50 protein-coding genes, 2 tRNA genes, 1 pseudogene and 1 riboswitch (2 of these 54 only partly in view) are annotated in these 55,170 nt (G+C 66.5%); of the genes and pseudogenes, 21 read left to right on the plus strand and 32 right to left on the minus strand.

Annotation, left to right across the window (positions count from 1 at the left end; all coding sequences use genetic code 11):
* Both ACSR1C_RS01965 and ACSR1C_RS01970 read right to left on the minus strand, forming a co-directional pair.
* Positions 1-488: the 5' portion of a c-type cytochrome gene (locus ACSR1C_RS01965; protein ID WP_460257636.1), read on the minus strand. Its footprint begins 1 nt before the window's first position; only the first 488 of its 489 coding nucleotides appear in the window; it begins with the start codon at positions 486-488; the stop codon is cut by the window's left edge — 2 of its three bases fall inside, at positions 1-2.
* A gap of 135 nt (positions 489-623) precedes the next feature.
* Entirely contained in the window at positions 624-2,348 is a 1,725-nt protein-coding gene (locus tag ACSR1C_RS01970) for a SulP family inorganic anion transporter (protein ID WP_460257637.1), read from the minus strand.
* A gap of 120 nt (positions 2,349-2,468) precedes the next feature.
* Positions 2,469-2,569: riboswitch (TPP riboswitch) on the plus strand.
* 40 nt (positions 2,570-2,609) lie between these two features.
* Between ACSR1C_RS01970 and thiB the strand changes: the two genes are divergently transcribed.
* Genes thiB through thiQ form a run of 3 tightly spaced genes read left to right on the plus strand, consistent with a single transcriptional unit; the run spans position 2,610 to position 5,831 of the window.
* Positions 2,610-3,602 (plus strand): thiamine ABC transporter substrate binding subunit, encoded by a 993-nt coding sequence (thiB, locus tag ACSR1C_RS01975; protein WP_460257638.1) that lies wholly within the window; start codon positions 2,610-2,612, stop codon positions 3,600-3,602.
* Positions 3,578-5,152, plus strand: a complete 1,575-nt coding sequence (locus ACSR1C_RS01980) for a thiamine/thiamine pyrophosphate ABC transporter permease ThiP (protein ID WP_460257639.1) — start codon at positions 3,578-3,580, stop codon at positions 5,150-5,152. The genes thiB and ACSR1C_RS01980 overlap by 25 nt, the downstream gene beginning before the upstream one ends.
* Positions 5,139-5,831 carry a thiamine ABC transporter ATP-binding protein gene (gene thiQ, locus ACSR1C_RS01985; protein ID WP_460257640.1) on the plus strand — a complete coding sequence of 231 codons (693 nt, stop codon included), beginning with the start codon at positions 5,139-5,141 and terminating at the stop codon, positions 5,829-5,831. Before ACSR1C_RS01980 ends, thiQ begins: the two co-directional genes overlap by 14 nt.
* Before the next feature lie 54 nt (positions 5,832-5,885).
* Here thiQ and ACSR1C_RS01990 read toward each other — a convergent pair whose 3' ends face one another.
* The 3 genes from ACSR1C_RS01990 to petA are packed head-to-tail and all read right to left on the minus strand — an operon-like array spanning position 5,886 to position 8,610.
* Complete coding sequence (locus tag ACSR1C_RS01990; RefSeq protein WP_460257641.1) at positions 5,886-6,674, minus strand: cytochrome c1; 789 nt, start codon at positions 6,672-6,674, stop codon at positions 5,886-5,888.
* A 17-nt stretch (positions 6,675-6,691) separates the two neighbouring features.
* Entirely contained in the window at positions 6,692-8,038 is a 1,347-nt protein-coding gene (gene petB, locus ACSR1C_RS01995; RefSeq protein WP_460257642.1) for a cytochrome b, read from the minus strand.
* 11 nt (positions 8,039-8,049) lie between these two features.
* A complete protein-coding gene (gene petA / locus ACSR1C_RS02000) occupies positions 8,050-8,610 on the minus strand; it encodes a ubiquinol-cytochrome c reductase iron-sulfur subunit (RefSeq protein WP_460257643.1) in 561 nt (186 codons plus the stop codon).
* A gap of 274 nt (positions 8,611-8,884) precedes the next feature.
* Between petA and ACSR1C_RS02005 the strand changes: the two genes are divergently transcribed.
* The gene (locus ACSR1C_RS02005; protein WP_460257644.1) at positions 8,885-9,535 is read left to right on the plus strand and encodes an outer membrane protein; all 651 of its coding nucleotides are present in this window, start codon (positions 8,885-8,887) and stop codon (positions 9,533-9,535) included.
* A gap of 5 nt (positions 9,536-9,540) precedes the next feature.
* On the opposite strand, the gene ACSR1C_RS02010 is transcribed toward ACSR1C_RS02005, so the two are convergent.
* From ACSR1C_RS02010 to dapF, 5 genes are all read right to left on the minus strand, one after another.
* Complete coding sequence (locus tag ACSR1C_RS02010; RefSeq protein ID WP_460257645.1) at positions 9,541-10,146, minus strand: glutathione S-transferase; 606 nt, start codon at positions 10,144-10,146, stop codon at positions 9,541-9,543.
* A 64-nt stretch (positions 10,147-10,210) separates the two neighbouring features.
* Complete coding sequence (locus tag ACSR1C_RS02015) at positions 10,211-10,819, minus strand: FMN-binding negative transcriptional regulator (protein ID WP_460257646.1); 609 nt, start codon at positions 10,817-10,819, stop codon at positions 10,211-10,213.
* Positions 10,820-10,848: 29 nt separating this feature from the next.
* Complete coding sequence (locus tag ACSR1C_RS02020; protein ID WP_460257647.1) at positions 10,849-11,490, minus strand: glutathione S-transferase; 642 nt, start codon at positions 11,488-11,490, stop codon at positions 10,849-10,851.
* 45 nt (positions 11,491-11,535) lie between these two features.
* Entirely contained in the window at positions 11,536-12,798 is a 1,263-nt protein-coding gene (mtaB, locus tag ACSR1C_RS02025; protein WP_460257648.1) for a tRNA (N(6)-L-threonylcarbamoyladenosine(37)-C(2))-methylthiotransferase MtaB, read from the minus strand.
* Positions 12,795-13,634: a diaminopimelate epimerase gene (gene dapF / locus ACSR1C_RS02030; RefSeq protein ID WP_460257649.1), complete on the minus strand. Its 840-nt coding sequence runs from the start codon at positions 13,632-13,634 to the stop codon at positions 12,795-12,797. The genes mtaB and dapF overlap by 4 nt, the downstream gene beginning before the upstream one ends.
* Before the next feature lie 243 nt (positions 13,635-13,877).
* Between dapF and ACSR1C_RS02035 the strand changes: the two genes are divergently transcribed.
* The 3 genes from ACSR1C_RS02035 (at position 13,878) to ACSR1C_RS02045 (ending at position 19,669) form a co-directional block, all read left to right on the plus strand.
* Positions 13,878-13,953, plus strand: a tRNA-Lys gene (locus ACSR1C_RS02035).
* A gap of 194 nt (positions 13,954-14,147) precedes the next feature.
* On the plus strand, positions 14,148-15,926 hold the full coding sequence (locus ACSR1C_RS02040; protein WP_460257650.1) for an autotransporter assembly complex protein TamA: 1,779 nt from the start codon (positions 14,148-14,150) through the stop codon (positions 15,924-15,926).
* The gene (locus ACSR1C_RS02045; protein ID WP_460257651.1) at positions 15,926-19,669 is read left to right on the plus strand and encodes a translocation/assembly module TamB domain-containing protein; all 3,744 of its coding nucleotides are present in this window, start codon (positions 15,926-15,928) and stop codon (positions 19,667-19,669) included. Before ACSR1C_RS02040 ends, ACSR1C_RS02045 begins: the two co-directional genes overlap by 1 nt.
* Positions 19,670-19,711: 42 nt before the next feature.
* Here the strand turns inward: ACSR1C_RS02045 and ACSR1C_RS02050 are convergent, their stop codons facing one another.
* From ACSR1C_RS02050 to ACSR1C_RS02070, 5 genes are all read right to left on the minus strand, one after another.
* Complete coding sequence (locus tag ACSR1C_RS02050; protein ID WP_460257652.1) at positions 19,712-20,644, minus strand: glycosyltransferase family 2 protein; 933 nt, start codon at positions 20,642-20,644, stop codon at positions 19,712-19,714.
* 9 nt (positions 20,645-20,653) lie between these two features.
* Entirely contained in the window at positions 20,654-21,475 is an 822-nt protein-coding gene (locus ACSR1C_RS02055) for a hypothetical protein (RefSeq protein WP_460257653.1), read from the minus strand.
* Positions 21,472-23,733 (minus strand): rhamnosyltransferase WsaF family glycosyltransferase, encoded by a 2,262-nt coding sequence (locus tag ACSR1C_RS02060; RefSeq protein ID WP_460257654.1) that lies wholly within the window; start codon positions 23,731-23,733, stop codon positions 21,472-21,474. The genes ACSR1C_RS02055 and ACSR1C_RS02060 overlap by 4 nt, the downstream gene beginning before the upstream one ends.
* A gap of 95 nt (positions 23,734-23,828) precedes the next feature.
* Complete coding sequence (locus tag ACSR1C_RS02065) at positions 23,829-24,491, minus strand: ABC transporter ATP-binding protein (RefSeq protein ID WP_460257655.1); 663 nt, start codon at positions 24,489-24,491, stop codon at positions 23,829-23,831.
* Positions 24,492-24,499: 8 nt separating this feature from the next.
* Positions 24,500-25,717 carry a sugar transporter gene (locus ACSR1C_RS02070; RefSeq protein ID WP_460257656.1) on the minus strand — a complete coding sequence of 406 codons (1,218 nt, stop codon included), beginning with the start codon at positions 25,715-25,717 and terminating at the stop codon, positions 24,500-24,502.
* 112 nt (positions 25,718-25,829) lie between these two features.
* On the opposite strand from ACSR1C_RS02070, the gene ACSR1C_RS02075 reads away from it, so the two are divergent.
* Positions 25,830-26,627, plus strand: coding sequence for an ABC transporter permease (locus ACSR1C_RS02075; protein WP_460257657.1), 798 nt, complete (start codon positions 25,830-25,832; stop codon positions 26,625-26,627).
* A 4-nt stretch (positions 26,628-26,631) separates the two neighbouring features.
* Here the strand turns inward: ACSR1C_RS02075 and ACSR1C_RS02080 are convergent, their stop codons facing one another.
* A complete protein-coding gene (locus tag ACSR1C_RS02080) occupies positions 26,632-29,289 on the minus strand; it encodes a calcium-binding protein (RefSeq protein WP_460257658.1) in 2,658 nt (885 codons plus the stop codon).
* A gap of 207 nt (positions 29,290-29,496) precedes the next feature.
* On the opposite strand from ACSR1C_RS02080, the gene ACSR1C_RS02085 reads away from it, so the two are divergent.
* Both ACSR1C_RS02085 and ACSR1C_RS02090 read left to right on the plus strand, forming a co-directional pair.
* Positions 29,497-30,111 carry a sugar transferase gene (locus tag ACSR1C_RS02085; protein ID WP_460257659.1) on the plus strand — a complete coding sequence of 205 codons (615 nt, stop codon included), beginning with the start codon at positions 29,497-29,499 and terminating at the stop codon, positions 30,109-30,111.
* 181 nt (positions 30,112-30,292) lie between these two features.
* Positions 30,293-31,333, plus strand: a pseudogene (locus ACSR1C_RS02090) (UDP-N-acetylglucosamine 4,6-dehydratase family protein); the annotation flags it as partial.
* A gap of 9 nt (positions 31,334-31,342) precedes the next feature.
* Here the strand turns inward: ACSR1C_RS02090 and ACSR1C_RS02095 are convergent.
* Complete coding sequence (locus ACSR1C_RS02095; RefSeq protein ID WP_460257660.1) at positions 31,343-32,380, minus strand: LacI family DNA-binding transcriptional regulator; 1,038 nt, start codon at positions 32,378-32,380, stop codon at positions 31,343-31,345.
* 139 nt (positions 32,381-32,519) lie between these two features.
* Between ACSR1C_RS02095 and ACSR1C_RS02100 the strand changes: the two genes are divergently transcribed.
* Positions 32,520-32,596, plus strand: a tRNA-Arg gene (locus tag ACSR1C_RS02100).
* 7 nt (positions 32,597-32,603) lie between these two features.
* Here ACSR1C_RS02100 and ACSR1C_RS02105 read toward each other — a convergent pair.
* Positions 32,604-33,464 (minus strand): LysR family transcriptional regulator, encoded by an 861-nt coding sequence (locus ACSR1C_RS02105; RefSeq protein ID WP_460257661.1) that lies wholly within the window; start codon positions 33,462-33,464, stop codon positions 32,604-32,606.
* A gap of 106 nt (positions 33,465-33,570) precedes the next feature.
* Here ACSR1C_RS02105 and ACSR1C_RS02110 point away from each other — a divergent pair, with 106 nt between their 5' ends.
* A complete protein-coding gene (locus ACSR1C_RS02110; protein ID WP_460257662.1) occupies positions 33,571-34,554 on the plus strand; it encodes an aldo/keto reductase in 984 nt (327 codons plus the stop codon).
* A gap of 6 nt (positions 34,555-34,560) precedes the next feature.
* On the opposite strand, the gene ACSR1C_RS02115 is transcribed toward ACSR1C_RS02110, so the two are convergent.
* A complete protein-coding gene (locus ACSR1C_RS02115; RefSeq protein ID WP_460257663.1) occupies positions 34,561-35,265 on the minus strand; it encodes a winged helix-turn-helix domain-containing protein in 705 nt (234 codons plus the stop codon).
* Positions 35,237-35,533 carry a hypothetical protein gene (locus ACSR1C_RS02120; protein WP_460257664.1) on the minus strand — a complete coding sequence of 99 codons (297 nt, stop codon included), beginning with the start codon at positions 35,531-35,533 and terminating at the stop codon, positions 35,237-35,239. Before ACSR1C_RS02120 ends, ACSR1C_RS02115 begins: the two co-directional genes overlap by 29 nt.
* Positions 35,534-35,700: 167 nt before the next feature.
* Between ACSR1C_RS02120 and ACSR1C_RS02125 the strand changes: the two genes are divergently transcribed.
* The 3 genes from ACSR1C_RS02125 (at position 35,701) to ACSR1C_RS02135 (ending at position 38,158) form a co-directional block, all read left to right on the plus strand.
* Complete coding sequence (locus ACSR1C_RS02125; protein ID WP_460257665.1) at positions 35,701-36,237, plus strand: hypothetical protein; 537 nt, start codon at positions 35,701-35,703, stop codon at positions 36,235-36,237.
* An 81-nt stretch (positions 36,238-36,318) separates the two neighbouring features.
* Positions 36,319-36,957, plus strand: a complete 639-nt coding sequence (locus ACSR1C_RS02130; protein ID WP_460257666.1) for a ribonuclease HII — start codon at positions 36,319-36,321, stop codon at positions 36,955-36,957.
* A gap of 88 nt (positions 36,958-37,045) precedes the next feature.
* Entirely contained in the window at positions 37,046-38,158 is a 1,113-nt protein-coding gene (locus ACSR1C_RS02135; RefSeq protein ID WP_460257667.1) for a DNA methyltransferase, read from the plus strand.
* A 17-nt stretch (positions 38,159-38,175) separates the two neighbouring features.
* Here ACSR1C_RS02135 and ACSR1C_RS02140 read toward each other — a convergent pair whose 3' ends face one another.
* The 4 genes from ACSR1C_RS02140 to mutY all read right to left on the minus strand — a co-directional run bounded on the left by ACSR1C_RS02140 (position 38,176) and on the right by mutY (position 42,300).
* Positions 38,176-39,048, minus strand: coding sequence for a metallophosphoesterase family protein (locus tag ACSR1C_RS02140; protein WP_460257668.1), 873 nt, complete (start codon positions 39,046-39,048; stop codon positions 38,176-38,178).
* Entirely contained in the window at positions 39,045-39,974 is a 930-nt protein-coding gene (locus tag ACSR1C_RS02145) for a diacylglycerol/lipid kinase family protein (RefSeq protein WP_460257669.1), read from the minus strand. Before ACSR1C_RS02145 ends, ACSR1C_RS02140 begins: the two co-directional genes overlap by 4 nt.
* Positions 39,975-40,067: 93 nt before the next feature.
* A complete protein-coding gene (locus ACSR1C_RS02150) occupies positions 40,068-41,207 on the minus strand; it encodes an alkane 1-monooxygenase (RefSeq protein ID WP_460257670.1) in 1,140 nt (379 codons plus the stop codon).
* Positions 41,208-41,256: 49 nt separating this feature from the next.
* Positions 41,257-42,300, minus strand: a complete 1,044-nt coding sequence (mutY, locus tag ACSR1C_RS02155; RefSeq protein WP_460257932.1) for an A/G-specific adenine glycosylase — start codon at positions 42,298-42,300, stop codon at positions 41,257-41,259.
* Positions 42,301-42,402: 102 nt separating this feature from the next.
* Here mutY and ACSR1C_RS02160 point away from each other — a divergent pair, with 102 nt between their 5' ends.
* From ACSR1C_RS02160 to ACSR1C_RS02170, 3 genes are read left to right on the plus strand one after another with little or no spacing between them, the layout of a single operon-like run.
* Complete coding sequence (locus ACSR1C_RS02160; RefSeq protein WP_460257671.1) at positions 42,403-42,924, plus strand: DUF721 domain-containing protein; 522 nt, start codon at positions 42,403-42,405, stop codon at positions 42,922-42,924.
* 13 nt (positions 42,925-42,937) lie between these two features.
* On the plus strand, positions 42,938-43,570 hold the full coding sequence (locus tag ACSR1C_RS02165; protein WP_460257672.1) for a DsbA family protein: 633 nt from the start codon (positions 42,938-42,940) through the stop codon (positions 43,568-43,570).
* 3 nt (positions 43,571-43,573) lie between these two features.
* Positions 43,574-44,716, plus strand: coding sequence for a CaiB/BaiF CoA transferase family protein (locus ACSR1C_RS02170; RefSeq protein WP_460257673.1), 1,143 nt, complete (start codon positions 43,574-43,576; stop codon positions 44,714-44,716).
* Here ACSR1C_RS02170 and lpxK read toward each other — a convergent pair.
* The 6 genes from lpxK to ACSR1C_RS02200 all read right to left on the minus strand — a co-directional run bounded on the left by lpxK (position 44,703) and on the right by ACSR1C_RS02200 (position 50,957).
* Positions 44,703-45,704 carry a tetraacyldisaccharide 4'-kinase gene (lpxK, locus tag ACSR1C_RS02175; protein ID WP_460257674.1) on the minus strand — a complete coding sequence of 334 codons (1,002 nt, stop codon included), beginning with the start codon at positions 45,702-45,704 and terminating at the stop codon, positions 44,703-44,705. The genes ACSR1C_RS02170 and lpxK overlap by 14 nt on opposite strands.
* Positions 45,704-46,903, minus strand: coding sequence for a 3-deoxy-D-manno-octulosonic acid transferase (locus ACSR1C_RS02180; RefSeq protein ID WP_460257675.1), 1,200 nt, complete (start codon positions 46,901-46,903; stop codon positions 45,704-45,706). Before ACSR1C_RS02180 ends, lpxK begins: the two co-directional genes overlap by 1 nt.
* Positions 46,904-46,914: 11 nt before the next feature.
* Positions 46,915-47,160: a DUF4170 domain-containing protein gene (locus ACSR1C_RS02185; protein ID WP_460257676.1), complete on the minus strand. Its 246-nt coding sequence runs from the start codon at positions 47,158-47,160 to the stop codon at positions 46,915-46,917.
* A gap of 78 nt (positions 47,161-47,238) precedes the next feature.
* Positions 47,239-48,012 (minus strand): inositol monophosphatase family protein, encoded by a 774-nt coding sequence (locus tag ACSR1C_RS02190; protein ID WP_460257677.1) that lies wholly within the window; start codon positions 48,010-48,012, stop codon positions 47,239-47,241.
* Complete coding sequence (locus ACSR1C_RS02195) at positions 47,999-49,345, minus strand: TldD/PmbA family protein (RefSeq protein ID WP_460257678.1); 1,347 nt, start codon at positions 49,343-49,345, stop codon at positions 47,999-48,001. The genes ACSR1C_RS02190 and ACSR1C_RS02195 overlap by 14 nt, the downstream gene beginning before the upstream one ends.
* A gap of 100 nt (positions 49,346-49,445) precedes the next feature.
* Positions 49,446-50,957: a DUF2125 domain-containing protein gene (locus ACSR1C_RS02200; protein ID WP_460257679.1), complete on the minus strand. Its 1,512-nt coding sequence runs from the start codon at positions 50,955-50,957 to the stop codon at positions 49,446-49,448.
* 129 nt (positions 50,958-51,086) lie between these two features.
* Here ACSR1C_RS02200 and ACSR1C_RS02205 point away from each other — a divergent pair, with 129 nt between their 5' ends.
* From ACSR1C_RS02205 to ACSR1C_RS02215, 3 genes are read left to right on the plus strand one after another with little or no spacing between them, the layout of a single operon-like run.
* A complete protein-coding gene (locus ACSR1C_RS02205; protein WP_460257680.1) occupies positions 51,087-51,842 on the plus strand; it encodes an SDR family oxidoreductase in 756 nt (251 codons plus the stop codon).
* Positions 51,839-52,465: an enoyl-CoA hydratase/isomerase family protein gene (locus tag ACSR1C_RS02210; RefSeq protein ID WP_460257681.1), complete on the plus strand. Its 627-nt coding sequence runs from the start codon at positions 51,839-51,841 to the stop codon at positions 52,463-52,465. Before ACSR1C_RS02205 ends, ACSR1C_RS02210 begins: the two co-directional genes overlap by 4 nt.
* 6 nt (positions 52,466-52,471) lie before the next feature.
* Positions 52,472-53,680, plus strand: a complete 1,209-nt coding sequence (locus ACSR1C_RS02215) for a TIGR03862 family flavoprotein (protein WP_460257682.1) — start codon at positions 52,472-52,474, stop codon at positions 53,678-53,680.
* On the opposite strand, the gene ACSR1C_RS02220 is transcribed toward ACSR1C_RS02215, so the two are convergent.
* Both ACSR1C_RS02220 and ACSR1C_RS02225 read right to left on the minus strand, forming a co-directional pair.
* The gene (locus tag ACSR1C_RS02220; RefSeq protein WP_460257683.1) at positions 53,634-54,227 is read right to left on the minus strand and encodes a glutathione S-transferase family protein; all 594 of its coding nucleotides are present in this window, start codon (positions 54,225-54,227) and stop codon (positions 53,634-53,636) included. The two genes, ACSR1C_RS02215 and ACSR1C_RS02220, sit on opposite strands and share 47 nt — an antisense overlap.
* 70 nt (positions 54,228-54,297) lie before the next feature.
* A protein-coding gene (locus ACSR1C_RS02225; protein ID WP_460257684.1) for an LLM class flavin-dependent oxidoreductase crosses the window boundary here: on the minus strand, positions 54,298-55,170 show its 3' portion. It continues 120 nt past the right edge of the window; 873 of the gene's 993 nt are visible here — the last part of the coding sequence; its start codon lies off the right edge, out of view; its stop codon occupies positions 54,298-54,300.

Here is a 55,170-nt window from a genome sequence, read left to right on the forward strand (position 1 = left end):
TACTCGTGCGCGAGTTCGGCCAGATAGGCATAAAGGTTCACGGCATCTTCCGGCTTGCGCAGCTTGAACGACATCGAACCGCGCGCTTTGCTGTCGCCCAGATAGTCCTTCAGATAGCTGGTCGGATTGGCGACGTATTTGGCGAATTCCTCTTCGGTCCAGACCAGACCGGCCTCGCCCGCAGCCTGCATGGATTTGGAATAGCGGAACCCCTCGACGGCCCCCGCCTGGCGCCCGGCCAGGCCGTAAAGGTTCGGTCCGGTCTTGGCCTTCTTGCCGGCCAGCGTTTCGCCTTCGGCATCGACCACGACATGGCAGGCCACGCATTGGCGGAACGCTTTTTCACCCGCTTCGGCATCGCCGGTGGCGGCGACTTCCATGGTTTCGGTTTCCATCGCCCCTTCGGCGGTGGCTTCGCCATGGCTTTCGGAAAAGGCGGGTGCTGCGGCCAGAAGGCCGGCGGCGACAAGAGCCAGTGTGAGTTTCATGAATTCTTCCCCTGATGCAAGACGTTCGCGCGCCACAATAAACTTGCGGCATCTGTCGTCAAATGCTTCGGCACCGCGAGTCCCATTGCGGCCAAGTATCGCGACAACGTGACGCCGCCGCAACCGGTTGATACATCACGAAGAGAGCTCTTTGACCGCGCCGAACTGGGTCAGGAATACCCGGCCCGACAGATCGTGCAGGAAATGGGTGCGACTCAGCCGGTCCATCACCGGGCCCTTGACCTCGGACAGGTGCAGCTGAATGCCCATATCGGCCAGCCGGTGGTCGATCGCTTCCAGCGATTCCAGGGCGGATGTGTCGATGTCATTCACCGCCGAGCACATCAGGATCACATGTTTCAGCTCGCGGTCGCCGACCACGCGATCATAGATATAATCCTCCAGATAGCGGGCGTTGGCGAAATACAGGTTCTCATCCACGCGGATGGTCAGGATCGTCGGGCTGGTTTCCACCTTGTGGCGGTGGATGTTGCGGAAATGCTCGGTCCCCGGCACCAGGCCGACCTCGGCGATATGCGGGCGCGAGGTGCGATAGAGGAACAGGAAGATCGACAACCCCACACCGGAGGAGACGCCGATTTCCACGCCAAAGCCCAGCGTCAGCAGAATGGTCGCGGCGACGGCGGCGAAATCGGCCTTGGAATAGGTCCAGGTGGTGCGCAGGATCGAGAAATCCACCAGGCTCAGCACCGCGACGATGATCGTGGCGGCCAGCGTGGCCTTGGGCAGGAAGAACAGCAAGGGCGTCAGTGCCAGCGCCGCCAGCGCGATGCCGATGGCGGTGAACGCACCCGCAGCGGGGGTTTCGGCGCCCGCGTCGAAATTCACCACCGAGCGGGCAAAGCCCCCGGTCACCGGATACCCGCCCGAGATCGACGCCGCGATGTTCGAGGCGCCCAGCCCGATCAGTTCCTGATCCGGGACGATGCGCTGGCGTTTCTTGGCCGCCAGCGTCTGCGCCACCGAAACCGATTCGACGAACCCGATGATCGAGATCAGCACCGCCGAGCCCAACAGGCTGCTCCAGATCTCGGCGTTGAATGTCGGGATGGTCAGCGGCGGCAGGCCCTGCGGCACCTCGCCCACAATCGCCACGCCCTTGTTCTGAAGCCCCAGCGCCCAGGTGAACAGCGTGGTCACGACCACCGCCGCCACCGGCCCGGCCTTGGCCAGAATATCGGCCATGCGCGGTTTGATGCCCTTTTCCAACAGCAGCGGTTTCAGCCCCTTGCGCACCCAGAACAGGAACCCGGTGGCGGTAACGCCGATGACCAGGGTCCACAGGTTGACCTCGCCCAGATGCGCGAAGATCGAGCGCAGCAGTTCGACCAGGTTATGGCCTTCGGCCTTGATGCCCAGAATATGCTTCAGCTGGCTGGTGGCGATGATGATGCCGCTGGCGGTGATGAACCCGGCGATCACCGGGTGGGACAGGAAATTCGCCAGAAATCCCAGCCGGAACATCCCCATCACCAGCAGGATCAACCCCGACAGAAAGGCCAGCGTGATCGCGGCGGCGGCATATTCCGCCGTGCCCTGCAGCGCCAGGTTGCCCACCGCGGCGGCGGTCATCAGCGACACCACCGCCACCGGCCCCACCGCCAGCGCGCGGCTGGTGCCGAAGACCGCATAGGCCACCAGCGGCAGGATCGAGGCGTAAAGCCCCATCTCGGCCGGCAGCCCCGCCAGCAGCGCATAGGCCAGCGATTGCGGGATCAGCATGATCGTCACGATCACCGCCGCCACCATGTCGTTGGTCAGGGTATCGCGGTTGTATTGCTTGCCCCAGTCCAGGATCGGCAGGTAGCGTTCAAAAGCCTTGCGGGTGGACAGGCGCACGGGAAGCATCCTTCACATTCAGAATTTATGATGTGATTAAGGCCGCTTGGCCCAGATTACAAGCATGTTGCGGCTATCTGGCGTGCTGTCTTGCCGCCGGTCAAGCGGTGCATTAGGTTGCGCATCACCTCGGGGTGCCCAGTGCGGGCTGAGATGCGTGACGCGAACCCGTTGAACCTGAACCGGTTAAGACCGGCGGAGGGAAGGTAACTGGACAACCTCCATGCCCTGACCCCGACCGCCCGTGAATGGAGGATGGCCATGAAATATCCGATTTTCGCTGCCGGGGCGCTGTGTGCCACGATGGCAGGCGCCGATACGCCTGTGCTGACCGTTTATACCTATGACAGCTTCATTTCCGAATGGGGCCCCGGCCCGCAGGTCGAGGCGGCGTTCGAGGCGACATGCGGCTGCGATCTGCAATTCGTCGGTGCCGGCGACGGTGCCGCGTTGTTGGGCCGGTTGCGGCTGGAAGGCAAGCGAACCGATGCCGATGTGGTGTTGGGGCTTGATACCAACCTGACCGCGGCGGCGCTGCACACCGGGTTGTTCGCACCACATGGCCTGACGCCCCCGGCGCTGAGCCTGCCGGTGGCCTGGGCGGATGACACCTTTCTGCCCTATGACTGGGGCTATTTCGCCTTCGTCTATGACAAGACCAAACTGCCCGGCCCGCCCGCCAGTTTCGAGGATCTGATCGCCGCCCCCGAGGCATTGAAGATTGTGATTCAGGACCCGCGCTCGTCGACCCCCGGTCTGGGGCTGCTGATGTGGGTCAAGGCGGCATATGGCGACCGGGCGCCCGAGATCTGGAAAGGGCTGGCGCCGCATATCCTGACCGTGACCAAGGGTTGGTCAGAGGCCTATGGCCTGTTTGTGGATGGCGAGGCCGACATGGTTCTGTCCTACACCACCTCGCCCGCCTATCACCTGATCGCCGAGGCGGACGACACCAAGGCCGCCGCCCCCTTTGCCGAGGGACATTACATGCAGATTGAGGTGGCCGGGCGCGTGGCCGGGTCGGATCAGCCCGAACTGGCCGATGCTTTCCTGCGCTTCATGCTGTCGGATGCGTTTCAGTCGGTCATCCCGACGACCAACTGGATGTATCCGGCGGTCACCCCCGCGGCGGGCCTGCCCGACGGGTTCACGCCGCCGATTCAGCCCGGTCAGGCGCTGATCTTTTCGGCGGATCAGGCGGCCGAACTGCGCGATGGCGCGCTTGAGGAATGGCGCGCAGCGCTCAGCCAATAAGCGCCGGCGTCCGGGGCGGGGTGGCGGTGGCCGCCCTGATCCTGATGCTGACGCTGGGCACGCTAGGCGCGGTCTTTTGGCGGGCCGAGCGGTTTTCGGCGCTTGGCCCGGCCGATTGGGCGGCGGTGCGGTTCACCCTGATACAGGCGTTGCTGTCGGCGGGTCTGTCGGTGGCGCTGGCGGTGCCGGTGGCGCGCGCGCTGGCCCGGCGGCGATTTGCGGGCCGGGGCCTGCTGATCACGCTGCTGGGCGCGCCGTTCATCCTGCCGGTGATCGTGGCGGTGCTGGGCCTGCTGGCGGTGTTCGGCCGCAGCGGGGTGTTGAACGTGGCGTTGGGCTGGGCCGGGATGGGGCCGGTGTCGATCTATGGGTTGCAGGGTATCCTGCTGGCGCATGTGTTTTTCAACCTGCCGCTGGCGACCCGGCTGATCTTGCAGGGCTGGCTGTCGATCCCGGCAGAGCGGTTCCGGTTGGCGGGCTCGCTGGGGTTCGGCGCGCGGGACGTGAACCGCTGGCTGGAACGGCCGATGCTGCGCACGGTGCTGCCCGGCGCCTTCGTGGTGGTCTTCGTGATCTGCATGACCAGTTTCGCCGTGGCGCTGACGCTGGGCGGGGGGCCGCGCGCCACCACGGTCGAACTGGCGATTTATCAGGCGTTCCGGTTCGAGTTCGATCTGTCGCGCGCGGCGCTGCTGTCACTGGTGCAGTTCACCCTGTCGGCGCTGGCGGCGTTGCTGGCGGCGCGGGTCGCGGTACCCAGCATGACCGGCGCGGGGCTGGACCGGCCCTTGCTGCGCTGGGATGCGCGGGGGCCGGGCGCGCGGCTGTGGGACGGGGCCTGGATCGCGCTGGCGGCGGCGTTCCTGATCCTGCCGCTGGCGATGATCGTGGCCGATGGCGCGGGCGCGCTGTTCGATCTGCCCGCGTCGGTCTTTGCTGCCGCTGGGCGGTCGCTGGGCGTGGCGCTGGGGTCGGCCGCGCTGACGCTGCTGCTGTCCTTTCCGCTGGCCTTGGCGGTGGTGCGGCTGGGCACCCGCCCGGCCGCGCGCGGGCTGGAGGCCGCAGGCGCGCTGTCAATCGCCGCCTCGCCGCTGGTGATCGGTACCGGGCTGTTCATCGCGCTGTTCCCGATTGCCGACCCGGTCGTGCTGGCGCTGCCGGTGACGGCGCTGGTCAACGCGGTGATGAGCCTGCCCTTCGCCATGCGCGCGCTGGTGCCCGCCCTGCGCGATGTGGAAGGCGCCTATGGCCGGTTGGCCGACAGCCTTGGCATGACGGGTGCGATGCGGCTGCGCCTGCTGTTGCTGCCGCGTCTGCGCCGGCCGATCGGGTTTTCCGTCGGGCTGGCGGCGGCGCTGTCGATGGGTGATCTTGGGGTCATCGCCTTGTTCGCCGATCCGTCCCAGGCGACATTGCCGTTGCAGTTGTACCGTCTGATGGCGGCCTATCGCATGGATCAGGCGGCTGGTGCGGCGCTGTTGCTGCTGATCCTCAGCCTGGCGCTGTTTTGGCTGTTCGACAGAGGGGGCCGGGTGAATGCTGACGCTTGAGGATGTGCTGGTGCAGCAGGGCGATTTCACCCTGCACGCGGATTTCAGCGTGGCGGCGGGCGACCGCGTGGCGGTGATCGGCCCGTCGGGGGCCGGCAAATCGACCCTGCTGGATGTGATCGCCGGGTTCTTCGCGCCCAGCCGGGGCCGGGTGCTGTGGCAGGGCCGGGATCTGACGCCGCTGGCCCCCGGCGCGCGGCCGGTCAGCATTCTGTTTCAGGACAACAACCTGTTTCCGCATCTGACGGTGGCACAGAACGTGGGCCTTGGCCTGCGCCCCGATCTGAAACTTGACGCCGCACAGCGTGACGCGGTGGCGCACAGCCTGGACCGCGTGGGGTTGTCCGGGCTGGGCCCGCGCAAGCCCGGCGCCTTGTCGGGGGGGCAGCGCAGCCGGGTCGCGCTGGCGCGGGTGCTGCTGCGGGCGCGGCCGCTGCTGCTGTTGGATGAACCCTTTGCCGCGCTGGGGCCCGCGCTGAAGGCCGAGATGCTGGCGCTGGTGCAGGCGCTGGCGGCGGAAACCGGCGCCACGCTGCTGATGGTCAGCCACGATCCGCAGGATGCCCGCGCATTGGCCGGCAAAACCGTTCTGGTGGCCGGGGGACGCGCCCATGCGCCGCAGGACACCGCCGCGCTGTTCGCCAATCCGCCACCGGCGCTGGCCGCTTATCTGGGATGAAAAAAGCGCGCCCTTCGAAGGCGCGCTTTGAACTTTTGAGACGGTGGGAAAGGCTCAGCTTTCCTTGGTCTTGTGCTTGATCGGGGCCCAGATCCGCTTGTTCGTCAGGTAAAGCAGAACGGTCAGCATCGTCAGGAACAGAACGCCGATGAAGCCCGCGCGCTGACGCGCCATCATCTTCGGCTCGGCGGTCCACATCAGGAATGCGGCGATATCCTCGGCCTCGTGATGCAGTTCGGTGGAATGACCGTCGGCAAATTCCACATCCTCGCCGACCAGCGGCGGCGACATGGCGATCCAGCCGCCGGGGAAGGCGGTGTTTTCGTAATAGATCGTGCCGGCCTCTTCCTTTTCCTCGCCGGTATAGCCGGTCAGGATCGAGACGATGTATTCCGGGCCGCCGATGCCGTTGAACAGCTGGCTCATGCCGCTGCCATACGGCCCGTGAAATCCGGCCCGCGCCTTGGCCATCAGGCTGAGGTCGGGCGCGTTGGGGTCATTGGAACCCGGGAACTTGTCAGCCGGGGTCGCGGGGCGGATGTCGTCCAGCTCGGGGTCGAACGTATCCCACTGGCCGGCATAGGCGCGCACCTGATCTTCCGGCAGATGCGGGCCGCCTTCGTCACCAAGCGTGCGGATGGGCACGAATTTCAGCCCGTGACAGGCCGAGCAGACCTCGGTGTAGATTTGCAGGCCGCGTTGCAGCTGGTTCTGGTCGAACTTGCCGAACGGCCCTTCGAAGGCGAAGTCCACATCATGGGTGTGGCCGTCGCCCGCCGCCAGCGCGGCTCCCGCGCTCAGGGTCAGGGCGGAAAGCGCCGAAAGGGTGAGTTTCCTGATCATGCTCTTGATCCTCTTTCTCACTCGGCCGGAGCCGATTGGGCCACGGCGGCATCGGTTCCGCCCTTGCCGTAGTGGGCGTTGAAGTCGTCTTCGATCGTTGCGGGCAGGGCCGCGGGCTTCTCGATCACGCCAAGCAGCGGCAGGATGATCAGGAAGTAGGCGAACCAGTAGGTCGCAGCGATCAGCGAGATATAGGGATAGATGCCTTCGGTCGGCATGGCCCCCACCCAGGTCAGCACGACGAAGTCGATGCAGAACAGGGCGAACCACCATTTGAACATCGGGCGGTACTTACCCGACCGTACCGACGACGTATCCAGCCAGGGCACCAGCGCCATCACCAGGATCGAGCCGAACATGGCCAGCACGCCGAAGAACTTGGCGTTGACGATGCCGAAAGTGATGAATTCGACGAATTGCACCGCCCAGACATCCGAGGTGAAGGCGCGCAGGATCGCATAGAAGGGCAGGAAATACCATTCCGGCACGATATGCGCGGGGGTCGAAAGCGGGTTTGCCTCGATATAGTTGTCGGGGTGGCCCAGATAGTTCGGCATGAAGCCGACGATGGCGAAGAAGATGACCAGGATCACCCCCAGCGCGAACAGGTCCTTCATCACGAAATAGGGCCAGAACGGAACGGTGTCTTTCTTGGCCTCGGCTTTCGAGATGCGGCGCACCTCGACCCCGGTGGGGTTGTTGTTGCCGGTGGAATGGAAGGCCCAGATATGCACCGCCACCAGCGCCGCGATCACGAAGGGCAGCAGGTAATGCAGGCTGAAGAAGCGGTTCAGCGTGGCGTTGTCCACCGCAGGCCCACCCAGCAGCCAGGTCTGGATCGACTCGCCGATGAAGGGGATCGCGCCGAACAGCCCGGTGATCACCGTGGCGCCCCAGAACGACATCTGGCCCCAGGGCAGCACATAGCCCATGAAGGCGGTGCCCATCATGCACAGATAGATCAGCATCCCGATGATCCAGGTGATTTCGCGCGGAGCCTTGTACGAGCCGTAATAGAGGCCGCGGAACAGGTGCAGATAGACCGCGACAAAGAACAGCGATGCGCCATTGGCGTGCAGATAGCGCAGCATGTAGCCGCCGTTCACGTCGCGCATGATATGTTCGACCGACGCGAAGGCCAGGCTGATATGCGGCGTGTAGTGCATCGCCAGGACGATGCCGGTGACGATCTGCAGCACCAGGCAGAAGGTCAGGATGATGCCCCAGATCCACATCCAGTTCAGGTTCTTGGGGGTGGGGATCATCAGGGTGTCATACAGCAGGCCGACGATCGGCAAACGGCTGTGAAGCCATTTCTCGGCCCCGGTCTTCGGTTCGTAATGGTCGTGCGGAATTCCAGACATCGTGCTCTCCCTCAACCCAGCTTGATCGTCGTTTCATCGACGAATTCGGCGACCGGAATATGCAGGTTCTCGGGCGCGGGGCCTTTGCGGATACGACCGGCCATATCGTAGTGCGAACCGTGGCAGGGGCAGAACCAGCCGCCGAAATCGCCCGCGGCGTTGCCGATCGGCACACAGCCCAGATGGGTGCAGACGCCGATCATGACCAGCCACTCGCCGGCTTCGTCCATGGTGCGGTTCTGGTCGGCCGCGTCCGAGCCGGGCAGGTTGGGGTTCTGCGACGCGTCGTCGATCAGATCGGCCAGCGGAACGGCGCGGCCTGCCTCGATTTCCTCGGCGGTGCGGCGGCGGATGAAGATCGGTTTGCCCAGGTATTTCACGGTCAGCTGGGTGCCGACCTCCAGATCGGCCACATCCACACGGATGGAACTGAGCGCCTGAACGTCCGCCGACGGATTCATCTGATTTACCAGGGGCCAGATGGCGGCACCGGCAGTCACGGCGCCAGCGCCGGCGGCTGCGTAGTAAAGAAAATCGCGGCGGGTGCTATCGTGATCTTCAGCTTGGGACACGAGACTTCTCCCTTCCTTGGCCCTGCATTGGCCAGCACCCCCTAAAGGGGTGCGATATCGTTGCAATCGGCGCGGTTTTAGCGGCGTTCTGGCGCATCGTCCAGCAATCATTCGCGCATGCGGCGCTAATGTCACTTGGTAGCGCTCTCAATTCCCGGAAGGATTGGCTATGCTTGCACCATAGGCGACTTTGGACGAAGAAGTTGTCGCATGGAATTCCCGGCATAGATCCGGTAAAAATCCGCAATCAACGCCAAAACCGGAGTGGCCCAGCATGAAGACCCTGATCAAAGCCCTTGCGCTCATTATTTCGTTCTCGGCGCCGGCCTGGGCCGAGATCGAGGTGAGCCTCTATACCGGCGCGCAGTCGGCGCCGCACAGCCGGGTCGAGGGGAACGATCCGGGCGGGCTTGGCGATTTCAGCTTTCGTGCGAAATGGGAAGGCAAGTCGGATTCGATGCCGCCCTATTACGGTGTGCGGGCGACCTGGTGGCGCGACGAGCGGCTTGGCTTCGGTCTCGAATTCAACCACGCCAAGGTCTATGCCGACGATGAGACCCGCGCCGATAACGGTTTCAACATCCTGGAATTCACCGACGGTCTGAACCTGTTTACCGCCAACGTGATGTACCGCTGGAAGTCCGAACAGCGCCGCTGGACGCCCTATACCGGCTTCGGCGTGGGGTTTGCGATGCCTCATGTCGAGGTTGAAACCTCGGGCGGCCGCACGCATGAATTTCAGGTGACCGGCCCCGCTGTGAAAGCCATCGCCGGGATCAGCTATGAGATGAACGACCGCTGGGCGGTGTTCGGCGAATACAACATCTCCTATTCGCAGAACGAGGCCGATCTGGACAATGGCGGCACCCTTGAGACCGACATCGTGACCAACGCCCTGAATATCGGCCTGGCCTACCGGTTCTGAGGGGATCAGGCGGCCGGCATGGTCGCCTGCATCGCGGGCCGCTGCGCAAATTCGGCGGCCCAGTCGGCCAGCGCATCGCGCCCCGCGCGCCAGTCGCGGGCACCGTGCCGGAAATCGAGATAATCCAGCGCGCAGCCCACGGCGATCTGCCCGATATCAAGCGGCCCGGCCAGGTGGCTCATCCAGCGGGTGTTCAGGGCGGTCAGCGCGCGGTCGATCTTGTCCCACTGCCCGTCCACCCAATCGGCAAGACGCATCGCCTCGGGGCGGCAGCGCGATTCATAGACGATCAGAACCGCGGCATCCATGATCCCGTCGGCGGTCGCTTCCAGCGTCAGGGTTTCCCAAAGACGGGACGCGGGATAAAGTGTGCCCCCGGCCCGGTCATTCAAAAACCGGCAGATCACCCGGCTGTCATAGATCGCCGGCCCTTCGTCACGCAGCAGCGCGGGGATTTTGCCCAGCGGATTATGCGCGGTCGGCATTTCGGCCTGGGCGATGGGATGGCCAACCGCCGGCAGCAGCTCGACATCGTCGCTTTGCCCGGTTTCGGCCAGCACCACACGCACCTTGCGGCAATAGGGTGAGGCGGGATTGTCGAAAAGCTGCATGGCGTCCTCCGGCTCTGCGCCGGGGCACGGTAGGCGGCGGGTTTTGCCCTGTCCAATCAAGAATTCACGACAGCCCCATCAACGCGGCCAGCGGGTGCGTGCCGGGTGCGGGGCTGGTGGCGTCCAGATGCCGGGCGGCCGACAGGCGGGCGGTGTCGGGCTTGTTCTGGCCCAGCTTCCAGGTGCCCTGCACATCGGTGATCCGCATCCGGCAGGGCACGATCGCGCGCATCATCTTTTGCAACGTCTCTGCGGGCATTTTGTCGGCGGTCCATGGTGGTTTGGGTGCCAGCCGATCCTCGAAAAACGCCGATTGCCGGTCCAGCAGGTCGCGCAGCCCGTCGGCCGGGCACAGTTCCAGCGTGCCGCGCAGGTGTATCGCGACATAGTTCCAGGTCGGCACCTGATCGGGCAGATCGTACCAGTCGGGCGAGATATACCCCTCGGGGCCCTGTACTGCGATCAGGGCGGGGGCGGGCAGGGTCCGCGCGACCGGGTTGCTGCGCACCAGATGGGTTTCCAGCACGGTTCCGTCCTGCGACAACAGGAACGGAACATGGGCGGCAAGCGGTCCGTCAGGCCCGTTCACCATCAGCGTGCCAAAGGCGGCCTGACGCGCGAAGGCCAGGTTGGTTTCCCTGGGCGTGGCGCGGAAGGCGGGGTTGGGGTGCATCAGATTTCTTGCCTCCGGCGGGGATATTTTTACGAAAAAGAAGCAGGGAAAAGCGTTTCCGGGTCGCCCGCCTGCCATTGCGGATATTTCGCCATGATCGCGGAAAACCGGTCGGAGGCAAGGAAGGTGTTCAGCCAACGCGCCAGATGCGTCCAGGGCTGCGCGTCGAACCAGGCGCGGTCGGTCAGGGCGAACTGACGGATGAAGGGCAGCGTGGCCATGTCGGCCAGCGTGGGCCGGTCGCCGAAAAGCCACGGGTGATGGGCCAGCATCGCATCAAGGCCGGTCAGATGGGCGGCGGCGGCCGCGCGTTCGGCCAGTGGATCGACGCCGTCATGGCGGCTGGCATATTTATAGCGGTCGAGCGCGGATTTGAACGGACCCTCGAAACGGTCGATCAGGGCATGGCCCGCCTCGGGCATGTTCAGCCAGTGTTCGGGGTCGTGCTGGCGCAGCGCCCACAGCATGATGTCGCGGCTTTCGTCGATGATCCGTTCGCCCGCCACCAGCACCGGCACGGTGCCCTTGGGCGAGGCGGCGAGCATCGCGGCGGGTTTGTCGCGCAGCACCACCTCGCGCAGATCGCAAGTAATGCAGGCGCTGGACAGGGCCAGGCGGGCGCGCATCGCATAGGGGCAGCGGCGGAAGGAATAAAGGATCGGGCGGGGCATTCGGCTTCCTTGCCTCCGGCAGGGATATGTTCGGAAAGACGAAAATCAGGCGGTGAGCTGCTGGCCGACGGTGCCGGTCATCCGGGCTGTGACGATCCGGCCTTCGGTCTGGTCCGTGCTGAATGTGACCTCGGTGAATTGCTCGGTCCGGCCCATGCGCGGGTTTTCCATCAGCACGCGGTGCGTCCTGCCGATCTGTGCGGTCAGGTGGCGCGCAACCTGTGCCTCGCCCGCAGCGCGCAGGCGGGCGGCACGGGATTTGATCGCCGTGCCCTGGACCTGTGGCATCCGCGCGGCGGGGGTGCCGGGGCGCGGGCTGTAGGGAAAGACATGCAGCCAGGTCAGGTCGCATTCGGCCACCAGCCTCAGCGAGTTTTCGAACATCGCCCCGGTTTCCGTTGGGAAGCCCGCGATGATGTCGGCGCCGAAGGTCATGTCGGGGCGCAGCGCGCGGGCCTCCTGGCAAAAGCGGATGGCGTCGTCGCGCAGATGGCGGCGTTTCATCCGTTTCAGGATCATGTCGTCGCCCGCCTGCAGGCTCAGATGCAGGTGCGGCATCAGGCGCGGTTCGGTCGCGATGGCCTGCATCAGGTTTTCGTCCACCTCGATACTGTCGATGCTGCTGATCCGCAGCCGTGGCAGATCGGGCACCAGTTTCAGGATGCGCATCACCAGATCGCCCAGGCGCGGAAGGCCCGGCAGATCGGCGCCCCAGCTGGTCAGATCGACGCCGGTCAGCACGACCTCGTTATAGCCCTTGTCCACCAGCCGCTTGATCTGATCGACCACGACGCCCGCGGGGACCGACCGGGAATTGCCGCGCCCGAAGGGGATGATGCAGAAGGTGCAGCGGTGATCGCAGCCGTTTTGCACCTGCACATAAGCGCGGCTGCGGGTGCCGAACCCGTCGATCAGGTGGCCGGCGGTTTCGGTCACCGACATGATGTCGTCGACCTGCACCTTTTCGGTGTCGCCGATGAAATCGGGGCCCTTGGCCATTTGCGCCCAGGTGGCGGGCTGCATCTTTTCGGTATTGCCGATGACCATGTCCACCTCGGCCATGGCCGAAAACGTCTGCGGTTCGGTCTGGGCGGCGCAGCCGGTGACGATCAGCGTGGCGCCGGGATTATCGCGGCGCAGCTTGCGAATCTCCTGCCTTGCCTTGCGTACGGCCTCGGCGGTGACGGCGCAGGTGTTGACCACCACGGCATTGTCCAGCCCCGCCGCCGCCGACAGCTCTTTCATTGCCTCGGTTTCATAGGCGTTCAGGCGGCAGCCCAGCGTGGTGAATTTCGGCGCGGTGGTCATCCGACAGTTTCCAGAAAGGCGGCGGTGAAGCTGCCGCTGAACACATGTGCGGTGGGGCCGGTCATCCAGACGCCGTCGTCGCGCCAGTCGATATCCAGCGTGCCGCCGTCCAGATCGATCCGCACCCGGCGCCCGGTCAGCCCGCGCCGCGCCGCCGCCACCGCCGTGGCGCAGGACGACGAGCCAGAGGCCAGCGTGACCCCCACGCCACGTTCCCAGACCCGCATCCGCAGATGATCGGGGCCGATCAGCGACGCGAATTGCACGTTGGTGCGTTCGGGGTAAAGCGGGTGATGCTCTACCTCGGCGCCGCGGGTTTCCAGATCGACCGCCTCGGCATCGCCCACGAAGAAGGTGCAATGCGGGTTGCCCATGCCGGTGGCGGTGGGGGCGCCCTCGATCGGCAGGGCCAGTGTATCCATTTCGCGGGCCAGCGGGATTTCATCCCAGGTCAGCTGCGGCGGCCCCATATTGACCGAGGTCAGGCCGTTCCCCGCATCCAAGGCCGACAGCGTACCGCGTTCCGTGATCAGGGTCAGGGCGGTCTTGCCCGTCGTATCCATGATGTGGCGCGCGATGCAGCGGGTGGCGTTGCCGCAGGCCGCCGATTGCGAGCCGTCGGAATTGTAGAAGGTCAGCCGCGCGTCGGCGGATCGGGCGGATTCGATCACCGCAAGCTGGTCGAACCCCACGCCCCGGTGCCGGTCCGCGATCGCCACGACAAGCGCCGCCGGCAGCGGGGCCGCGCCTGCCCGCTGGTCTATGACCACGAAGTCATTGCCAAGCCCGTGCATCTTCATGAACGGCAGGCCAGAGGTGTTTATCGCCTTCAGCATGGGGCGGCATATAGCGCGCGCTTTTCATTGAATCCAGAGACCCGCGAAAAAAGCGCAAAATTGGGCTTGACCGCCCCCGCAGCTTTTCCTAGGAAGCGGGCCTCGAACGGGCCATTGGCGCGGTTGGTCGAACGACCGGCTTTCAAGCAATGGGCCGCTGTCTTGAGTTTGATCGCACGGGCTGTGCTTTTCAGTTCAAGATCGACGAGGACGACGGTTTCAGGGCCGTGGAAAAGATGATGTGGGCCGGTAGCTCAGCTGGTAGAGCAACTGACTTTTAATCAGTAGGTCCCGGGTTCGGATCCCGGCCGGCTCACCATCTTTTAATGCACATGTCCTGAGTTCCCCGGTCAATACCTTTCCTTTTAGCGACATCACGATGCGGGCCACCGCCGTGTGTCCGGAATTTTGCGCTTTTCATGCGCGGCTTCCGGCACAGGGCCGCAGCATGGTCTTTGCCCCGGTCCGCAGCGATGATAGGCGTCGAAGTGTCACGTCAAGCCGGTGGGGGCGATGCGGGTACTGTTGATTCTCGGGGTTTCGCTGGTCTGGGCCGTTGCGGCGCAGGCAGCTGAGTTGCGTCTGGATGCGCCCGGCGCAAGCGATGGGATGCGCGATAACCTGCGCGCCGCGTCGCTGACCTTTGCCGCGGCGCAGGAAGACGGGGCCACGCCGCAGGATCTGTTGGCGGCGGCGCGGGCCGATTATGCCCGTCTGGTGGGCGTGCTGTATGCGGCGGGTTTTTACAGCCCGGTGATCCGGATCGCCGTCGACGGGCGCGAGGCGACGGATCTGTCGCCCTATGCCGCGCCCGACCGGATCGGGCAGATCGTCCTGCGCGTCGAGCAGGGGCCGCGTTTCGTCTTTTCCCAGGCCCGCGTGGCGCCGCTGGCCCCCGGCACCGAGCTGCCCGAGGGCTTTTCCAGCGGCCACACCGCGCACAGCACATTGATCCGGGATGCCGCACAGGCCGGTGTCGGCGGTTGGCGCGACGCGGGTCATGCCAAGGCCGCGCTGACCGGGCAGCGGATCGTGGCGGATCACCGGGCGCACACGCTGGCGGCGGATATCGGGATCGATCCGGGGCCGCGGCTGACCTTCGGCGATCTGCTGATCGAGGGCAAAAGCCGGGTCCGCCCCGCACGCATCCGGGCCATCGCCGGGCTGCCCAAGGGCGAGGTGTTTTCGCCCGACGCGCTGGCGCGCAGCGCGACCCGGCTGCGCCGGTCCGGCGCGTTCCGCTCGGTCGCGCTGAGCGAGGGCGAGGTGGTCAACGCGGATGGGTCGCTCGACATCACCGCCGCGCTGATTGACGAAAAGAAGCGCCGGCTGGGCGTCGGGCTGGAGTTGTCCTCGTTCGAGGGGCTGGCGATTTCGACCTATTGGCTGCATCGCAACCTGATGCGCGGGGCCGAGAGGTTTCGTTTCGACGCCGCCATTTCCGGTATCGGCGGCGATTCGGGCGGGGTCGATTACAGTTTGGGCGCCAGCCTGCTGCGCCCGGCCACCTTCAACCCCGATACCAGCCTGCGCCTGTCGGCCCTGCTGGAAGAGCTGGACGAGCCCGATTATTTCGAGCGCAAGGCAAGCGTCGGCATCGGGCTGACGCGGCAGTTTTCCGACCGGCTGACGGTGGGGGCGGAAATCGGGCTGCGCTATTCCGATGTGGAAGATGACCTTGGCGGCCGGAATTTCAGCCATGTCCTGTTGCCGCTGACCGCCACCTGGGACGGGCGCGACAATATGCTGAACCCCGAAAGCGGGCTGTTTCTGGACACGGTGGCCGAGCCCTTCGTGGGCCTGTCCGGCAGTGCCTCGGGCGGGCGGCTGTTTGCGGATGGGCGCGGCTATTACGGGGTCGGGGTTGATGATCGCGTGATTCTGGCCGGGCGGGTGCAGGCCGGATCCGTCATCGGTGCCGGACTGACCGAAGTGCCGCCCGACATGCTGTTCTTTTCGGGCGGCGGCGGAACCGTGCGCGGCCAGCCCTATCAGGAACTGGGTATCGACCTGCCGGGTGGCGAACGGGTTGGCGGGCGCAGCTTTCTGGGCCTGTCGGCCGAGGTGCGCGTCGGTGTGACCGACACGATCGGGCTGGTGGGCTTTGCCGATGCGGGGTTCATCGGGGCCGACAGCGTGCCGGGTGCGGATGGCGATTGGCATTCGGGCGCTGGGCTTGGCCTGCGCTATAATACGGGGATCGGGCCGATCCGTCTGGATATCGCCGCGCCGGTGGGTGGCGATACCGGCGAGGGGGTCCAGATCTATGTGGGGATCGGACAGGCGTTCTGATGCGGTATCTTCTTGCTTTTCTCTGGGTCTGCCTTACCCCGCTGGCCGCGTTTGCCCAGGATGCGGCGCAGACTGATCGCGGCGTGTTGCAGGCGTTTCTGGAAGACAACCTGTCCGATGCGGGCCGCGACGTGCGGATCATCGGGTTCAAGGGGGCGCTGTCGTCGCGCGCCACGATCGAGGAACTGACCATCGCCGATGCCGACGGTATCTGGCTGACCCTGCGCGACGTGGTGCTGGACTGGTCGCGCGCGGCCCTGCTGGGCGGGCGGCTCGAGGTGCGGGAACTGACCGCCGCCGAGATCGTGTTGCCGCGGCTGCCCGGCGGTGGCGGTGTCAGCGCGTCGGATGCCGAGGCCACGCCGTTTCAACTGCCCGATCTGCCGGTTTCGGTGAATATCGGAAAGATCCGCGCCGACAAGGTGGTTCTGGGCGCGCCGGTTCTGGGCGAAGCGGCAGAGGTGCAGCTGGACGGCAGCCTGTCGCTGGCCGGGGGCGCGGGCAAGGCCGCGTTGGAGGTTGCGCGCATCGACGATGAGGTCGGCACGCTGACCCTGGATGCGGCCTATGTGAACGAGACCGATCAGCTGACCCTGGATCTGGCGCTGGCCGAGGGGCCGGGCGGGATCGTCAGCACCCTGCTGTCGCTGCCCAGCCGCCCGGCGCTGTCGCTTGCGGTTACCGGCGATGCGCCACTGTCGGATTTCACCGCCGATATAAAACTGGCCTCGGACGGGCAGGAACGGCTGGCCGGGCAGGTCCGCCTGACGGCCGAGCCGGGCGCCGAAGGGGCCGCGCCGTTGCGCCGGTTCTCGGGCGATCTGGGTGGCGATATCGCGCCCTTGTTCGCGCCCGATCTGCGCCCCTTTTTCGGCCCTGCGATGCAGCTGTCCTTTGCCGGAGCCCGGGCGCCGGACGGGCGGCTGGATCTGTCGGCGCTGTCGCTTTCGGCGGCGGCGATGACGCTGGATGGCAGTTTCGTGATCGGGGCCGACGGGATGCCCGAACGGTTCGATCTGACCGGCCGCATCGCGGGCGACGGCCCGGTTCTGCTGCCGCTGTCGGGGCCCGAAACCCGCATCACCCGCGCCGACATCACGGCCGGGTTCGACGCGGCGCGGGGCGAGGGATGGACCGCGCAGGCCACGGTTCTGGGCCTGTCGCGCGAGGGGCTGGCGCTGGCACGCGGCTTTGTCACCGGCACCGGCACGATCAGCCGCAGCCAGCCCCGCGCGGTGACCGCCGATCTGCAAATGGGCGCCGAGGGCATCGCCCCGGCCGACCCCGCGTTTGCCGCCGCGCTGGGCGACACCCTGACCGGCAGCGCCACGCTGGCCTGGCAGGCGGGCGTGCCGCTGCGCCTGTCGGCGCTGGAACTGCAGGGCGCCGGGCTGCGCCTGACCGGGCAGGGCGCGCTTGAAGGGTTCGCGAACGGCTATCCGGTCAGCGGCGACCTGCGCCTGAACAGTGACGACTTTTCGCGCTTCTCCGGGCTGGCCGGGCGGCCTTTGGCGGGGGCCGGATCGGTGGATGTGACCGGCAGCGGCACGCTGCTGGGCGGGGCGTTCGACATCGATCTGCGGGCCGGGATCACCGATCTGCAAACCGGCACCGCGCAGCTTGACCCGCTGCTGGCGGGGCGCAGCCTGTTGTATCTGGTGGCGCGGCGCGGCGCGACGGGCACCGTGGTGGAAAAACTGACCCTCGACAATACCGCGATCAGCGCCAGCGCATCGGGCACGCTGAACGGTCAGGCGGGGGGCGCGGTCCTGTCGGCGCAGTTGGCCGATCTGGCGCCGCTGGCGCCCGGCCTGACGGGTCCCGCCACACTGGAGGCAGAGGCGACATGGACCAAGGACGCCCCGCTGCAGCTGAACCGGCTGATGCTGACAGGGGCGGGGGCGGTGCTGACGGCGTCCGGCGCGGTGGTGCTGGACGACGCCTTGTTGCCCGCGACCGGAACGCTTGATCTGCGCGCCGCCGATCTGGCGCCGTTTTCGCGGCTTGCCGGGCGGCCCCTGCGCGGCGCGCTGAATCTGGCCGTCAAAGGCAGCGGGCAACTGAAGGGCGGCGATTTCGATCTGGATATGACCGCGTCGGGTCAGAATCTGGCCGCCGGTCTTGGCGATGCCGACAGGGTATTCGCCGGGGCCAGCGGTCTGAGCGCGCAGATCGGGCGCAAGGACGGGCGGCTGACGGTCGGGGCCTTCGCGCTGACAACCCCACAGTTGACGGCGGCGCTGTCGGGCGGGGTGGGCGAAGGCGATGTGCTGGATTTCACCGCGCGGCTGGCAGATCTGGGCCTGTTGGTGCCGGATTTCCCCGGCCCGGTGGCGGCGCAGGGTACGATTCGCCCGGCCGGACCCGACTGGCAGGTGGCGCTGGACGTGACCGGCCCCGGCGGCACCGAGGCGCGGATCGGCGGCCAGGTGGCCGGTAACGGGCAGAGCGTGGCGGTTTCGGCCGTGGGCAGCGCGCCGCTGGGCCTGGCCAACACGTTCATCGCGCCCCGCTCGGTTCTGGGTGTCGCGCGTTTCGATCTGCGGATGGACGGCGCGCCGGGGTTGGCGGCCCTGTCGGGCAGCATCGCGACCAGCGGCGCGCGGGTGTCGGCGCCGACGCTGGGCCTGTCGCTGACGGGGCTTGATGCCACGGTTGGCCTGTCGGGCGGGCAGGCCACAATTTCCGCGTCCGGCAGCGTGGCCGGCGGCGGGCGGCTGACGGTGAACGGGCCGGTCGGCCTGTCCGCACCCTATGTGGCGGGATTGCAGATCACCGCCGCCGGGGTCGTGTTCGAGGACCCCGCGCTGTACCGAACCACGGTCAACGGCGCCGTCGCCGTGCAGGGGCCGCTGACCGGCGGCAGCCTGATCAGCGGCACGATCGAGCTGGGCCAGACAGAGATTCAGGTGCCGTCGACCGGGGCCGGGCCGGGGGGCGAGATTCCCGACGGCCTGACCCATGTGAACGAACCTGCCGATGTGCGGATCACGCGGGGCCGGGCCGGGCTGATCGGGGCGGCGGACGGCGCGGCGACGGGCGGCGGCGGGCTTGGGCTGGATTTGACGATCCTGGCGCCAAGCCGCATCTTCGTGCGCGGCCGCGGGCTGGACGCCGAACTGGGCGGTCGGTTGCGCCTGACCGGCACCACCTCGGACGTGGTGCCGGTCGGCCGGTTCGAACTGATCCGCGGCCGGCTGGACATTCTGGGCAAGCGCCTGACCCTGGTCGAGGGCGCAATCCGCCTGCAGGGCGCGTTCAACCCCTATATCCGGCTGGTGGCCGAAACCCAGTCCGACGACACCACCGTGCAGATCGTGACCGAGGGTCCGCTTAGCGAGCCCGAGGTCAGCTTTCTGTCGCAGCCCGAACTGCCACAGGACGAGGTGCTGGCCCGGCTTTTGTTCGGGCGTGGCATCACGACCCTGTCGCCGCTTCAGGCGGCCCAACTGGCGGGCGCGGTGGCGACGCTTGCGGGCCGCAGCGGCGGCGGGATCGTCGCGAAGCTTCGGCAGGGATTCGGGCTGGACGATCTGAACATCACCTCGGACGGCGCGGGTGCAACCCAGCTGCGGGCGGGCAAATACCTGTCGGAAAACATTTATACCGACGTGACCGTCGACAGCGCCGGCACGAGCGAGATCAACCTGAACCTGGATCTGTTACCGAATGTCACGGTCAAGGGGGGCTTGGGCGATACCGGGGATACCAGCCTGGGGATTTTCTATGAGCGCGACTATTAACGCGGGTGCACAGGTATTTCGCCAAGGGTCGCATATGTGCCCCTAGATCAATCCCAGAGTCGTCGCGCACCACAGGCTTGCGTCGCCGCCCACGGTCTGGCGGTGCAGTCCGGCATGGCGCAACAGCCGGATTCGGTCGGGCAGATGCTGGCTGCGGGTCCGGGCGAACGTGGCCAGAAGCGCGCGGTTTTCCGGGGTGAAGCGATGGGCCGAGGCGGCCAGCGCACGAATGTTGACATCGTTCCACTGTCTGAACCGGCCCTGAAACAGCATGACTGCCCGCCGCGCCCGCGCCATGCACGATCTGTTGGCGCCGATCAGATTACGCCTGTGCTGGCGATACAGAACCATCGGCTCCGGGTCATAGACGACGTGGCCGCCGACCCCGGTGACCAGTTGGTAAAGCCACCAGTCATGCGAAACTACCGCACCCGCTTCGGCGCTGGCGGCGCGGGCCAGGGCCAGGGCCGCGCGGTTCAGAACCATCGTGTTGCCGCCGCCGATATTCTGCACAAGCGCGTTTTCAAAGCAGGGCGGGCGCCGAAACAGCGGCGAGCGGCCCTGCGGTGTCAGCGCCTTGTCGCAAATCCAGGTCCGCCCGCAGTAAAGCGCGGGCCGGTCCGCCGGAAGGGCCTGCAGCGCGGCGATGGCGCGGTCAAGCTTGCCGGGCAACCAGACATCGTCCTGATCGGACAGGGCGGCGAAGGCCGCCTCGACCCCGGCCTTCGCGAAGAGGTGCATGAAGTTCCGCGCAAAGCCCCGGCAGGGACCCCGGCAGAGGGTGATATCGCGGTCCGGATTTTGCTTGGCGAAGCTGGTCAGTAGGTCCGGGGTGCCGTCGGTCGAGCCGTCATCCGAGGCGATCAGGCGCCAGCGGCGATGTGTTTGCGCCAGAAAGCTGTCGAGCTGCGGCCCCAGCAGATCGGCCCCGTTATGGGTTGCCAGCAGGATGGTGACCTCGGGTTGATGGGTCATGCACGCCCCCTATGCGGCCGGTTTCAGCCGGTTGTCGAAACCGAACGCGGTCTGCAGATCGTCGGTTTGCTTTTGAAAGACTGCTTCGATCCAGGCGATGCGTTCCGGCGTTCTGCCGGTATCCGGCGCGCCCACCTGTTTCAGTGCGGCGCGCAGCATGTCGCGGATTTCGCCGGGCGCGGTCCGGCCTGCATTGACCGCGGCGGCGATCCGGTCGCAATCTTCCATCCGGAGCGAGGGGTTCGATTGGTCCCGCGGCAGATCCCAGCGCATCCCCTCGACCCCAAGCAGCCGTTCGAGGGTCGGGCGAATCTGATGATGGTGGGCCAGAAGCGGCGCGTGATCCGGGAACCGCCGCTGCCACCCTTTCAGAAATCCGGTCGCGGACATCGCCCGGCTGCGCTCTACGGTGAATTGCTGGAATGTGCGCCCGTCGAATGCGCGCCCTTCGGTCAGGAAACGGTCCAGATGCTGTTTGATGAACTGCGAGTAATCCCCGAATATGAACTGACTGAAGGGGCGCAGAAAGGCGACGATCTGTACGGTGATGCCATTGCGCGCGGTCAACTCGGACAGGGACTGCGCCTTGCCGGCCGCTGCGAACAGGTCCTCGTGGGACAGAACGACCAGATTGTGCCCGTCGAATATCTGCGCCAGCCGACCTTGGGTCATGATCAACGCCGCCAGCCCGTTTCCGGGATGCGCCGTGCCGTCATGCGGATAGTGGATGCCGTTTTCCGACAGGTATCCGCGATTGGCCAGCATGACCTGTTGCAGATAGGTGGAGCCGCATTTCGGCGACCCCACATGGAGGATCAGGGTTCTGCTCATGCGCATTTCCTTTCCAAGGCCCACGCGCCCCGGATCGTTGCGGCCAACCTGTCCGCCGTTGCCTGCAACGGGGGGCCCAGCGGGGCCAGGTCGAAATCACGGGCATGCCGGTCGGGCGCGGGGGCGGCCCAGGCCCGGCGCAGCGTTTCGGTCAGGGCGGGTACGGTCGGCGCGCAGGAATGGATCGCGGGGCTGAGGCACGACAGATCCTTGGGACCGAAGTGGTTGGTCACGACCTTCGCGCCGGCGGCCGCCATTTCCAGCGGCAGGTGGCTGGGATGCGGCGAATACATCAGCGAGAGTCCCAGATCGACCGTGCTCAGAAAATCGGGGTAATCGGACCAGGGCAGTTTGCCGAGGCTTTCAAGACGCAACTCGCCGGGCATCCGCAGATCGCCATGTTTCAGTCCGACGCTGACCAGTGAAACGTCGTCGCGGGTCAGGTTTTCGGCCTGCAGGAAGTGGCCCAGCGCGCCGATCGCCTGGGGGAACATGTTGCGGGCGACCTCGGGCCGGCCATAAAGCGCGATACGTTTGCGGGCGGTGCGGCGGTCGGGTAGCCCGGCGTAGCGGGCGATGTCGATCGACGGGCGAAACACCATGGCGGCCGGCGTCGCGAAGTCGAAGCCTTGATCGGCGAAATAGCGACGCAGGGGGGCGGAGTTGAAGATCGGGATGAACCGGAAGCCATAGCTTTCCACAGCCCCCGCATATTCGGCGCCCCAGGGATAGAAATTCGGTTCGTAATCCTGAATCAGATAAAAGAACCGGTCCTGTGCGAACCCGCCCGTGTCGATTTGCGCCTGGGCGATATGGGCCGTCCACCAGGCCGTGGCGAAGAACATGTCGTCGGGGTGGCAGGGCAGGGTCGCCTCGCTCACCCCGCAATGCAGCGACAGGCGCGCGGCGATGGCGGTGCGGTCGGCCCCGGCGGGCAGGCGGTGCAGCAGGAACGCGCGTGCGGCAGCCTGTGCGGCAATGGGCAGATCGGTCGCAACGAAGCGCACCGGAATGCCGCGCGCCGCGACCGCCAGGCCGAACTCCAGCGCCGTGGCGATTCCGGCGAAAATCTCGGCCGGGTTCAGCGTGGGCACCAGAACGACAAGCGCCGGGGCATCGGCGCTGAAGACCGGGTGCCAGCGGGCGATGGTGCGCGGATCGGTCTTGTGCGTCCAGTCCTCTGCCGGGGCGGCGGGGGGCGGGTTCCGCGGGGCGCAGGGCATCTGCCCCGGGGACAGGGAATAGGCGCGCTGATCGAAGGCTTGCAATGCGCTGTCGAGCCCGGCGTGCAGCGCGTGCCGCAGCGCCCAGACCGACCGCCCGGCCGCAATCACCGCATAGGACAGCGCGATCCGGGATTGCTGCGCTTTGCCGATCAGGGCAAGTCGCGCGGCGTCGCGTATGAACCGTGGACCCGCCGACAGGCGCCGCAAGAACGGGCGGAGCGGGGCCAGCCGGGCAAGATGCGCCGGCTCCTGCCCCAGCCGCAGCACAAGCGAGCGTGCCAGATACATCGCCAGAGCATAGGAGGCCGCCCGCTGGCGCAGCCAGTGCCGGCCGAGGGCGGGCCCGGGCGCGGCGGGTTGCTCGATCGCCCCCACCGCATTGCCGCCATGCTGGCGATACGCCACCAGCGGCTGTTTCAGAAACACAGGCTGCGACAGCACCGTGCCGACCAGCGCCAGCCACAGATCGTGATAATAATGCACCCCGTCCTGCGGCGGGAACGGCAATGCCGTTTCCACCAGGCGACGGGTCATCAGCATGGTCATGCCGGTCACGGTGTTGCGGTAAAGCAAATCGCGCAGCCCCGGCGCGGTTTGTCGGTTTTCGAGACGAAACAGGGAAGCGTGCCGTTCGCGCCCTGCGGCGTCGACGACACGCGCATCGCTATGGGCCAGATCGGCGCCGGACCTTTTCAGCGCTTCCAGGCTGAGTGCCAGTTTGTCGCGGTGCCAGATGTCGTCCTGATCGGCCAGGGCGAAGAACTGGACGCCGGGCGCACGCGCTATTGCCTCGGACAAGCCGAATTCGAAGGCGCGCACGGCGTCCATCGGGGCGGCGGGCGTCACTGTTTCAAAAAGCAGGCCGGCCGCGCGGGCCTGCGTCTTGATCAGCGGGGCCGAAGTGGTGTCGGCGGCCACGAACAACACCGAAATATTGGGGTGGGTCTGCCGCGCGATCGAGTCGAGTTGAGCGGCGAAATGGCTTGGGTCGGGATGGTAAACAGCAACGACAACAACGATTTCTGGGGCCATGGCGTTCTGTCCTGTCTCACTTTTCCTGGGCCGGGCGACCCCGGCAGACCCGACGTTATGGGTGAAATATTGAGAAACGGTTTCTGGAGCCGCAGTCAGTTCTGTGGCCCGCAAAGCGCTTGATGATGGCGGATGGCCGCGTCCACATCCGCGTAATAGGTCAGCTTTCCGTCCTCGAGCACGGCGGCGTGGTCACACAGCCGCTGGACCATGCCCAAGGCGTGCGACACGATGATCGCGCCGCTGGTTTTCAGCCGCTCGGCAAAGAGTGCCTCGCTTTTGCGTTTGAAGGCGATGTCGCCGACCGATGTGACCTCATCCACCAGATAGGTATCGAACGGGATCCCCATCGACACCCCGAAGGCCAGCCGCGACCGCATCCCCGACGAATAGGTCCGGACGGGCAGGTGAAACTGCGGGCCCAGCTCGGCGAACTCGGCGACGGTGGCGGTCAGCGCGTCGGTATCGACGCCATAAACCCGGGCGATGAAACGGGTGTTCTGGGCGCCGGTCAGCTCGCCATGAAAGGAGCCGGCAAACCCCACCGGCCATGACACCGTGCCGGTCGAAATGATCCGGCCCCTGTCGGGGTCCATGGTGCCGGCAATCATCCGCAGCAGGCTGGATTTGCCGGCGCCGTTGCGCCCCAACAGCGCCACCGCCTTGCGCGCCGGGAAGGTCGCGGTGATGTGGTCGGCCACCACTTTGCGCTGGCCGTGCAGGGTGTAGGTCTTGCACAGGTTTTCGATCCGGATCACGGGCAGGCCTATCGGCGGTCACGGAGGCTGTAATAGATCAGCGTCAGGATCGACCAGCCGATCAGCAGAAACACCGACACCAGCGCCAGCAGCGTCAGCCGCCGGGGATATTCGGCGCGTTCGGCGCGGGTGGGGCCGACATAGGCGGCCAGATAGCGCGACTGGCGCTGGGCCTGGGCGCGGGCGGCCTCATGCGCGGCAAGCGCGGACAGATAGGATTTCTGGGCAAAGTCCATCTCGACCGTCAGGCTTTCATATTCGGCCATCAGGTTGGCATAGGCGGCGTCCCCGTCATCGGCGCCGCCGCCGAACCGGCGTCGTTCGGCGGCGATCCGTTGCTCGATTACCGCGACGCGGCGCTCGGCCTGCAGCACCCGGGTGCCGACCGCAGCCTTGGTATGGCCGCCTGGCCCGGTGCCACCGGTGGTTATTCGCAGCAGGTCAAGGTCGATCACCGCTTCGGCCAGTTGCGCCTGCAGATTGGCCAGCAGGCCCATCCGGCCCTGGATATCCGCGTTCGGGTCGACGATCTGGGTGCGCGAGCGGAAGGCAGTGACGGTCTGGCGCGCGGTTTTCAGTCGGGCCACGGCGCGGTCGAGCTCCTCTTTGGCATAGCGCGTGGCATCGTCGCGCGCGATGGCCGACAGGGTGTTGATCATCGCAGAGCTTTCATCGAACACCGCTCGGGCGATGGCCTGCGCGTCCTCGGGCGAAAAGGCCAGCACCCGCAGCTCGATCAGCCCGCTGGCCGAATCGTAATAGACCTTCACCACGCGGTGCCAGTGATTCACCAGATCCTCGATCGTGGGATCGGCGGGCAGGCTGAACAGCGGATCGCCCGGCGCGGCATAGAGCGTTGCCAGATCCAGCCGGTCATCGATCTGGCGCACAAGCTGTTGGCTGCGGATGAACTCGAACAGGATATCGGTGTCGGATGAACTGGACCCCGACAGTTCGGTAATGCCGCCCAGCAATTCGATCGGCGATCCGGCCTCCTCCTTGCGGACCGAGAACCCCACGCGCGAGGCATATTGATCCTGCGCTACGCGGAACAGGTAATAGGCCGTCGCATCCATCGGCAACAGCACCAGCAGAAAGAAACTGACGATCAGGCCCAGATGGCGGTGGCGCAGCCGGGCCGGGCCGGCCAGGCCGCTTTGACGCCGCAGCGCCGGGGGGGCCGGTTGCGCCGGAAAGGGCAGGGTCTCTGCGCGGGCCTGTGTCACGGTATGTTCCTTCTGGTAACCTTCGGTTGAGACCTGCGCGCTATGCCGAAAGGGCGCAGCCCATCGTCCGGGCCGACGCTACCCGAAACGAAGTTGATAAAGCGTTCACAGCATGACAACCGATCTGATCCGCCCCCGGCCCGTGCGCCGCCTGCGTACCGCGCGCACCGTCTTTGCCCTGATCGTGCGGGAAATGGCGACGACCCATGGCCGTTCCGCCGGCGGCTATCTGTGGGCGGTGCTGGAGCCGGTGGGCGGCATCGCCCTGTTGACGCTGATCTTTTCGCTGGCCTTCAGCGCGCCGCCGCTGGGGCAAAGCTTTCCGTTGTTCTATGCCACCGGGTTTCTGCCGTTCATGATGTACATGGATCTAAGCCAGAAACTGACCGTGGCGATCCGGTTTTCCAAGCCGCTGCTGTTCTATCCCGGCGTCAGTTTCGCAGATGCGCTGATGGCGCGGTTCGTGCTGAACGCCCTGACCCAGGTGCTGGTCATGACGATTGTCGTGGCCGGGATCGTTCTGGCCTTTCGCGTCAACGTGATCTTCGATTTCCCGGCCCTTGCGCTGGGCTTCGCGATGGCGGCCGCGCTGGGCCTGGGGGTTGGGACGCTGACCTGCCTTCTTGTCTCGCTCTTCCCGGTGTGGGAGCGGCTGTGGGCCGTTGCCAACCGCCCGCTATTTGTTGTCTCGTCGATCTTCTTCGTGTTCGAAAGCGTGCCGCAGCCATGGCGCGGCTGGCTGTGGTTCAATCCGCTGGCGCATGTGATCGGGCAGATGCGCAAAGGCATCTATCCGACCTATGCGGGCGACTTCATCTCGCCGCTTTATGTCTTTGGCTTCGGCGGGGTGACGCTGTTGGCCGGGCTGCTGTTTCTGGGCCGGTATCACCGCGACATCATCAACGGCTAACCGATCAGACGAAGATGAAATCCCCGGTGCTCAGATCATCCGCCTGAACCCCGGCCAGACGGATGATCTGGCCGTCATATTCGATCTGCGCATAGGGCGCGTCGTTGATCCAGACATCGCTGATCTGCAGCGCGCCGAACTTGCCGGGCACACCGCCCAGGCGAATCCGGTCCTCGCCAAGCTCGAAATCCTGGATCGTATCGATCTCGCCCGCGGTGAAGTCGTTGAAGACGAAGATATCGGCCCCGGCCCCGCCATACAGCGCGTCATTGCCCAAGCCCCCGTTCAGCGTGTCGTCGCCGTCTTCGCCCCACAGCCGGTCATTGCCGTCGCCACCACCGATGAAATCATTGCCGGTGCCGCCCCAGGCCAGGTCGTCGAAACTGCCCGCGCCGATGCTGTCATCGCCATTGCCGCCGTAAAGTTCATCCTTGCCGGTGCCGCCGCCCAGACTGTCATTGCCATCGCCGCCCTGAACGATGTCGTTGCCATAGCTGCCGGCCAGCGTGTCATGGCCCGCGCCACCGATCACCACATCGGCGCCGTAGCCGCCGCTCATCCGGTCATTGCCGTCGCCGCCGTCGAGATAGTCATCGTCATTGCCCGACCCGATCTCGTCATTTCCGGCACCGCCGAACAGCGTGTCGCGCCCGTTGCCGCCGCCGATCTGATCGTGCCCGTCGCCGCCATCCACGAAATCATCGCCGTCCGAGGCCGAGATATTATCGTTGCCGCCGTCGCCATAGATCGAATCGTCGCCGTCGTGCCCCAGCAATTCGTCATTGTCGGCGCCACCGCTTATCTGGTCATTGCCGCCGCCGCCTTCCAGCCGGTCGCGCCCGTCGCCGCCCCGCAGCACATTGTCGCCCGCGTCGCCGATCAGCCGGTCGTCGTGATCCGAACCCGACAGCCCCTCGATCCCGTCATAGCTGTCGCCGGCGGCGTCGCCGGAATTGACCGAGGGATCGGCCAGGCTGGCGCGCACACCTTGCGCGGCGTCCGAATAATCGGCCAGATCGACGCCTTCGCCGCCATCCATCACATCGGCCCCTGCGCCGCCGGTCAGGATGTCGTCGCCGCCCCGGCCCATCAGCGTCTGATCAGACGCGCCGCCCAACAGGTGATCGGCGGTCTGGCCGCCCACCAACAGGGCCTCGTCGCTGCCGGTGGGGCCGGTCACCTCGGGGCCGAGAAAGAGGCGCGGCACGTTGATCACGTCCGAGGTCTTGAAATCCGCAGGATCCAGCGGCAGCCCGTCGGCGCTGATCAGCACCACGGTTTCCACGCCGAAGGTCAGCTCGGCCCCGTCTGAGGTTGCGGTGATCTGGATGTCGGACACGTCGTACAGCATCCCGAAGGCCGACAGATCCAGCTGATCCTCGCCCAGCCGGAAATCGGTGATTGTGTCGACCTCGCCATCCAGCGACAGCACGAAAATATCGGCCCCCGGGCCCCCCGCCATCACATCGCTGCCCGCCCCGTCGATCAGAATATCGTCGCCCGCCCCGCCGAGGATCACGTTATCGGCGGCCCCGCCGCCCAGCAGATCGTTCCTGGCGGTTCCGTTCAGCGTGGTTCCGCCGCCCTGCACCAGATCGCCCAAGGGTCCCGGGGTGATGGTGAATTGCGACAGGCCCGCCTCGGCGCCCGAGACCACGAAAAGCTGCACCTCGCCATCGACGATCTGCACCGACATGTCGGTGATGTTGGCCAGACTGGTCTGCGCGGTGTCGACCAGCGTTTCCAGATGCAGCAGCCGCCCGTCAGGCAGCATGGTGAACAGCGACAGCCCGTCGTCGCTGCCGGCGGCCAGCACAAAGACCCGCCCGTCCACGGTGAAACTTTCCATGACCGACGCATTGGCGAAACGGGTGTTCAGATCGTCCATCACCTGATCGACCGGCACCATGGTTCCGTCCTCCTCCAGCCGCAATACGGTCAGGCTGGAGGACCCCGATGCGGCCACGACGATGAATTGGGTGCCGTCCATCTCGACCATTTCCAGCGCCTGCGGATCGTTGATCGGCAGCAGATCGCCGGCCCCGATCGCATCGACCTGCGTCAGGCTGCCATCGGGGTCGACGCGATAGCTTGTCAGCCCGTCCTCTGCGGCCGAGGCGGCGATGACATAGCTGGTGCCGCCCAGTTCGGCCGTGGCCAGCGCGGTGATCCCGGCGGCAAGGCTGTCGGCGTCATCCGGGATCGCCTCGATCAACACCAGATCGCCGTTGGGCTGCACCGCATAGGCCGACAGACCGCTGGCATTGGTATCGGCCAGATAGAGATAGGTCTGCCCGCCCTGGTTCAGGGCCAGTGCCTCGATCCGGTCGGATTGCTCGCCCGAGCGGTTGGCATAGATCGTCTGACTGTCGGATTCGCTTTGGGCGGCGACGGCGGCCAGATCGTCCTTGCCCAGCGTCACGATCCGCCCGCCCAATACGGCCGAACTGGTCTGCGTCAGGGTCGGGGGATAGGCGGTGTCCTCTGCCACCACGGCAAGCTGACCATCGTCAAGGGCGAAGGTGACGCGCTGGCCCGAACCGTTATCGGTCAGCACAAGCGTGCCGGGGCCGCCCGTCGCGCCCGCATCCAGCCGCCCCACCACTGTCGGTGTTTCCAGCACACTGTCGAATAGCGTTCCCTGATAGGCGAAATACGACATCTCAACCACCCTTTCCACGCACCCCTGCGTCCGGGACAGGATTTGCGGATCGGGCTTAACCGCGTTTTGCCAGAATGTGTCAGGCGCGGGGCGCTTTCGGAAAATGTGAATGGTTTGGCGGTGGCTGCGGGGCTGGAAACCTCTCGCTTACCTTCTGCTGCTAGGGGTGAAGGGAGGACGGGTTCGGCAACCGGAAAAGGGATCTGAATGACGCTTTCCAAACGTGTGTTCGATGTGGTCTTGGCGCTGCTTCTTACGGGGCTTTTGGCACCGCTTATGATGGCTGTCGCGGTGCTGATCCTGCTGCGCGACGGACGCCCGGTGTTTTACCGGGCCGAACGGATGCGCGCGCCGGGCCAGCCCTTTGCGTTGTGGAAATTCCGTACGATGCGCCCCGCCGCAGGCGCGGCCCGTGCCAGTGGCGGCGATCAGGCTGCCCGGATCACGCCGCTGGGGCGGGTGCTGCGACGCCGGCGGCTGGATGAGTTGCCACAGTTGATCAACATTCTGCGCGGCGATCTCAGCTTTGTCGGCCCGCGCCCGCCGCTGCGCCGGTATGTCGCGCGGTTTCCGGACCTCTATGCGCAGGTCTTGCAAAGCCGCCCCGGCGTGACCGGGCTGGCCTCGTTGCTGTATCACCGGCACGAGGAATGGCTGCTGGCGCCCTGCCGCACCGCAGCCGAGGTGGACGCGACCTATGCGCGCCGCTGCGTGCCGGCGAAGGCGCGGCTCGATCTGACCTATCAGCGAAGCCGGTCCTTCGCGCTTGATCTGTGGGTGATCTGGCGGACGGCGCGGGTGGTGTTTGGCAGGGCGGTCTAGGGCGATGATCCGGGCGTTTTTTTCTGCCGCCGCACGGCTTTTCGCAGGGTTGCGGTGGCGCATCGGGCGGGCGGTTGATACCGCGCCCGGCGGCCCGCGACGGGGTCCGCCCGATCCGCCGCGCGTTTCCGACTTGTTGGGCCGGGCCGCGCAATGGGCGGCACCAGACCCCGTGTATCCCGCATATCAGGGCCGATCTGTGCTGGTTTCCGGGGCGGGCGGGTCCATCGGGGCAGAGCTGTGCCGCCAGATCCTCGGGTGCGGTCCGCGCCGGCTGGTGCTGTTCGAACTGGGCGAGTTGGCCCTTTATACGGTCGAACGGGACCTGCGCGCCCTTGCCGACGGGGCCGGGGTCGAGATCGTGCCGGTTCTGGGCTCGGTCGGCGACGAGGCGCTGGTGCGCCGGGTGCTGCGCGCGCAAGGGGTCGAGGTGATCGTGCACGCCGCGGCCTATAAACACGTGCCGATGGTCGAGGCCAACCCGCTGGCCGGCATCGGCAATAACGTGTTCGGCACCGCCACCCTGGTACAGGAGGCGCGGGCGGCCGGTGTCGGGCTGTTCGTGCTGATCTCGTCCGACAAGGCGGTGCGCCCGGCCAATGTGATGGGCGCGACCAAGCGCATGGCCGAACTGCTGGTGCTGGATCAGGCCAGCCGGGCGGCGGGCACGGTTTTTTCGATCGTCCGGTTCGGCAATGTGCTGGGGTCGTCCGGATCGGTCGTGCCGCTGTTTCGCGAACAGATCGCCAAAGGCGGGCCGGTGACGCTGACGCATGAGCGCGCGACCCGTTTTTTCATGACGGTGCAGGAGGCGGTGCAACTGGTGCTGACCGCGGGCAGCCTGGCGCGGGGCGGCGAGGTGTTCGTGCTGGACATGGGCGCGCCGGTGCCGGTTCGCCGACTGGCCCGCCGGATGATCGCGGCTGCGGGCCACAGCCTGCGTGACGCCGCCAATCCCGGCGGCGACATCGAAATCGTGGTGACCGGCCTGCGCCCCGGCGAAAAGCTGCATGAGGAGCGGATGATCGGGCAGGGGGCAATGCTGACCGCGCATGGCAAGATCTTTCAGGTGCCCGAACCCGGCCTGTCGGAACTGGAGGTCGCCGCCGCCCTGCGCGATCTCAAAGAGGCACTGGCGGCGGGCGATGACCAGACCGCGCGCAGGGTGCTGTTCCGCCGGATCGCGCCATATCATCCGGCCCCCGCGGCGCAGGCGCGATAGGCGCCCGGTTCAGCCGCGTTTCAGGGTTTCGCCACAGCTCAGACGCGGGGTGAGTTCGATGCGGTCCCCCGCGAAGCTGACCCCGCTTTCCGAGCATCGCGCGATGATTTCGGCCGCCTTGGCGCCGATTTCGTGGCGGCAGGCATCCATCGTGGCCAGGCGCGGGTTCAGACCGTCCAGCAATTCGATCCCGTTGAACCCCGCCAACCCGACCTGCCCCGGCACATCAATGCCGTTGTCCAGGCAATGCAGCAGCCCGCCCGCGGCGATCATGTCGTTCGAATAATACAGAAAATCCACATCGGGGGTGCGCTTGAGGACGGTCTCGGTCATCTCGCGCCCTTTCAGAAGCGCGGAGCCGCCGGAATAGAATTCGTGATCGGCGATCTCGATGCCTTCGCGCGCCAGCGCCGAGGTCAGCCCCTCGAACCGTTTGCGCGCCCGGTGGTCCAGCGGCATTTTCGTGCCCAGAAACGCAATGCGGCGATAGCCGGCCCGCGCGATTTCGCGGGCCATCTCGGCGCCCGCGCGACGGTGCGAGATGCCGACCACGGAATCCACCGGCTCGCCATCGGTATCCATGATCTCGACGATCGGAATGCCGGCGTTCATCAGCATCGCACGGGCGGCATCGCTGTGTTCCAGCCCGGCGATGATCACGCCCGAGGGCCGCCAGGACAGCATTTCATACAGCACCCGCTCTTCGCGTTCGGGGCGGTAATGGGTGATGCCCACCACCGGCTGCAACGGCCCGTCCTCCAGCGCCTTGCTGATGCCGGTCATCACCTCGGGGAACACCATGTTCGACATTGACGGAATGATCACCGCCACCAGATTGACCCGCTGCGAGGCCAGCGCGCCGGCGATCTTGTTGGGCACATAGCCCAGCCGTTTCGCGGCCTGCTGCACCCGTTCGCGGGTGGCCTGGCTGACATCGCCCCGGTTGCGCAACACGCGACTGACCGTCATTTCGCTGACGCCCGAGGCCTCGGACACATCACGAAGGGTCAGAGGACGGCGCGGCCGGGAAGGCGGTGTGTTTGTCAATGGAATGCCCTGTTGCTCGATGCTGCTTCTTTTAGTTAGCGTCTATGGCCGGCTTTGTCCAAGTCCGAACAGATTCCGGCGGCGCGACCGCAGGTCCAGGGTTGAAACCGTCTGTCTTTCCGGCAAGAAAGGCCGCAATGGCCCCGTAGCTCAGCAGGATAGAGCGACCGCCTCCTAAGCGGTAGGTCGGTGGTTCGAATCCACCCGGGGTCACCATCCCGCCCTATCCGGCCAGCAATGCGCGATGTTCGGCGATCAGGTCGTGCAGGAAATCGGCGACGGCGCGGACGCGCGGCACGGTCGCAAGGTCGCGGTGGATCACCAGCCACATGTCCTGGGTCAGGCCGGTTTCGTCACCCGCGCGGGTCAGCCCCAGACGGCGGCCCAGAAAATCGGGCAGCACCGCCAGCCCCAGGCCGGTTTGCGCGGCGGTGGCCTGGGCCGAAAGCGTCGTGGTCGTCAGAACCGGCGACCGACCGGCCAGCCGGGCGGTGACCCAGCGCGCGGCCGGCAGGTTGGCGTGGCTTGCGTCCCACCCGATCAGCGGCACCTGCGCGCCGCCGTCATGCGCGGCGACCATCTCGGCCTTGCCATACAGGCCATAGCCCAGCCGGGTCAGCCGCTGTCGGGTGACGTGGCCCTGCAGCGGCACCTGCATCCGCAGCGCTAGGTCGGCCTCGTGCCGGTTCAGATCGACCGAGGCGATATCGGTCGAGAGCGCCAGCGACAATCGCGGATGGCGGCCCAGAAGCCGGGGCAGGGCGGGCAGGATCAGTTCGGCGGCCAAAGTCTCGGCCGTGGCCAGGCGTACCTGCCCGGCAATCTGCGAGCGGGCGCTGGCCCCGGCGTCGAAGGCATGGGCCGCGGCCTCCAGCGCCTCGGCGCGGGACACAAGCGAGGCGCCCTCGTCCGACAGCCGATAGCCGGACTGATTGCGCAGGAACAACGGCACACCCAGCGCGGCCTCCAGCCGCTCGACCCGCCGGGCGACGGTGGCCAGCCCCAGGTCAAGCGCACTGGCCGCGCCGCGCAGGCTGCCGGCACGCGCCACCGCCAGAAACACCCTGGCATCGTCCCAGTTCATCGTGGCCTCCTGTTCCGAAAATGGAAAATGGATTGCCGGTTTCGGCCATAGCGTACCGCTCGCGGAAACCTAGGTAAACGCTATCGTTTGAACAGGAGAATGCACGATGCAGACCCGTAACCTGACAAAAGACCTGACCGTTTCCGCGCTTGGCCTTGGCTGCATGGGGATGAGCGAATTCTACGGCGCGCGCGACGATGCGGAATCGCTGCGCGTTCTGGACCGTGCGCTGGAACTGGGGATCACCTTCTACGACACGTCCGACATGTATGGCCCGCACCATAACGAAGAGCTGCTGGGCGGCTGGATGAAGGACAAGCGCGACCGTGTGGTATTGGCGACCAAGTTCGGCATCGTGCGCGACCCCGGCGCATATGGCCGCAGTGTGGATAACAGCCCCGCCTATGCCCGCAAGGCGCTGGAGGCGTCGCTGACGCGGCTCGGCACCGACCATATCGACCTTTACTATGTTCACCGGATCGAGGCCGGCCGCCCGATCGAAGAGGTGATGGGCGCCCTGTCGGACTTCGTGGCCGAGGGCAAGATCCGCCATATCGGGTTGAGCGAGGCCAGCGCCGAAACGCTGCGCCGGGCCCATGCGGTGCATCCGGTGGCCGCCCTCCAGACCGAATATTCGCTGTGGACGCGCGAGGTGGAGGCCGAAATCCTGCCGACCTGCTGCGCGCTTGGCATCGGGTTCGTGCCTTATTCGCCGCTGGGCCGCGGCTTTCTGACCGGACGGTTCACCGGCGCGCAGGATTTCGAGGCGGGCGATTTCCGCGCCGCGCTGCCGCGCTTTGCGGGTGAAAACCTGCAGGCGAACCTGGCCCTGGCCGACAAGGTGCGCGACGTGGCCCAAGATGCGGGCGCGACCCCGGCGCAGGTGGCGCTGGCCTGGCTGCTGGCGCAGGGCGACGATATCGTGCCGATCCCCGGCACCAAGCGGGTGAAATATCTGGAAGACAACGCAGGCGCGGTCGGCCTGACGCTGAGCCCGGCGCAGATGACCGCGCTGACCGAAGCATCGGATACCTTGCCGGTCCTCGGCGCGCGTTACACCGAGGAGGGGATGAAAGGGGTCAACGTCTGATCCGCGTCAGATCATGCGGATCACATCCTTGTCGATCGACAGCATATAGCCCTTGCGCGCGATGTTCTTGATCAGCAATTCGCTGACCATCTGATTGCCCAGCGTGTCGCGCAGCCGCTTGATGCGGGTGGCTCCGGCGGCCTCGTCGCAATCGGCGGCGTGGCGGCCGGAGATCACCGCCTCGATCTCGGCGCCGGACAGGATGTCGTCGTCCATCCGGGCCTCGGCCAGCACCGACAGCGTTTCGATCGCGGCTTCGGTCAGCGAGAATTCCATGTCGTTCAGGATCACGGTGTTTTCGCCCCGGCTGATCAGCAACGAAGAAACCTGAATGCCCGTCCTCTCGATCTCGCCCATGCGGCGGTTCAGGCCGATGATCGTCAGCAGAAACACCAGCGCGGCCACCAGCAACGCGGCGGCAAAGACCAGCAGCACGAAGATCACCACCCGGTAGGAGGACAGCACGTCCGAAAAGGTGGTGCCCGACTGGGCCAGAATTTCCAGAAGCTTGATCTCGGCGCCTGAGGTCAGGTCGTCATTTTCGATGAATATCCGCTCGACCCGGGCGTTGAAGGCGTTGGCGTCCGGCAGGGTCACAAACAGCAAAACCGCCACCGCCAGCAGGATCAGCACGATCGCGGCGATCCCCCATTGCGCCACATGCGCGCCCTGTCGCCGGGATTCAGTAGCGAAGGTAGAATTTCCCGGCACTCTCTTTCCTTTCCGCCAGCCCGCCTTTCTCGAATATCGACATGACGTTCAGCAGTTTCCAGCCGTCCCTGGCGATGCGCTTTTCGATTTCGCGCGCGGCGGCTGGGCGGCCTGTGCAGGCGGCATCGGGCAACTCGATCACCCCGTAATGCAGGCGCAGGGGCGTTTCCTGTTTGGCTTTGTAATCGGCATAGCAGCCGGCCGAGGCGGGCAGCGCCGCCAGCAGGGCAGCGACCAGGGCGGCGGGGAAGAGGATGCGATTTTTCATGCCCGCAGAATGGGTCAGAGCCCGCCGTTATTCAATAACAACCCTGCGTGTGGCGCGCGTTATCCCATAGCGGGGCGCTGTTATTGCCTGCGGATGGGGGCTGGCCGACCCTTGGGCATCACCCGACATGCAGAACGCAGTAGCAGAACGCAGTAAAGGATAAACCGATGACCAAGACCCTTACCGCCACCGTGCTGGCCGCCGCCCTGGCTAGCGCAAGCCTGCCCGCCGCCCCCGCCCATGCCGGCGGCAGTGGCGATGCGGCGGTGATGATTGCGCTGGGCGCGGCTGCGGTCTTCGTGCTGGCCGATGTCCTTGACGGCAACAAGGGCAAGAAGAAAGCGCCGGCGCAGGTCCAGGCCAGCCCGGCGCCGAAGACGAACGACTGGTATGGCTACGGCTACGACGATCATCACCACGGCAAGAACGGGCAGTCCAATGGCAAGCCGCGCCATCACGCCGGACCGCCGAACCCGAATATCCTGCCATCGCAATGCGTGCGCCGGATCGATAAGCGCAAGCCGCAAAACCAGCGTCAGCAACAAGGCTACATGCCCGCAACCTGTCTGAAGCAGGCGGGCTATCGGGGGCATCTGCCCAGCACCTGCGAAAAGACCTATTTCACCGAACGCGGCAAGCGGGTGGGATACGCGACAAGCTGCCTGATCCAGAACGGCTATGTCATCGGCTATACCCGGCCCTGACATGCACCGGCGGCGGAAGGGGGCGGCTTGCGCCGCCAGTTTCCGCTTGCGGCGGGCCGGGTCACGGGGGATGACAGGGGCATGACGAAACCCGCCCCCGATTTCAGTTTCGAAACCGCCGCCCTGACCCGCGGTGCCCGGCTTGTGGTCGGGGTGGATGAGGTGGGGCGCGGTCCGCTGGCCGGTCCCGTCACCGCCGCCGCCGTCTGGCTGGATCCCGCGCGCATTCCGGTGGGGCTGAACGATTCAAAGATGTTGACCGCCCGCCGGCGCGAGGCGCTGTGCGCCGAGCTGTTGCAAGTGGCCGAAGTGTCCGTCGCCCATGCCACGGTCGAGGAGATCGACAGTCTCAACATCCTGGCTGCATCGCATCTGGCGATGCGCCGGGCCATCGCCGGGCTGCCACGCGCGCCCGACTACGCCCTTATCGACGGTAATCTGATGCCAAAGGCCCTGCCCTGCGCGGGCGAGGCGATCATCAAGGGCGACGCGCGTTCGGTGTCGATTTCGGCGGCGTCGATCGTGGCCAAAACGTACCGCGACCGGCTGATGGTGGATTTGGCGCAACAGCATCCCGGCTATGGCTGGGAAACCAATGCCGGTTACGGGTCCAAGGCGCACCTTTCCGCGCTTCGAAATCTTGGTGTGACCCCACACCATAGGCGTTCGTTCAAACCCGTCCACAATATCTTGTATCAAGATAAATCAGTAAGTGACTGATTCAAAAAAGAATTTGACGGCGAATCGGCAATGACTCATCTTTGACCTCAACATAACGACGCCAAAACGGCGCGGCACAGAGGCAGAGATGAAGACAATGACCAAGGTGAAGGAGACGCCCGCGCTTCCGCTCAATCAGATTGTGGCCGGCGATTGCGTGGAGGTGATGAACAGCCTTCCGGAAAATTCCGTCGACCTGATTTTTGCCGATCCGCCCTATAATCTTCAGCTCAAGGGCGATCTGCACCGGCCCGACAATTCCAAGGTCGATGCGGTGGATGACGCCTGGGATCAGTTTTCCAGCTTCGCGGCCTATGACCGGTTCACAGACGCCTGGCTGACGGCCGCCCGGCGCATCCTGAAGCCCCATGGTGCGATCTGGGTGATCGGGTCGTATCACAACATTTTCCGCGTCGGCGCGGCGTTGCAGAATGCGGGCTACTGGATCCTCAACGATGTGGTCTGGCGCAAGTCGAACCCGATGCCGAATTTTCGCGGCAAGCGTCTGACCAACGCGCATGAGACGATGATCTGGGCCAGCAAGGAAGAGGCCAGCAAATACACCTTCAACTACGAGGCGCTGAAATCCCTGAACGAGGGTATCCAGATGCGCAGCGACTGGGTGCTGCCGATCTGCACCGGACACGAGCGGCTGAAGGACGAAAACGGCGAAAAGGCGCATCCGACGCAAAAACCCGAAAGCCTGCTGCACCGGGTCATGGTGGCCAGCACCAACCCCGGCGACGTGGTGCTCGACCCGTTCTTCGGCACCGGCACCACCGGCGCGGTGGCCAAGATGCTGGGGCGCGAATTTATCGGGATCGAACGCGAGGAGGCCTACCGCAAGGTCGCCACGGCCCGGATCGCGAAGGTGCGCAAGTTCGACAAGGAGGCGTTGTCGGTCTCGACCTCGAAACGGGCAGAGCCGCGGGTGCCTTTCGGCCAGCTGGTCGAGCGCGGGATGCTGCGCCCGGGCGAGGTGCTGACCTCGCCGCGCGGCAAGGTGGCCAAGGTGCGCGCCGATGGGACGCTGGTGGCCAATGACGTCAAGGGTTCGATCCATCAGGTCGGCGCGGCGCTGGAAGGCGCGCCAAGCTGCAACGGCTGGACCTACTGGATGTTCAAGCGCGACGGCAAACAGGTACCGATCGACCTGCTGCGCCAGCAGATCCGCGCCGAAATGGCCGAGCGTCCGAACTGATATCCCACATGTGAAAGTTACCGCTGGTGCCTGTGGCCTGACACCACGGCATCAACTTGCCCCGCCTTCTGGCGGGGCTTTTTTTGGTCTGCCGGTGCGATTGCCGCCCAGCCTGCGGGGCTGCGGCGGAAGATGTGGGTGGTGGCCAGCCGGAACTGTGGCGTTCTCCCGTCTGCCGCCATGCGCTGAATCACCGCCTTGTCGCCTTCCAGCGTCAGAATGGCGAAATCGTTGGGCTCGTCGCGCAGCCGCGTGGACAGGCCGGTGCCGACATGAAGCTGCAACATCCGCCTTTGGTTCGTGCGGCTGAGGAACGGATCGACCTTCCAGCTGTGCAGATGCCCGCTCAGGACGATATCCGCGCCGCATTCGGCCAGCCTGTCGATCGCACCCGAGGCACCGCGCATCAGTTTCTTGCGCGCGTCCGGCCCCTGCTCCAACGGGTGATGCGCGACCAGTATGTTGACCGGGCCGGTTTGCGCAAAGGCCCGGCACACCCGCGCGACCGCGCGGCGGCGGATCAGGCCGCGCTGACCGCTATAGGGGTTGACCGTGTTCAGCCCGGCCACCCGCATTTGCGGATCGCTGTGGTCTGGTTCCAGCCGGTCGCCGATCCAGCGCCGGTAGCGGGCGAAGGGCGTGATCCAGCGCAGGAACGGATTGTACAGCGGGATGTCGTGGTTGCCCGGTACGATCAGGCTGGGCGCTTCGATCCGGTCGATGAAGGCGCGGGCCTGCCGGAACTGACTGTGCCGCGCGCGCTGGGTCAGATCGCCCGAGATCACCACCAGATGCGGCGCGGCATCGTTCACGGCCGTCAGCAGCGGATCCAGCAATTCGGGCCGCGTGCGCCCGAAATGCAGATCCGACATGTGGACGATTCGCCTCATGCGTCCCCGTCATCGGCCGGAACGATCACGCTCAACGCATCACGCCGCAACTGAAAGTGCAGCGGGGCGGTCATCACTTCCTTTTCGCCGTCGCGCGCGATCAGGTTCTTGCGGCGCCGGGTTTCGATCACGATGTCGCGGCCGCCGATCAGCTCCACATCGCGGCCCACCTGCATGTTGCGGTTGGCCAGCATCAGGGCATGGCGCACCAGCCCCAGACGCCCGTGATCGGCGGCGACATACAGGGCGAACCTGCCGTTGCGCACGTCTTCGGCGCCCTCCAGTTCGAATTGTTCGAGCTGATAGGCGCTGTTGGCGACAAAGGCCAAGGGAGAGCGCATCCGGCGCACCTCGCCATCCACGACGATGCGCATGGTCAGCGGGTTGGTGAAATTCACCAGCGCCACGATGACGGACCAATAGGCCGCGATCCGGCTGCGGCCCCAGCGGCGATAGACGCCTTCACGCTGATCCAGAATGGCGGGATAGGCGCCCAGACTGGCGTTGTTCAGAAAGGTCCTGCCGTTCACCTCGCCCACCGAAACGGGCGCGGTCTGCCCGCCGCGGATCACGGCCATCGCCTCGTCCGGGGCTTCGGGGATGCCCAGTCCGCGCGCGAAATAGTTGAAGGTGCCCAGCGGCAGCACGCCCATCACATGATCCGTGCCCTTCAGCTGCGAGGCGACGGCGCAGATGGTTCCGTCGCCGCCCGCCGCAACGATGGTGCGGTATCCTTCTTGCATCGCCTGGCGGGTCTCTTCGACGATATCGTCGCCTTTGCTGATCTGTTTCAGGTCGCTGCGTCCCGGATAGTCGCGCAGCCATTTTTCAAGGGTTGCGCTGGTGCGCGCGCTGTCGTCGGCCCCGGCGCCGGGGTTGAAGATCACGCACAGGTCGCGTCCTGCGACGGCGTTTGCGTCTGGCATATGTCTGACCGCCTGGTTCGGGCCCGGCTGTCCGAGCAGTTGCATCATGCAAGCCAAACGTGGCGGCGGCCGACTTGTTCCGGCAAAGATGCGTCAGGCCCCGTGCGGCAGTGGCGTGTCGCCTTTGTTATAGGGCGTCCAGTCGTCGATTTCGGGATAGAACTGCCTGCGCCAGGCGCGCACCCGCGGGTTCATCCGCCGCCGCCACAGGGGCGGGATCATCGCCAGCGTGGTCATCGCGGGATAGCCCATGGGCAGTTGCGGCGCATCATCCGCCGCATAGGTTTGCAGCAGGGGAAAGCGCCGGTCGGGTTTGTAGTGATGGTCGGAATGGCGCTGCAGGTTGATCAGCAGCCAGTTCGACGCGGTATGTGATGCGTTCCAGGAATGGCGCGGCAGGACATGTTCATATTTGCCCTCGCCCAGATGTTTGCGGGTCAGGCCGTAATGCTCGACGTAATTGGTCAGCTCCAACTGCCAGATCGCCGAAAGCGCCTGCCATGTGAACAGCGCGATGCCGATCCAGCCGCCGGCCAGATAGGCCAGCGCCAGTGCGCCCAGTTGCAGCGCGCCATAGCGCCAGAACGGGTTGGTGCGATGCCAGGCCGGCAGCCCCTTGCGCGCCAGCATCTGCGCCTCGGCCCGCCAGGCCGAGTGTGGGCATTCGAACAGTACGCGGAAAAAGAAGCGGTGGAAGCCTTCGTTATAGCGCGCGGTGACCGCGTCGCGCGGGGTGCCCACATGGCGGTGATGGACCTGCAGGTGCTCGCTGCGGAAATGGCTGTACAGGACCGTGGCCAGCAGCAGATCGGCCAGCCAGCGTTCCCCCCGGTTTTTCTGGTGCATCAGTTCGTGTGCATAGACGATCCCGATCGTGCCGGAAATCACACCGACGCCGAAGAACAGCAGAATGATTTCGCGCGGCGACAGGTGATCGGTATGGGTGACCCACCAGATCATGCCATAGATCGCGGTGAACTGGATCGGGAACCAGATCAGGGTGATCAGACGGTACCAGAACAGATCGCGTTCGGGCGTCATCGGATCGGCGTTGGTCAGGTTCAGCCCGGTCAGCGCGTCCAGCACCGTGATCAGCAGCCAGGCGTAAAGCGGCATCAACAGGACGGTCCAGCCACCCTGTGTCGCGCCGACGATGGCCAGCGGGATCAACAGCAGCGACAGCCAGAAGGGCAGCGCATTTCGCATCCGTGCAGTTTGCGGCGAAGGGGTCATGCCTTGCTCCGGGTCAGATCTGCGCATCCGATACAACTATATCGCGCGATCAGGCCGGGTTCAAAGCGGATTGCGCCAGATCGAAGGCCTTGCGCATCACCGTGGGCAGGTCAGAGGGGCGAAAGGCGTCGCGCCCGATGAACTGGCCGCGCTGTGGCGTGGTCCCCGGCGGCACCTCGGCCACGCGCAGGGCCAGCCGCAGGTGGAAATGGGTGAAGGTGTGGCGCACCTCGGCGCCGGGGTCGTGCCAGTCGGCGCGCAGCGGCGGGGCGTCCGTGGGTGCGTCGCCCCAGTCCGACCCCGGCCAGCCCAGCATTCCGCCCAGCAACCCTTTGTCGGGGCGCCGTTCCAGCAGCCAGGCGCCATCGGTGCGCCGGGCCAGATAGGCGATGCCGTATCGCGTGGGCTTGGCCTGTTTGGGCAGTTTGCGGGGCAGCGTGGCCTGTAGGCCAGCGGCCCGCGCCTGACAGGGATCGCGCAGCGGGCAGATGCCGCAGGCGGGTGATTTCGGGGTGCAGATCGTGGCGCCCAGATCCATCACCGCCTGGGCGTGGCAGCCGGGGCGCTGCTGTGGCGTCAGCCGGGCGGCCAGATCCGTCAGTTCGGGCTTGGCGGTGGGCAGCGGCGTGTCCACGGCGAACAGGCGCGCCATGACCCGTTCCACATTGCCGTCCACCACCGTGGCGGGTTCGTCAAAGGCGATCGCGGCGATCGCGGCGGCGGTATAGGGGCCGATGCCGGGCAGCGCCAGCAGCGCCGCGCGGCTTTGTGGAAACTGCCCGCTGTGGTCGGCCGTCACGACGCGGGCGCATTTCAGCAGGTTGCGGGCGCGGGCGTAATATCCCAGCCCGGCCCATTCGCCCATCACGTCACCATTCTGGGCCCCGGCCAGGGCCTGCACGTCGGGCCAGCGCGTGGTGAAGCGGTGGAAATAGTCGCGCACGGCGGCCACGGTGGTCTGTTGCAGCATCACCTCGGACAGCCAGACCGCATAGGGATCGGGCCGCGCCCCGGCCTTGCGCGCGTCCGGGCCAATGCGCCAGGGCATCGCGCGCGCGTGGCGGTCGTACCAGTGCAGCAGCGCGCTGCTCATGTCGTCATAACGCAATCTTTATGCCCTCCGCCCCGGTATTTCATTGGCTGCGCCCGCATTGGCGCATAAGAATAGCCGCGAGCGAGGGAATTGACAGGCACGATGCGCAGCACTTTCCAGAAAGGCCGCCCCAACCGCCGGATGCGCGGGTTCGAGAGGACATCGAGCCTGTTGACCGACCGGATTCGCACCGCCGGTGAAAAGCGAGGCTTCGCGGTGACCCGCCTGCTGACCCATTGGGCCGAGATCGTGGGCGAGGAAACCGCCCGCGCCGCCCGCCCGGTCAAGGTGCATTACGGGCGCGAAGGGTTCGGGGCCACGCTGACCGTGCTGACCACCGGCGCCCATGCCCCGATCCTGGAAATGCAGAAAGAGGCGATCCGCCAGAAGGTCAACGCCTGTTACGGTTATGCCGCGATCTCGCGCATCAAGCTGACCCAGACCGCGCCCACCGGCTTTGCCGAGGGGCAGGCGCAATTCGCCCCGGCCCCGCGCCAGACACCGCCGCCCGACCCGCAGACCCAGGCCGCCGCCGCGGCCCTGTCGGGCGAGGTGGCAGATGACGGGCTGCGCGCAGCCCTTGAAGCCCTTGGACGGAACGTCTTGTCCCGTCCGAAACGGTAAGGAGACCGAAGTGATGAACCGCAGAACTGTCCTGTCCCTGGGTGCCGCAGCGCTGGCTGCCGGTGGGTTTTGGCTGAAAGGGCTGACGCCCGTTGGCCCGGCCCGGGCCGAAGCCGCCCCGCTGATCGAGGACATGGCGATGGGGGCCGCGGATGCGCCGGTGACGATCATCGAATATTCTTCGTTCACCTGCCCGCATTGCGCGACGTTCCACGACACCGTGTTCAAGAAGCTGAAGCCGGAATATATCGACACCGGCAAGGTGCGGTTCGTTTACCGCGAGGTCTATTTCGACCGCCCCGGCCTGTGGGCCGCGATGGTCGCGCGTTGCGGCGGCGAGATGCGTTATTTCGGAATTTCCGACATGCTGTTCGCCAAGCAGCGCGACTGGATCGGCGACGGCTCGGGCGAGGCGATCGCCGCCAATCTGCGCCGGATCGGCCGCAGTGCCGGGCTGAGCAACGCCGAACTGGACGCCTGCCTGAACGATGGCGACAAGGCCCAGGCGATGATCGACCACTATGATGTCATTATGAAAGAATACGACATCAAGGGCACGCCGACGGTGATCGTGAACGGCACGTTGCACAAGAACATGAGCTATCCCGACCTGAAAAAGATCATCGACGCGGAACTGGCCGGGTAACCCGTGGCTGCTCCGCTTGCTGGCCTGAAGGTTGTTGAACTTGCGCGCATTCTGGCCGGCCCCTGGGCGGGTCAGACCCTGGCCGATCTGGGTGCCGACGTGATCAAGGTCGAAAGCCCCGAAGGCGACGATACCCGCCGCTGGGGGCCGCCCTTCGTTGACCGCGACGGCGACTGCTCGGCCGCCTATTTCCACGGCTGCAACCGGGGCAAACGATCCATCGCGGTGGATTTCCGCACCCCCGAGGGGCAGGCGACGGTGCGCGATCTGGTGGCCGATGCCGATATCGTCATCGAGAATTTCAAGCTGGGCGGGCTGGTCAAATATGGCCTCGATTACGACAGCCTCGGGGCGGTCAACCCGCGGCTGATCTATTGCTCGATCACCGGGTTCGGGCAGGACGGCCCCTATGCCCACCGCGCCGGGTATGATTTCATCATTCAGGGTATGTCCGGCCTGATGTCGGTCACGGGCGAACCGGACGGCCAACCACAGAAGGTGGGCGTGGCGGTGACCGACATTTTCACCGGGGTCTATGCCGTCACGGCGATTCTGGCGGCGCTGCATCAGCGGGCGCAGACCGGCAAGGGCCAGCAGATCGACATGGCGCTGCTGGATGTAGCCACCGCGATCACCGCCAATCAGGCGATGAACTATCTGACCACCGGCACCCCGCCCACGCGAATGGGCAATGCGCATCCCAATCTGGCGCCCTATCAGGTGTTCGATTGCGCCGACGGCCATATCATCATCGCCACCGGCAATGACGGTCAGTATCAGCGGCTGTGCGTCCTTCTGGGCCTGCCCGATCTGGCGCAGGCGCCGGAGTTTCTGACCAATGCCGATCGGGTGGCCAATCGCGCCGATCTGACCGACCGGCTGACCACCGCCACCCGGCGCTTTGCCAAGGCCGATCTGCTGGCCGCGTGCGAGGGGCAGGGCGTGCCCGCCGGGCCGATCAACGACATGGCCGGGGTGTTCGACGATCCGCAGATTCAGCACCGCCGGATGGCCCGGGTGCTGGACGGGGTGCCGACGGTGCGGTCGCCGCTGGTGTTTTCCGACGCGGAACTGGCGCTGGACCGTCCGGCGCCGAAGCTGGATGAACACGGTTCAGAAATCCGCGCCCGGCTTAAGGGCGGCTAAGCCCCAGCCGGTCCAGCGCGGTATCCAGCGCGGCCCAGTCCGACAGGTCCAGCCGTACCGGCAACGTCAGCACCTTGCGGCGAAAGCTGTGCGGCAGGCGCACCGCGTCCTTTTCGGTGGTGACCAGTTGGGCGCCAAGTGCCGCGGCCTCGACCTCCAGCCGTTTCATCAGGGGTTCGGTCAGCGGCTGGTGATCGGCCAGCGGCTCGGCCCGGCGCAGGTGGGCGCCCAGGCCGCGCAGCGTGGCAAAGAATTTCTCGGGGTGGCCGATCCCGGCAAAGGCCAGCACATCAAGCCCGGCCCAGTCCATCCCGGTGGGCAGCGGGCGCAGCGTCCCGGTCAGATGCGGCAGCGCGATCTGTGCACCCCAGGTTTCGGCGAACTGCCGTTGCGCGGGGCCCGGCCCGATCGACAACAACAGATCGGCGCGGGCCAGCCCGGCCCCCACGGGTTCGCGCAGCGGTCCGGCGGGGATCACCCGCCCGTTGCCAAAGCCCTTGGCCGCATCGACCACGATCAGCGACAGGTCCTTGGCCACGGTAGGGTTCTGAAACCCGTCATCCAGCAGGATTACATCCGCACCCGCCGCTTCGGCGGCGCGCGCACCCGCGGCGCGGTCCTTCGCCACCCAGGTCGGCGCGAAGGCGGCCAGCAGCAGGGGTTCGTCGCCGACATCGGCGGCGCCGTGCGTGCGTTCGGCCACCTGCACCGGCCCCGCCAGCCGTCCGCCATAACCGCGCGAGACCACATGCGGCGTCAGCCCGCGCGCGATCAGCCGCAGCACCAGCGCGATCGCGGTCGGGGTCTTGCCGGTGCCGCCCGCGTTCAGATTGCCGATGCAGATCACCGGCACCCCGGCGTGAAAGGGTGTGCCGCGGCGCAGCCGCCGGGCGGTGGCGCGGGCATAAATCGCGCCCAACGGGGCCAGCAGCCGCGCGCGCGGGTCGGGCCGGTCGGGCGGGGTGAACCAGAAACCGGGCGCCTGCATCAGCCCGCCTCCCCGCCATCGAGGTCGGCCAGCAGCCGGGTCGTGATCCGGTCGGTGGTTTCGGCCCCGGCCGATGACACTTCCCACGCGTTATGGGCCAGCTCGGCGGCCTTTTCGGGCGCGATCAGCGTGGCCAGCATGCGGGCCAGGCCGGGGGCGTCACGCACCGTGCGCGCGGCCATGGCTGCATCCAGACGGGCGTAAAGCTTGTCATGACCATCGGTGCGCGGTCCGTGCAGAATGGCCGAACCAAGCCCCGCTGCCGGGGCCGGATCGATCCCGCCGCCCGCCTGCGGATCCAGCGAGCCGCCCAGGAAGGAGATCGGTGCAAGGCGATACCAAAGCCCCATCTCGCCCTCGGTATCGGCGACGAAGATCTGGGTTTCCTCTTCGGGTTCTTCATCGGCCGACCGCAGGGCAACGCGCCAGCCTTCGCGCCGCAGGCTGTGCGCCAGATCGGACCCGCGCGCGGCATCATCGGGCACCAGGATCAGCAACAGCCGATGCGCCCGTCGCGCCGCAGCGGCCTGGGCCGCGACCACGGTCAGATCCTCTGCCGGGCTGGTGCTGGCGGCCAGCCAGGATGGCCGCCCGGCCAGCAGACGGGCTAGGTTGTCGCGCTCGGTCTCGTTGCAGGGCGGCGGTGGCGAGGTGGCGCACAGATCGCCGGTGACCTCGATCCGGGCCTCGGCGATGCCCTGCTTGCGCAGCATCCCGGCCAGATCGGCGGTGGTGGCGAAAACATGCCGGAAGCGGCGCAACAGGCCGCGCGGCAACGGGCCATGGGCCGGGTCGCAGATCAGGTAAAGCGGCAGCGCGCGGCGGTCGGCCTCGGCGATCAGCGCCGCAGGCAGGCCGGTGGCGAAGATCAGCGCCAGATCGGGCTGCCAGTGATCCAGGAACGCCTGTCCCGGGCGGGGGCCATCCTGTGGCGCGGGCTGACGCAGCAGATGCGGCATGTCGGACCCGGCGGTATCGGGGCCCGACGGGCCGGTGACCAGAAAGGTCAGCCCGCCATGGGCCTCGTCCAGCGCGGCGATCAGTGCCCGCACTGCCCCGTCATTGCCGGGCACCGGATCGTGAATCCACAACACCGGCCCCGACGGGCGCGGCAGCGTGTCTGCCTCTGTCGCAAGCGGGCGGTCAAATGCGCCCCGGTTGGTTAACCGGTCGCGCAGCCTGTCAAGCCAGAGCGGCATGGCGGGGCGGCTCAGCCGTCGAGTTCTTCGGTCGGGCTGGCCTCGACCTCTTCGTCGCGCAGGCGGTGCAGATGGGCGATGAAATAGCGCATGTGGGCGTTGTCCACGGTGCGATGCGCCTCGGCCTTCCAGGCGTCATGGGCGGTGGCATAGTCGGGATAGATGCCGACGATATGAATATCCTCAACATCCTTGAAGGCGGTCGTGCTGGGGTCCACCAGCTCGCCTCCGAAAACAAGGTGCAGGCGCTGTGTCATGTCGGTCTCCGCTTCCTGTTCATGCCGCTGGGGTCAAACTAGACGATGCCGCGCAGCGGCGAAAGGGGCGCAATGTGTTCAGGCCAGCCGCTGCACCATCTCGCGGTGCACCGCCGGGCTGCCGGCGACCACGCCGGGCGAGGCCGGATGCGCGGTGTTGAACCGCAGCGCGCCGCCCTGTCGGTCGGTGATGCAGGCGCCCGCCTCGGTCAGGATCAGCGTGCCGGCGGCGATGTCCCAGTCCCAGCTGTCGCGGATGGTCAGCACCCCGTCGAAGCGCCCCTCGGCCACCAGGCACAGCCGATAGGCCAGCGACGGGCGCAGGTGGCGGTGCACGTCAGGCACCGGACCGTTCCAGTATTTCTGTTCCAGCGCCGGGCGCGCCACCAATATTTCGGCCCCGTCCAGCGTCGCGCGCCGCCCCGCGCCGATAGCGGCGCCGTTCAGCGTGGCCCCCTGTCCCAGCGCGGCGGTATAAAGCTTGTCGCGCAGCGGCAGAAAGACGACACCGGCGATCACGATCCCGTCCTCGACCACCGCCAGCGAATGGGCGAAGGTGCGGTCGCCGTTCATGAAGGCGCGGGTGCCGTCGATGGGATCAACGACAAAGGCGCGGCGGGTGGACAGGCGCGCCGGGCTGTCGGTGGTTTCCTCGGACAGCCAGCCGTAATCTGGCCGCGCCCCGATCAGCCGGTCGCGCAACATGTCGTCGATTGCCAGATCGGCCTCGGTCACCGGGCCCTGATGGTCGGGCTTGTCCCAGGACTTGGGCGCGTTGCGCCAGAAGCGGGCGGCGATATGCCCGGCCTCATGCGCGGCCTCGGTCAGCAGGGAAAGGTCATTCTCCGGCAAGGGTCAGACCTTCGATCAGCAGGCTGGGCACCTGACGCGACAGATGCGGGCGGGCATCGTTGGCGGGCCGGATGGTTTTCAGCATGTCGCGCAGATTGCCGGCGATGGTGCATTCATTGACCGGATAGGTGATCTGTCCGTTCTCGACCCAAAAGCCCGACGCGCCGCGCGAATAATCGCCGGTGTTGGAATTGATCGAGGTGCCAATCATCGAGGTCACCAGCAGGCCGGTGCCCATCTCGGCCAACAGGTCGTCGCGGGTTTGCGTGCCCTGGGTCAGCGCCACATTGGTGATTGCGGGCGACGGCGGCGCGGACACCCCGCGCGCGGCGTTGGCGGTGCTGTTCAGCCCCAGCTTGCGCGCGGTGGCCAGATCCAGAATCCAGCGTTGCAGCACGCCGTTTTCCACGATCGCGCTGGGGGCGGTGGGCAAACCTTCGGCATCGAACGGGCGCGAGCCGGAAATCCGGGCGCGGTGCGGATCCTCGATCAGCGACAGATGTGCGGGCAGCACCTGCTGGCCCATGGCCCCCCGCAGCCAGGATGCGCCGCGCGCGATGGCGGCGCCGTTGATCGCGCTCAGCAGATGGCCGATCAGCGAGGATGAAATCCGTTCGTCGAACAGTACCGGATAGGCGCCGGTTTTCGGCTTGCGTACCCCGGCGCGGGCGATGGTGCGTTCGGCGGCGATGCGGCCCACCTCTGCCGCGTCGGGCAGGTCGGCCTGAAAGATGCGGCTTTCGCCGTTATAGTCACGCTCCATCCCGGCGCCGGTACCGGTGATCGCGACGCAGGACACGGCCCGGTCGCTGCGTCCGTAGCCGCCCTCGAACCCGTTCGAGGCGGCAAGGTGAAGCTGGCGCCGGCCATAGGCGGCCGAGGCGGATTGGACCTGCGAAATACCCTTGACCGCCAGCGCGGCAGCCTCGGCGCGGCGGGCGTCTTGCTCCAGCGTGGCGGGGGCGGGATCGGGCGCGGGGTCGGACAGTTCCAGCGCGGCGATGTCCCAATCTGTGGCCAGCTGCGCCGGGTCGGCCAGCCCGACGGTGGGATCCTCGGGCGCCTCGCGCGCCATGGCGACGGCGCGTTCGGCCATTTCGCGCATGGTTTGCGGCCGGGTGTCCGACGCCGAAACGCAGGCCTGCCGCCGTCCGATCATCACCCGCAGCCCGATATCGGTGCCTTCGGACCGTTCGGCCTGTTCCAGCTTGCCGCCGCGCACGTCGATCGACAGCGAGGTCCCCTCGACCGCCATGGCATCGGCGGCATCGGCCCCGGCGCGGCGGGCGGCGTCAAGAAGCTGGGCGGTCAGCGAGGAAAGCGTATCGGGCATATGCGGTCCGTGATTGCGGTGGGTCACCCGCACCTAATGTGCAATACCGCCCCGCGCAAGAAAGCACGGGGCGTTTTGCGGCCGGTTTGCCGAACTGGCGTTATTTCAGGCGCTGGCCGTTGGCCAGAACCTGACCGTCATCGGTCACTGTGATCTCGGACACCAGGGTATCGTCGCCTTCGCCGGGGCGGGCGAACAGGCCCAGCATCATGCGAAAGCCCATCACCTGATCCTCGGGCAGCAGGCCCATCGCCACCAGCTTGTCCATCAGGCCGTTGCCGCCGGTCAGCTTCAGGTTGGCCGCGCCGGCGGGGGCGGGCATGCCGTTGAACGTGGTCAGATCGGTATTGTCGAAGGTGAAACCGCCCGTGCCGGTCAGCGAGGCGCCCGCCACGGTCAGTTCCAGATCGTTGATATCCAGCGCGTGCAGCTCGCCCGCCGCACCGGTCAGTTGCTGCGCGGCGGCGGGGTCGAACATATCGAAGGCCAGCCTGGCCTTGCCGGACAGGTCCAGCACCAGGTTGGCCGGATCGCGCGGCAAGGTGCCCGCCGGGTCGAACAGGCCCCAGACGTTGTCGCCAAGGGTCAGGCCCCTGAGCGCGGTCAGCAGCGCGAAATCGGCGGGCGTGTCGGACTTGGCGATGGGCATCATCAGATTGAAGGTGGTTTCAGCCATCCGGGCCGTGATTTCGGGGACCGGGATCTGCGAGCCGCTGATGGCGATGTCAACGCCGGTCTGGCTGCCGCCATAGGTCATCGTCTCACCGCTCATCGCGATATCGAGCGACCCGCCGCTGGCCGAGGCCTTGATGACGCCGGATTCCACCTCATCGGCGAAATCGAAGGTCATGGCGGCGGGGCCATAGGTCATCTGCCCGTCGGCCACCATGCCCGCTTTCAGCAGCGCGGCCATATCGCTGAAATCGCCCGCGACCGGAAGGGTGGAGCGGTTGGTGCTGCTCAGGTCGGCGATGCTGGCGCTCATGTTCACATGGCCGGTCTCGTCCTCGGGTGCCACGACGTTGAGGGTCATGCCAAGCGCCTTTGCGGTCAGGGCAGAGGTCACGCCCTTCATCGTACCCATCTGCGTGATCCGGTATTTTCCCGCCAGGGCCGCGAGGCTGATCAGCATATCCATTTCCAACGGCTCGCCGTCCACTTTCATCTCGGACAGGGCGATGGCGAATGTATCGGCGGAGGAGTCGTAGGCCAAATCGTCAGGCGTGCCGCTGACGATGGTTTTCAGGCCGCTCTGGCGCAGCACCATCGCGATATCGACGTCTTCGCCGTCTTCCGGGGTGATGGCCATGGTCATGGGGAATTCGGTCCCGGCCGTGACCTCGACCGTGCCATTGCCCAGTTCTTTCAGGGCGATGTCGCCCAGTGTGCCGGTAATCGTCGCCTCGGGCGCCGCGAAGGTAAATCCGGCATCCCTGATCGTCAGCGTATCGCCCGACATGGACGGCGTGCCGGTGATCTGTTCACCATAGCTTTCGCCAAGCGCGGTTATTGCATCCCAGGCCTGTTGCGCAGTGATGTCGGCGGCGGCGCTTTGGGCGGAAAATGCCCCGGCCAGCAGCGCCGCCGTCGAAATGGATGCCCAGTATTTCATCACGAACCCTTCCAGTCTGAAATCGCTGGCCAAACCTTCCGCTTTCGCATCGGATGGGTCAAGGGAATGATGCGGGTGGAAATCCCCTTGCCGGGCGGGTTACCAATACGTGAACCGAAGGAGCGGATCATGGCTGATATGACGGGAAAGCGTGTTTTGATTACCGGCGCAAGCCGGGGCATTGGCGCGGCGGCGGCGCGGGCTTTTGCCGCGTCGGGCGCAAGGGTGGCCCTGCTGGCGCGGGACGGGGCGGCGGTACAGGAACTGGCCACGGATATCGGGGCGGGGGCGCTGGCGCTGCCCTGCGACGTGGCCCGGTTCGCGGCGGTCGAAACCGCGGTGAACGTGGCGGTGCGAGCCTTTGGCGGCCTGGACGTGCTGATCAACAATGCCGGTGTGATCGACCCGATCGGCGGGCTGGACAACATCGACCCCGAGGCCTGGGGGCGGGCCATCGACATCAACCTCAAGGGTGTCTTCCACGGTATGCGTGCGGTGTTGCCGGTGATGTTGCCGGCGGGCGCTGGCACGGTGATCACGGTCAGTTCGGGGGCGGCCCATAACCCCCTGGAAGGCTGGAGCGCCTATTGCAGTTCAAAGGCCGGGGCGGCAATGCTGACCCAGTGTCTGGATCGCGAAACGCGGGGCAAGGGCATCCGCGCCATGGGCCTGTCGCCGGGCACGGTGGCCACCGACATGCAGCGCCGGATCCGGCAAAGCGGCGTGAACCCGGTCAGTCAGCTGGACTGGACCGATCACATCCCGCCCGAATGGCCGGCGCAGGCCCTGCTGTGGATGTGCAGCGCGGACGCGGATGAATTCACGGGTCAGGAAATCTCGCTCCGCGACGAAGCGATCCGCAAGCGCGCGGGGCTGATCCGGTGATCGCGCTGGAGCAGGGCGACCGCCGCTGGACCGTGACCATCGACCGGCCCGACAAGGCCAATTCCCTGACCAAGGCTATGCTGCGCGAGTTGGAGGTGATCCTGTCCGAGGCCGCCCGTGCCGACATTGCGGCGCTGGTGCTGACCGGGCGGGGCAAGGTATTTTCCGCCGGGGCCGATCTGGACGAGGCCAAGGCGGGGCTGGCCACCGACGCGGTGTGGGAGCGGCTGTCGTCCCGCATCGCCGGGCTGAACTGCCTGACCATCGCGGCGCTGAACGGCACGCTGGCTGGCGGGGCGTTCGGGATGGCGCTGGCCTGCGATCTGCGGATCGCGGTGCCGGGGGCCAGGTTCTTTTACCCGGTGATGAAGCTGGGCTATCTGCCGCAGCCCTCTGACCCCGGCCGTCTGATTGCGCTGGTCGGCCCGGCGCGGGCCAAGCTGATCTTGATGGGTGCAGCCAAGCTGACCAGTGACGAGGCGCTGGCCTTCGGTCTGGTGGACCGCATCGTGGCGCCCGAGGAACTGGGCGCGGCGGTGGATGATCTGGCCGAAGCGGTCGAAGGTGCGCCCGCGCGGGTGCGCATTGCGATCAAGGACATGTGCAACGGCAAGGGTGCCTGACGCGCCATGACCCAGGCGGTGGATGCCCTTGTGATCGGCGCCGGTCCGGCCGGGCTGATGGCGGCCGAGGCATTGGCGCAGGCCGGGCGGCGCGTCATCGTGGCCGAAGCCAAACCTTCGGCCGGGCGCAAGTTTCTGATGGCGGGCAAGTCGGGGTTGAACCTGACCAGGGACGAACCGTTCGCGCAATTCCTGGCCGCCTATGGCCCGGACGCCGCGCGCCTGCGCCCGATGTTGACGGCGTGCGGCCCGAACGACGTTCAGGATTGGGCGCGGGGTTTGGGGCAGGCGGTGTTTACCGGCTCGACCGGGCGGGTGTTTCCAGAGGCGATGAAAGCCTCGCCCCTGCTGCGGGCCTGGCTGGGCCGGTTGCAGGGGTTGGGCGTGGAGTTGCGCACGCGTTGGGCCTGGCGCGGCTGGGACGGCGACGCGGCGGTGTTCGACACGCCGCAGGGGCCGGTGCGGCTGTTGCCCGGCGTGACGGTTCTGGCGCTGGGCGGGGCAAGCTGGGCACGGCTGGGATCGGACGGGCAATGGGCCGGGGTGCTGGCCGCGCGCGGCGTGGCGCTGGCGCCGTTCAGGCCCGCGAATATGGGGGTGGTGGTGGACTGGTCGGCACCGATGCAAAAGCAGTTCGGCCAGCCGGTGAAAGGCACAGCCCTGTACGCGGGCGGGCAGGTGGTACGTGGCGAATATGTGATCTCGGCCCGCGGGCTGGAAGGGGGCGGTATCTATGCCATCTCGCGCGCGGTGCGTGACGGGGCGCCGCTGCTCATCGATCTGATGCCGGACCGAAGCGAAGGCTGGATCGCCGACCGGCTGGCCCGTCCGCGCGGCAAGGCCAGCCAGACCACCCATCTGCGCAAGGTGCTGGCGCTGGACGGTGCGCGGCTGGCCCTGCTGCTGGAATTCGGCCGCCCCCTGCCCGCGGGTGCGGCGCTGGCCCGGCTGATCAAGGCGCTGCCGGTGGCGCACGCCGGCCCGCGCCCGATCGACGAGGCGATTTCGACCGCCGGGGGGGTGATGTGGGATGCGCTGACCGCCGATCTGATGCTGAAGGCGTTGCCGGGCGTGTTCTGCGCGGGCGAGATGCTGGACTGGGAGGCGCCGACCGGCGGCTATCTGCTGACCGGCTGTCTGGCGACGGGGCTGTGGGCCGGGCGGGCGGCTAGCCGGTACGCTGCTGCGCGCGCTGAAAGGCCGGGCGCGCAGTGATCCGTGTGGCATAATCGGCCAGCGCGGGCTCTTCGAGCGGGAATTTTGCGGCCCGCGCCCAGATCAGGCAATGGGTCAGGATGATGTCGGGCACCGTCATCGTCTGCCCCATCAGGAACGGGCCATCCCCCATCCGGGCGACCAGCGTCTTCTGGTTCTGGGCGAATTCCCAGCGCAGGCTGTCCTTGACCTCGGGGCAGCGCCGTTCCTTGGGCAGGATGAAACTGTGGCGCGCGCCTGCCCACAGCACGGCGTCGAATTCATCAAGCAGGAACTGAGTCAGGCTGTCCTGGCGGGCGCGATCCAGCGTGCCCGCGGGAAAGGTCAGTGCGCCATGCTTGTCGGCCAGATAGGTCACGATCGCGGTCGAATCGGTGATCGTCACACCGTCCTCGATAAAGACCGGCACCTTGCCCGCCGGGTTCGCCGCCCTTGCCGCATCCGACCGGGGCGCGGCCGGGATATGGTCATAGGGTTGGTCAAGCTCTTCGAGCATCCACAAAACGCGCAAGGCGCGGCTTTCGACGATACCGATCACTGTGTACATGCGTGTCCCTCCCCGTGACGCGTACAAGTGTGACCTGCCGGGCCGCCCGTGTGCAAGGGCCGGGGTGGGGTCAGCGGTTCAAATCTTTCATCACCCCGGCCGCGATGCGGACCGAATGCAGCCGCGCCGTATGGTCGTGGATCTGGGCGTTCAGGATTACCTCGTCTGGCTTGTGACGGTCGATCAGCGCGGCGATCTGGCGGTGTAGCGTATCCGGCGCGCCGGTGGCCGAGAGCGCAAGCGCATTGTCGACCGCCGCGCGGATATGTGGCGCGATCACCGCCGCAACATCCTCGACCGGGCGGGGCAGGAGGCCGGGCTTGCTGGTGCGCAGATTGGCGAAGGCCTGCTGCATGGAGGTTTTCAGGAACGCGCCCTCGGCATCGGTATCGGCGGCGAAGACGTTTATCGCCATCATCGCATAGGGGCGGGCCAGTTGCGCCGAAGGGCGAAAGCTGCGCCGATAGACATCGAACGCCTGCTCCAGCGCGGCCGGGGCGAAATGCGACGCAAACGCATAGGGCAGGCCCAGAAACGCGGCCAGTTGCGCGCCATAAAGGCTGGACCCCAGTATCCAGACCGGCACATGGGTGCCCATGCCCGGCACGGCGCGAACGCGCGCATCGGGGGCTGGATCGCCCAGATAGGCGATCAGTTCCTGCACGTCGTCGGGAAAGGTGTCGCCGGGTCGCATCCCGCGGCGCAGGGCGTGGGCGGTGGCGCCGTCGGTACCCGGCGCGCGGCCCAGGCCCAGATCGATCCGGTCGGGGTAAAGCGTGGCCAGTGTGCCGAACTGTTCGGCCACCATCAGCGGCGCATGGTTGGGCAGCATGATGCCGCCCGCGCCGACGCGGATGCGCGTCGTTGCCCCCGCCACATGGCCGATCAGCACGGCGGTGGCGGCGCTGGCGATGCCGGTCATGTTGTGATGCTCGGCCAACCA

The organism is Actibacterium sp. D185-2, from assembly GCF_054954595.1.

Excerpts from the sequence above, each read along its gene's own strand:
- thiB (WP_460257638.1), top strand. The coding sequence starts at position 2,610 with ATGAAATATCCGATTTTCGCTGCCGGGGCGCTGTGTGCCACGATGGCA.
- ACSR1C_RS01980 (WP_460257639.1), top strand. The coding sequence starts at position 3,578 with ATGGCGCGCAGCGCTCAGCCAATAAGCGCCGGCGTCCGGGGCGGGGTG.
- thiQ (WP_460257640.1), top strand. The coding sequence starts at position 5,139 with ATGCTGACGCTTGAGGATGTGCTGGTGCAGCAGGGCGATTTCACCCTG.
- ACSR1C_RS01990 (WP_460257641.1), bottom strand. The coding sequence starts at position 6,674 with ATGATCAGGAAACTCACCCTTTCGGCGCTTTCCGCCCTGACCCTGAGC.
- petB (WP_460257642.1), bottom strand. The coding sequence starts at position 8,038 with ATGTCTGGAATTCCGCACGACCATTACGAACCGAAGACCGGGGCCGAG.
- ACSR1C_RS02005 (WP_460257644.1), top strand. The coding sequence starts at position 8,885 with ATGAAGACCCTGATCAAAGCCCTTGCGCTCATTATTTCGTTCTCGGCG.
- ACSR1C_RS02010 (WP_460257645.1), bottom strand. The coding sequence starts at position 10,146 with ATGCAGCTTTTCGACAATCCCGCCTCACCCTATTGCCGCAAGGTGCGT.
- ACSR1C_RS02015 (WP_460257646.1), bottom strand. The coding sequence starts at position 10,819 with ATGCACCCCAACCCCGCCTTCCGCGCCACGCCCAGGGAAACCAACCTG.
- ACSR1C_RS02020 (WP_460257647.1), bottom strand. The coding sequence starts at position 11,490 with ATGCCCCGCCCGATCCTTTATTCCTTCCGCCGCTGCCCCTATGCGATG.
- mtaB (WP_460257648.1), bottom strand. The coding sequence starts at position 12,798 with ATGACCACCGCGCCGAAATTCACCACGCTGGGCTGCCGCCTGAACGCC.
- dapF (WP_460257649.1), bottom strand. The coding sequence starts at position 13,634 with ATGCTGAAGGCGATAAACACCTCTGGCCTGCCGTTCATGAAGATGCAC.
- ACSR1C_RS02040 (WP_460257650.1), top strand. The coding sequence starts at position 14,148 with ATGCGGGTACTGTTGATTCTCGGGGTTTCGCTGGTCTGGGCCGTTGCG.
- ACSR1C_RS02045 (WP_460257651.1), top strand. The coding sequence starts at position 15,926 with ATGCGGTATCTTCTTGCTTTTCTCTGGGTCTGCCTTACCCCGCTGGCC.
- ACSR1C_RS02050 (WP_460257652.1), bottom strand. The coding sequence starts at position 20,644 with ATGACCCATCAACCCGAGGTCACCATCCTGCTGGCAACCCATAACGGG.
- ACSR1C_RS02055 (WP_460257653.1), bottom strand. The coding sequence starts at position 21,475 with ATGAGCAGAACCCTGATCCTCCATGTGGGGTCGCCGAAATGCGGCTCC.
- ACSR1C_RS02060 (WP_460257654.1), bottom strand. The coding sequence starts at position 23,733 with ATGGCCCCAGAAATCGTTGTTGTCGTTGCTGTTTACCATCCCGACCCA.
- ACSR1C_RS02075 (WP_460257657.1), top strand. The coding sequence starts at position 25,830 with ATGACAACCGATCTGATCCGCCCCCGGCCCGTGCGCCGCCTGCGTACC.
- ACSR1C_RS02080 (WP_460257658.1), bottom strand. The coding sequence starts at position 29,289 with ATGTCGTATTTCGCCTATCAGGGAACGCTATTCGACAGTGTGCTGGAA.
- ACSR1C_RS02085 (WP_460257659.1), top strand. The coding sequence starts at position 29,497 with ATGACGCTTTCCAAACGTGTGTTCGATGTGGTCTTGGCGCTGCTTCTT.
- ACSR1C_RS02105 (WP_460257661.1), bottom strand. The coding sequence starts at position 33,464 with ATGAACTGGGACGATGCCAGGGTGTTTCTGGCGGTGGCGCGTGCCGGC.
- ACSR1C_RS02110 (WP_460257662.1), top strand. The coding sequence starts at position 33,571 with ATGCAGACCCGTAACCTGACAAAAGACCTGACCGTTTCCGCGCTTGGC.
- ACSR1C_RS02120 (WP_460257664.1), bottom strand. The coding sequence starts at position 35,533 with ATGAAAAATCGCATCCTCTTCCCCGCCGCCCTGGTCGCTGCCCTGCTG.
- ACSR1C_RS02125 (WP_460257665.1), top strand. The coding sequence starts at position 35,701 with ATGACCAAGACCCTTACCGCCACCGTGCTGGCCGCCGCCCTGGCTAGC.
- ACSR1C_RS02130 (WP_460257666.1), top strand. The coding sequence starts at position 36,319 with ATGACGAAACCCGCCCCCGATTTCAGTTTCGAAACCGCCGCCCTGACC.
- ACSR1C_RS02135 (WP_460257667.1), top strand. The coding sequence starts at position 37,046 with ATGAAGACAATGACCAAGGTGAAGGAGACGCCCGCGCTTCCGCTCAAT.
- ACSR1C_RS02140 (WP_460257668.1), bottom strand. The coding sequence starts at position 39,048 with ATGAGGCGAATCGTCCACATGTCGGATCTGCATTTCGGGCGCACGCGG.
- ACSR1C_RS02145 (WP_460257669.1), bottom strand. The coding sequence starts at position 39,974 with ATGCCAGACGCAAACGCCGTCGCAGGACGCGACCTGTGCGTGATCTTC.
- ACSR1C_RS02150 (WP_460257670.1), bottom strand. The coding sequence starts at position 41,207 with ATGACCCCTTCGCCGCAAACTGCACGGATGCGAAATGCGCTGCCCTTC.
- mutY (WP_460257932.1), bottom strand. The coding sequence starts at position 42,300 with ATGAGCAGCGCGCTGCTGCACTGGTACGACCGCCACGCGCGCGCGATG.
- ACSR1C_RS02160 (WP_460257671.1), top strand. The coding sequence starts at position 42,403 with ATGCGCAGCACTTTCCAGAAAGGCCGCCCCAACCGCCGGATGCGCGGG.
- ACSR1C_RS02165 (WP_460257672.1), top strand. The coding sequence starts at position 42,938 with ATGAACCGCAGAACTGTCCTGTCCCTGGGTGCCGCAGCGCTGGCTGCC.
- lpxK (WP_460257674.1), bottom strand. The coding sequence starts at position 45,704 with ATGCAGGCGCCCGGTTTCTGGTTCACCCCGCCCGACCGGCCCGACCCG.
- ACSR1C_RS02180 (WP_460257675.1), bottom strand. The coding sequence starts at position 46,903 with ATGCCGCTCTGGCTTGACAGGCTGCGCGACCGGTTAACCAACCGGGGC.
- ACSR1C_RS02185 (WP_460257676.1), bottom strand. The coding sequence starts at position 47,160 with ATGACACAGCGCCTGCACCTTGTTTTCGGAGGCGAGCTGGTGGACCCC.
- ACSR1C_RS02195 (WP_460257678.1), bottom strand. The coding sequence starts at position 49,345 with ATGCCCGATACGCTTTCCTCGCTGACCGCCCAGCTTCTTGACGCCGCC.
- ACSR1C_RS02200 (WP_460257679.1), bottom strand. The coding sequence starts at position 50,957 with ATGAAATACTGGGCATCCATTTCGACGGCGGCGCTGCTGGCCGGGGCA.
- ACSR1C_RS02205 (WP_460257680.1), top strand. The coding sequence starts at position 51,087 with ATGGCTGATATGACGGGAAAGCGTGTTTTGATTACCGGCGCAAGCCGG.
- ACSR1C_RS02215 (WP_460257682.1), top strand. The coding sequence starts at position 52,472 with ATGACCCAGGCGGTGGATGCCCTTGTGATCGGCGCCGGTCCGGCCGGG.
- ACSR1C_RS02220 (WP_460257683.1), bottom strand. The coding sequence starts at position 54,227 with ATGTACACAGTGATCGGTATCGTCGAAAGCCGCGCCTTGCGCGTTTTG.